The 53212-nt window shown below is 72.3% G+C and carries 57 protein-coding genes and 1 pseudogene (1 of these 58 cut by a window edge); 22 read left to right on the top strand and 36 right to left on the bottom strand.

What is annotated here, in order from left to right; all coding sequences use genetic code 11:
- The 3 genes in view from J5Y10_RS13240 to J5Y10_RS13230 are tightly spaced (each overlapping or abutting the next) and all read left to right on the top strand, a layout consistent with a single transcriptional unit that may run on beyond the window.
- A protein-coding gene (locus J5Y10_RS13240; RefSeq protein WP_209374264.1) for a branched-chain amino acid ABC transporter permease crosses the window boundary here: on the top strand, positions 1 to 16 show its end. 1043 nt of this gene lie to the left of the window's left edge; 16 of the gene's 1059 nt are visible here — the last part of the coding sequence; the start codon falls outside the window, past its left edge; it ends in the stop codon at positions 14 to 16.
- Complete coding sequence (locus J5Y10_RS13235; RefSeq protein WP_209374262.1) at positions 9 to 770, top strand: ABC transporter ATP-binding protein; 762 nt, start codon at positions 9 to 11, stop codon at positions 768 to 770. Before J5Y10_RS13240 ends, J5Y10_RS13235 begins: the two co-directional genes overlap by 8 nt.
- Positions 770 to 1471 (top strand): ABC transporter ATP-binding protein, encoded by a 702-nt coding sequence (locus tag J5Y10_RS13230; RefSeq protein ID WP_209374260.1) that lies wholly within the window; start codon positions 770 to 772, stop codon positions 1469 to 1471. Before J5Y10_RS13235 ends, J5Y10_RS13230 begins: the two co-directional genes overlap by 1 nt.
- A gap of 21 nt (positions 1472 to 1492) precedes the next feature.
- On the opposite strand, the gene J5Y10_RS13225 is transcribed toward J5Y10_RS13230, so the two are convergent.
- From J5Y10_RS13225 to sppA, 3 genes are read right to left on the bottom strand one after another with little or no spacing between them, the layout of a single operon-like run.
- Complete coding sequence (locus tag J5Y10_RS13225) at positions 1493 to 1852, bottom strand: lipopolysaccharide assembly protein LapA domain-containing protein (RefSeq protein WP_209374258.1); 360 nt, start codon at positions 1850 to 1852, stop codon at positions 1493 to 1495.
- A 19-nt stretch (positions 1853 to 1871) separates the two neighbouring features.
- Positions 1872 to 2201: an integration host factor subunit beta gene (gene ihfB, locus J5Y10_RS13220; protein WP_209374257.1), complete on the bottom strand. Its 330-nt coding sequence runs from the start codon at positions 2199 to 2201 to the stop codon at positions 1872 to 1874.
- Between the two features lie 33 nt (positions 2202 to 2234).
- Positions 2235 to 3275: a signal peptide peptidase SppA gene (sppA, locus tag J5Y10_RS13215; RefSeq protein ID WP_245214669.1), complete on the bottom strand. Its 1041-nt coding sequence runs from the start codon at positions 3273 to 3275 to the stop codon at positions 2235 to 2237.
- A gap of 184 nt (positions 3276 to 3459) precedes the next feature.
- Between sppA and J5Y10_RS13210 the strand changes: the two genes are divergently transcribed.
- Positions 3460 to 3891 carry a hypothetical protein gene (locus J5Y10_RS13210; protein WP_209374256.1) on the top strand — a complete coding sequence of 144 codons (432 nt, stop codon included), beginning with the start codon at positions 3460 to 3462 and terminating at the stop codon, positions 3889 to 3891.
- A gap of 288 nt (positions 3892 to 4179) precedes the next feature.
- Here J5Y10_RS13210 and J5Y10_RS28445 read toward each other — a convergent pair whose 3' ends face one another.
- Complete coding sequence (locus tag J5Y10_RS28445; RefSeq protein ID WP_209374255.1) at positions 4180 to 4713, bottom strand: Smr/MutS family protein; 534 nt, start codon at positions 4711 to 4713, stop codon at positions 4180 to 4182.
- Complete coding sequence (locus J5Y10_RS13200; RefSeq protein WP_209374254.1) at positions 4713 to 5531, bottom strand: LutC/YkgG family protein; 819 nt, start codon at positions 5529 to 5531, stop codon at positions 4713 to 4715. Before J5Y10_RS13200 ends, J5Y10_RS28445 begins: the two co-directional genes overlap by 1 nt.
- 238 nt (positions 5532 to 5769) lie before the next feature.
- Between J5Y10_RS13200 and J5Y10_RS13195 the strand changes: the two genes are divergently transcribed.
- Both J5Y10_RS13195 and J5Y10_RS13190 read left to right on the top strand, forming a co-directional pair.
- On the top strand, positions 5770 to 6633 hold the full coding sequence (locus J5Y10_RS13195; RefSeq protein WP_209374253.1) for a TetR family transcriptional regulator: 864 nt from the start codon (positions 5770 to 5772) through the stop codon (positions 6631 to 6633).
- 94 nt (positions 6634 to 6727) lie between these two features.
- Positions 6728 to 7159: a phasin family protein gene (locus J5Y10_RS13190; RefSeq protein ID WP_209374252.1), complete on the top strand. Its 432-nt coding sequence runs from the start codon at positions 6728 to 6730 to the stop codon at positions 7157 to 7159.
- Between the two features lie 252 nt (positions 7160 to 7411).
- On the opposite strand, the gene J5Y10_RS13185 is transcribed toward J5Y10_RS13190, so the two are convergent.
- Positions 7412 to 7600 (bottom strand): DUF4169 family protein, encoded by a 189-nt coding sequence (locus J5Y10_RS13185; protein ID WP_209374250.1) that lies wholly within the window; start codon positions 7598 to 7600, stop codon positions 7412 to 7414.
- Positions 7601 to 7636: 36 nt separating this feature from the next.
- Here J5Y10_RS13185 and J5Y10_RS13180 point away from each other — a divergent pair, with 36 nt between their 5' ends.
- Both J5Y10_RS13180 and J5Y10_RS13175 read left to right on the top strand, forming a co-directional pair.
- On the top strand, positions 7637 to 8299 hold the full coding sequence (locus tag J5Y10_RS13180; RefSeq protein WP_209374248.1) for a dienelactone hydrolase family protein: 663 nt from the start codon (positions 7637 to 7639) through the stop codon (positions 8297 to 8299).
- 12 nt (positions 8300 to 8311) lie between these two features.
- Positions 8312 to 8500: a hypothetical protein gene (locus tag J5Y10_RS13175; RefSeq protein ID WP_209374246.1), complete on the top strand. Its 189-nt coding sequence runs from the start codon at positions 8312 to 8314 to the stop codon at positions 8498 to 8500.
- A gap of 35 nt (positions 8501 to 8535) precedes the next feature.
- Here the strand turns inward: J5Y10_RS13175 and J5Y10_RS13170 are convergent, their stop codons facing one another.
- Both J5Y10_RS13170 and J5Y10_RS13165 read right to left on the bottom strand, forming a co-directional pair.
- Positions 8536 to 8700, bottom strand: a complete 165-nt coding sequence (locus J5Y10_RS13170) for an alpha/beta fold hydrolase (RefSeq protein WP_209374244.1) — start codon at positions 8698 to 8700, stop codon at positions 8536 to 8538.
- Between the two features lie 153 nt (positions 8701 to 8853).
- Positions 8854 to 9546 (bottom strand): DUF1028 domain-containing protein, encoded by a 693-nt coding sequence (locus J5Y10_RS13165; protein WP_209374242.1) that lies wholly within the window; start codon positions 9544 to 9546, stop codon positions 8854 to 8856.
- Between the two features lie 140 nt (positions 9547 to 9686).
- On the opposite strand from J5Y10_RS13165, the gene J5Y10_RS13160 reads away from it, so the two are divergent.
- On the top strand, positions 9687 to 11801 hold the full coding sequence (locus J5Y10_RS13160) for a YjbH domain-containing protein (RefSeq protein ID WP_209374240.1): 2115 nt from the start codon (positions 9687 to 9689) through the stop codon (positions 11799 to 11801).
- A gap of 24 nt (positions 11802 to 11825) precedes the next feature.
- On the opposite strand, the gene J5Y10_RS13155 is transcribed toward J5Y10_RS13160, so the two are convergent.
- The 7 genes from J5Y10_RS13155 to J5Y10_RS13125 form a co-directional block, all read right to left on the bottom strand.
- On the bottom strand, positions 11826 to 12044 hold the full coding sequence (locus J5Y10_RS13155) for a hypothetical protein (protein WP_209374238.1): 219 nt from the start codon (positions 12042 to 12044) through the stop codon (positions 11826 to 11828).
- A 189-nt stretch (positions 12045 to 12233) separates the two neighbouring features.
- The gene (locus J5Y10_RS13150) at positions 12234 to 13202 is read right to left on the bottom strand and encodes a Bug family tripartite tricarboxylate transporter substrate binding protein (RefSeq protein WP_209374236.1); all 969 of its coding nucleotides are present in this window, start codon (positions 13200 to 13202) and stop codon (positions 12234 to 12236) included.
- 34 nt (positions 13203 to 13236) lie between these two features.
- Complete coding sequence (locus tag J5Y10_RS13145) at positions 13237 to 14055, bottom strand: sugar phosphate isomerase/epimerase family protein (protein ID WP_209374234.1); 819 nt, start codon at positions 14053 to 14055, stop codon at positions 13237 to 13239.
- Positions 14055 to 15215 carry a dihydrodipicolinate synthase family protein gene (locus tag J5Y10_RS13140; RefSeq protein ID WP_209374232.1) on the bottom strand — a complete coding sequence of 387 codons (1161 nt, stop codon included), beginning with the start codon at positions 15213 to 15215 and terminating at the stop codon, positions 14055 to 14057. Before J5Y10_RS13140 ends, J5Y10_RS13145 begins: the two co-directional genes overlap by 1 nt.
- A 1-nt stretch (position 15216) precedes the next feature.
- Positions 15217 to 16371, bottom strand: a complete 1155-nt coding sequence (locus tag J5Y10_RS13135) for a Gfo/Idh/MocA family protein (protein WP_209374230.1) — start codon at positions 16369 to 16371, stop codon at positions 15217 to 15219.
- 81 nt (positions 16372 to 16452) lie between these two features.
- Positions 16453 to 17094, bottom strand: a complete 642-nt coding sequence (locus J5Y10_RS13130) for a TetR/AcrR family transcriptional regulator (RefSeq protein ID WP_209374228.1) — start codon at positions 17092 to 17094, stop codon at positions 16453 to 16455.
- Between the two features lie 303 nt (positions 17095 to 17397).
- A complete protein-coding gene (locus J5Y10_RS13125; RefSeq protein ID WP_209374226.1) occupies positions 17398 to 18831 on the bottom strand; it encodes a mannose-1-phosphate guanylyltransferase/mannose-6-phosphate isomerase in 1434 nt (477 codons plus the stop codon).
- Between the two features lie 359 nt (positions 18832 to 19190).
- On the opposite strand from J5Y10_RS13125, the gene J5Y10_RS13120 reads away from it, so the two are divergent.
- Positions 19191 to 20156 (top strand): SMP-30/gluconolactonase/LRE family protein, encoded by a 966-nt coding sequence (locus tag J5Y10_RS13120; RefSeq protein WP_209374224.1) that lies wholly within the window; start codon positions 19191 to 19193, stop codon positions 20154 to 20156.
- Between the two features lie 68 nt (positions 20157 to 20224).
- A complete protein-coding gene (locus tag J5Y10_RS13115; protein WP_209374222.1) occupies positions 20225 to 21202 on the top strand; it encodes a hypothetical protein in 978 nt (325 codons plus the stop codon).
- A gap of 107 nt (positions 21203 to 21309) precedes the next feature.
- On the opposite strand, the gene J5Y10_RS13110 is transcribed toward J5Y10_RS13115, so the two are convergent.
- Positions 21310 to 23388: a caspase family protein gene (locus J5Y10_RS13110; protein ID WP_245214683.1), complete on the bottom strand. Its 2079-nt coding sequence runs from the start codon at positions 23386 to 23388 to the stop codon at positions 21310 to 21312.
- 308 nt (positions 23389 to 23696) lie between these two features.
- On the opposite strand from J5Y10_RS13110, the gene J5Y10_RS13105 reads away from it, so the two are divergent.
- Positions 23697 to 23915 carry a hypothetical protein gene (locus J5Y10_RS13105; RefSeq protein WP_209374218.1) on the top strand — a complete coding sequence of 73 codons (219 nt, stop codon included), beginning with the start codon at positions 23697 to 23699 and terminating at the stop codon, positions 23913 to 23915.
- Positions 23916 to 24016: 101 nt separating this feature from the next.
- Positions 24017 to 24493 (top strand): CYTH domain-containing protein, encoded by a 477-nt coding sequence (locus J5Y10_RS13100; protein WP_209374216.1) that lies wholly within the window; start codon positions 24017 to 24019, stop codon positions 24491 to 24493.
- Between the two features lie 32 nt (positions 24494 to 24525).
- On the opposite strand, the gene hrcA is transcribed toward J5Y10_RS13100, so the two are convergent.
- A complete protein-coding gene (gene hrcA, locus J5Y10_RS13095) occupies positions 24526 to 25632 on the bottom strand; it encodes a heat-inducible transcriptional repressor HrcA (RefSeq protein ID WP_209374214.1) in 1107 nt (368 codons plus the stop codon).
- A 417-nt stretch (positions 25633 to 26049) separates the two neighbouring features.
- On the opposite strand from hrcA, the gene rph reads away from it, so the two are divergent.
- Both rph and rdgB read left to right on the top strand, forming a co-directional pair.
- Positions 26050 to 26787, top strand: a complete 738-nt coding sequence (gene rph, locus J5Y10_RS13090) for a ribonuclease PH (protein ID WP_209374212.1) — start codon at positions 26050 to 26052, stop codon at positions 26785 to 26787.
- Positions 26784 to 27395, top strand: coding sequence for an RdgB/HAM1 family non-canonical purine NTP pyrophosphatase (gene rdgB / locus J5Y10_RS13085; RefSeq protein ID WP_209374210.1), 612 nt, complete (start codon positions 26784 to 26786; stop codon positions 27393 to 27395). The genes rph and rdgB overlap by 4 nt, the downstream gene beginning before the upstream one ends.
- Positions 27396 to 27408: 13 nt before the next feature.
- Here the strand turns inward: rdgB and hydA are convergent, their stop codons facing one another.
- The 3 genes from hydA to hemW form a co-directional block, all read right to left on the bottom strand.
- On the bottom strand, positions 27409 to 28800 hold the full coding sequence (gene hydA, locus J5Y10_RS13080; RefSeq protein ID WP_209374208.1) for a dihydropyrimidinase: 1392 nt from the start codon (positions 28798 to 28800) through the stop codon (positions 27409 to 27411).
- A gap of 147 nt (positions 28801 to 28947) precedes the next feature.
- On the bottom strand, positions 28948 to 29166 hold the full coding sequence (locus J5Y10_RS13075) for a hypothetical protein (protein ID WP_209374206.1): 219 nt from the start codon (positions 29164 to 29166) through the stop codon (positions 28948 to 28950).
- A 16-nt stretch (positions 29167 to 29182) separates the two neighbouring features.
- Positions 29183 to 30412: a radical SAM family heme chaperone HemW gene (gene hemW / locus J5Y10_RS13070; RefSeq protein WP_342452909.1), complete on the bottom strand. Its 1230-nt coding sequence runs from the start codon at positions 30410 to 30412 to the stop codon at positions 29183 to 29185.
- Positions 30413 to 30439: 27 nt separating this feature from the next.
- Between hemW and J5Y10_RS13065 the strand changes: the two genes are divergently transcribed.
- Together J5Y10_RS13065 and J5Y10_RS13060 are read left to right on the top strand one after the other, a co-directional pair.
- A complete protein-coding gene (locus J5Y10_RS13065; RefSeq protein WP_209374204.1) occupies positions 30440 to 30952 on the top strand; it encodes a YbaK/EbsC family protein in 513 nt (170 codons plus the stop codon).
- Between the two features lie 181 nt (positions 30953 to 31133).
- Positions 31134 to 32477: an MFS transporter gene (locus tag J5Y10_RS13060; RefSeq protein ID WP_245214668.1), complete on the top strand. Its 1344-nt coding sequence runs from the start codon at positions 31134 to 31136 to the stop codon at positions 32475 to 32477.
- A 322-nt stretch (positions 32478 to 32799) separates the two neighbouring features.
- Here the strand turns inward: J5Y10_RS13060 and J5Y10_RS13055 are convergent, their stop codons facing one another.
- The 8 genes from J5Y10_RS13055 to J5Y10_RS13020 form a co-directional block, all read right to left on the bottom strand.
- Positions 32800 to 33369 carry a histidine phosphatase family protein gene (locus tag J5Y10_RS13055; RefSeq protein WP_209374202.1) on the bottom strand — a complete coding sequence of 190 codons (570 nt, stop codon included), beginning with the start codon at positions 33367 to 33369 and terminating at the stop codon, positions 32800 to 32802.
- Between the two features lie 29 nt (positions 33370 to 33398).
- Positions 33399 to 34025, bottom strand: coding sequence for a glutathione S-transferase family protein (locus J5Y10_RS13050; protein ID WP_209374201.1), 627 nt, complete (start codon positions 34023 to 34025; stop codon positions 33399 to 33401).
- 151 nt (positions 34026 to 34176) lie between these two features.
- A complete protein-coding gene (locus J5Y10_RS13045; RefSeq protein WP_209374200.1) occupies positions 34177 to 35109 on the bottom strand; it encodes a ribose-phosphate pyrophosphokinase in 933 nt (310 codons plus the stop codon).
- 500 nt (positions 35110 to 35609) lie between these two features.
- Positions 35610 to 36620, bottom strand: coding sequence for a hypothetical protein (locus J5Y10_RS13040; RefSeq protein ID WP_209374199.1), 1011 nt, complete (start codon positions 36618 to 36620; stop codon positions 35610 to 35612).
- 98 nt (positions 36621 to 36718) lie between these two features.
- Positions 36719 to 37486, bottom strand: a complete 768-nt coding sequence (gene pgeF, locus J5Y10_RS13035; RefSeq protein WP_209374198.1) for a peptidoglycan editing factor PgeF — start codon at positions 37484 to 37486, stop codon at positions 36719 to 36721.
- Positions 37483 to 38460, bottom strand: a complete 978-nt coding sequence (locus J5Y10_RS13030; RefSeq protein ID WP_209374580.1) for a class I SAM-dependent methyltransferase — start codon at positions 38458 to 38460, stop codon at positions 37483 to 37485. Before J5Y10_RS13030 ends, pgeF begins: the two co-directional genes overlap by 4 nt.
- Before the next feature lie 59 nt (positions 38461 to 38519).
- Positions 38520 to 39329, bottom strand: a complete 810-nt coding sequence (gene lgt, locus J5Y10_RS13025; protein ID WP_209374197.1) for a prolipoprotein diacylglyceryl transferase — start codon at positions 39327 to 39329, stop codon at positions 38520 to 38522.
- 194 nt (positions 39330 to 39523) lie between these two features.
- The gene (locus tag J5Y10_RS13020; protein ID WP_209374195.1) at positions 39524 to 39979 is read right to left on the bottom strand and encodes a hypothetical protein; all 456 of its coding nucleotides are present in this window, start codon (positions 39977 to 39979) and stop codon (positions 39524 to 39526) included.
- A gap of 395 nt (positions 39980 to 40374) precedes the next feature.
- Here J5Y10_RS13020 and J5Y10_RS13015 point away from each other — a divergent pair, with 395 nt between their 5' ends.
- The 3 genes from J5Y10_RS13015 to proC all read left to right on the top strand — a co-directional run bounded on the left by J5Y10_RS13015 (position 40375) and on the right by proC (position 42346).
- Positions 40375 to 40779 (top strand): accessory factor UbiK family protein, encoded by a 405-nt coding sequence (locus J5Y10_RS13015; RefSeq protein WP_209374194.1) that lies wholly within the window; start codon positions 40375 to 40377, stop codon positions 40777 to 40779.
- 149 nt (positions 40780 to 40928) lie between these two features.
- On the top strand, positions 40929 to 41432 hold the full coding sequence (locus tag J5Y10_RS13010; protein WP_209374192.1) for a type III secretion system chaperone family protein: 504 nt from the start codon (positions 40929 to 40931) through the stop codon (positions 41430 to 41432).
- Positions 41433 to 41527: 95 nt separating this feature from the next.
- Positions 41528 to 42346 (top strand): pyrroline-5-carboxylate reductase, encoded by an 819-nt coding sequence (gene proC / locus J5Y10_RS13005; protein WP_209374190.1) that lies wholly within the window; start codon positions 41528 to 41530, stop codon positions 42344 to 42346.
- A gap of 69 nt (positions 42347 to 42415) precedes the next feature.
- Here proC and typA read toward each other — a convergent pair whose 3' ends face one another.
- From typA to aroA, 5 genes are all read right to left on the bottom strand, one after another.
- Positions 42416 to 44251: a translational GTPase TypA gene (gene typA, locus J5Y10_RS13000; protein WP_209374188.1), complete on the bottom strand. Its 1836-nt coding sequence runs from the start codon at positions 44249 to 44251 to the stop codon at positions 42416 to 42418.
- Positions 44252 to 44818: 567 nt separating this feature from the next.
- Positions 44819 to 45415: a hypothetical protein gene (locus J5Y10_RS12995; protein WP_209374186.1), complete on the bottom strand. Its 597-nt coding sequence runs from the start codon at positions 45413 to 45415 to the stop codon at positions 44819 to 44821.
- Between the two features lie 80 nt (positions 45416 to 45495).
- Positions 45496 to 47835: an MMPL family transporter gene (locus J5Y10_RS28440; protein ID WP_209374184.1), complete on the bottom strand. Its 2340-nt coding sequence runs from the start codon at positions 47833 to 47835 to the stop codon at positions 45496 to 45498.
- A 306-nt stretch (positions 47836 to 48141) separates the two neighbouring features.
- Complete coding sequence (locus J5Y10_RS12985) at positions 48142 to 48777, bottom strand: (d)CMP kinase (RefSeq protein ID WP_209374571.1); 636 nt, start codon at positions 48775 to 48777, stop codon at positions 48142 to 48144.
- A 35-nt stretch (positions 48778 to 48812) separates the two neighbouring features.
- Positions 48813 to 50165 carry a 3-phosphoshikimate 1-carboxyvinyltransferase gene (gene aroA / locus J5Y10_RS12980; RefSeq protein WP_209374182.1) on the bottom strand — a complete coding sequence of 451 codons (1353 nt, stop codon included), beginning with the start codon at positions 50163 to 50165 and terminating at the stop codon, positions 48813 to 48815.
- Positions 50166 to 50354: 189 nt separating this feature from the next.
- Here aroA and J5Y10_RS12975 point away from each other — a divergent pair, with 189 nt between their 5' ends.
- Positions 50355 to 50675, top strand: a complete 321-nt coding sequence (locus tag J5Y10_RS12975; protein ID WP_209374180.1) for a TIGR02300 family protein — start codon at positions 50355 to 50357, stop codon at positions 50673 to 50675.
- Between the two features lie 34 nt (positions 50676 to 50709).
- Here J5Y10_RS12975 and J5Y10_RS12970 read toward each other — a convergent pair whose 3' ends face one another.
- Positions 50710 to 51360 (bottom strand): DUF2161 family putative PD-(D/E)XK-type phosphodiesterase, encoded by a 651-nt coding sequence (locus tag J5Y10_RS12970; protein ID WP_209374178.1) that lies wholly within the window; start codon positions 51358 to 51360, stop codon positions 50710 to 50712.
- A gap of 28 nt (positions 51361 to 51388) precedes the next feature.
- The gene (locus J5Y10_RS12965) at positions 51389 to 51709 is read right to left on the bottom strand and encodes an HU family DNA-binding protein (RefSeq protein ID WP_209374176.1); all 321 of its coding nucleotides are present in this window, start codon (positions 51707 to 51709) and stop codon (positions 51389 to 51391) included.
- Between the two features lie 197 nt (positions 51710 to 51906).
- Between J5Y10_RS12965 and J5Y10_RS12960 the strand changes: the two genes are divergently transcribed.
- Entirely contained in the window at positions 51907 to 52848 is a 942-nt protein-coding gene (locus J5Y10_RS12960; RefSeq protein WP_209374174.1) for a L,D-transpeptidase family protein, read from the top strand.
- 256 nt (positions 52849 to 53104) lie between these two features.
- Here the strand turns inward: J5Y10_RS12960 and J5Y10_RS27860 are convergent.
- A pseudogene (locus tag J5Y10_RS27860) lies at positions 53105 to 53212 on the bottom strand (IS630 family transposase); the annotation flags it as partial.

Below are 53212 nucleotides of genomic sequence, written 5' to 3'. Positions count from 1 at the left end.
GGCGACCCATGGCTGAGGCCCCCGTCCTCTCCGTCCAGCACCTGGTCAAGCGCTTCGGCGGCCTGACCGCGACGGACGACCTGAACCTGGAGGTCCTGCCGGGCGAGTTGCACGCGCTGATCGGGCCGAACGGGGCGGGCAAGACGACCGCCATCGGGCAGATCATGGGCGAGATCGCGCCGGACCGCGGGCGCATCATCTTCATGGGCGAGGATGTGACGCGGCTCTCCGCCCCGGCGCGCGTGGCGCGCGGGCTGGCCCGCACCTTCCAGATCACGCAGCTGCTGGAGGATGACACGGCGGAGTCCAACGTGGCCCTCGCCGTGCAGGCGCGCGCCGGCCATTCCTTCCGCTTCTGGCGCGACGCCTCGCGCGATGCGCGGCTGCTGGAGCCGGCACGGGCCGCGCTGGAGGAGGTGGGGCTTCCCCGCGCGCGCTGGGCGCTGCCGGTGGCCGATCTGTCCCATGGGGAGCGCAAGCAGCTGGAGCTGGCCGTCGCGCTGGCGAGCCGGCCGCGCATGCTGCTGCTGGACGAGCCGATGGCCGGGCTGGGCGCAAGCGAGAGCCTGCGCATGACGGAGGTGCTGCGCCGCCTGAAGGGCCGCATCCCCATGCTGCTGGTGGAGCACGACATGGACGCGGTGTTCAGCCTCGCCGACCGCCTCTCCGTGCTGGTCTATGGCCACTGCATCGCCTGCGGCGCGCCGGAGGCGATCCGGCACGACCCGCAGGTGCGCGCGGCCTACCTGACCGAGGAGGACGCGGTCTGATGCTGGAAGTGGAAGGGCTGCGCGCCGGCTACGGGGGCGCGGAGGTGCTGTTCGACGTGAACCTGCGCGTCGGCCCCGGCGAGGTGGTGACGCTGCTCGGCCGCAACGGCATGGGCAAGACCACCACGGTGCGCGCCATCATGGGCCTCAACCCGCCGCGCGGCGGGCGGGTGAGCTTCCGGGGCGCGGTGGTGTCCGGCCTGCCGCCGGAGGGCGTGGCGCGGCGCGGCATCGGGCTGGTGCCGGAGGGGCGGCAGGTCTTCCCGACCCTGAGCGTGCGGGAGAACCTCGTCGCCACCGCCGCGGACCGGGAGAAGGCGCGGCATCCCTGGACGCTGGAGCGGGTCTTCACCCTCTTCCCGCGCCTGAAGGAGCGCGCGGGGCAGTCGGCGCGCACCCTCTCGGGCGGGGAGCAGCAGATGCTGGCCATCGGGCGGGCGCTGATGACCAACCCGCACCTGATGATCCTGGACGAGGCAACGGAAGGGCTGGCCCCCGTGATCCGGGCGGAGATCTGGACCACTCTGGCGGCCCTGAAGGCCGAGGGTCAGGCGATCCTGCTGATCGACAAGACGCTGGCGGCGCTGCGTCGCCTCGCGGACCGGCACACGGTGCTGGAGAAGGGCCGCACCGTATGGGAGGGCAGCGGGGCGGAGCTGGACCGGGACTTCGCCCGGGTGAAGGGTTGGATCGGGGTCTAGAACTGGCCCCCCGGTTCCGCCCTATCCGATGACGCGCACCGCCGTGGAGCCGGTGCCGGAATACATCGCCTGGTCGCGGGCCACGGTCTCGGCCTCCACCCGCTTGGCTTCCCTGGCGCGCAGCTGATTCAGCTCGGCCTGCGCGGCATCACCGGCGCGGATGCGGGCGCGGGCGCGGCGGCGGGAGGGGCCGCCGGCGGCCCAGGCGATGAAGGCGCCGAGCAGGAAGGCGAGCGCCGCGATCAGCAGCACGGCCAGCGCGAGCGGGGTTTGCCAGGTCAGGTCGAAGGGCCAGAAGCCGACCTGCACGGGCTGCATGTTCGAGACGGCGAACAGCACGATGACGAGGAGGAGCGGCAGGAAGAGCAATGAGCGCCACATGGGCGGAACTCCTGTGGTGTCAGCCTTCCGCAGCCTTGGCGGCGGCGATCTGGCGCGGGCTCTGGAGCGGGCCGCCATTGACCCTCTCGCGCAGCTCCTTGCCGGGCTTGAAGTAGGGGACGGCCTTGCCGGAGACCGCAACGGACTCCCCGGTGCGGGGGTTGCGGCCGGTGCGGGCATCCCGCTTCTTGGCGGAGAAGGCGCCGAAGCCCCGCAGCTCCACCCGGTCCCCGCGGGAAAGGGCGGCGGTGATCTCCTCGAAGATCGTGGCCACGATCAGCTCCACGTCGGGCTGGCGCAGATGCGGATTGGCCGCCGCCAGGGCCGCGATGAGTTCCGACTTCGTCATGCCGATGGGGTCACTGCGCGCGTCCGGGTCCGATCAACGCGGAGGCTGCCAAAGCGCCCCGGTGCCGTCAACGTGCAGCACGGTGCCAAGCCCTTCTGAAACCACGCTTTTCACGATGTGCGGCAGCGCGGCGGCCAGCGTCTCGCCGAGGGCGGTGCCGATGGAGGCGCCGAAGGTCCGCTCCCGCAGGTCGCGGGCGCGGAGCTCGCGGACCGGCAGGTCCTCCGCGATCTTGTGGGCGGCGGAGAGGTGGGCGCGCGCCTCCCTCTCCCCGCCGATGGCGTCCACGAGCCCGGCGGAGAGGGCCTGGCGCCCGGTCATGATGCGGCCATCGGCCAGCGCCCGCACCTGGTCCTCCGGCATGTGGCGCCCCTCGGCCACGCGGTGGACGAACTGGGCGTAGAGGTCCTGCACCACGGCGCGCAGCGCGGCGCGGCCCTCATCCGTGAGCGGCCGGAAGGGGCTGGGCTGGTCCTTCAGCGGGCCAGAGGTGATGGCCTCCGCGCGCAGGCCGAGGCTGCGCATGGCCTCCTGCGCGTCGAAGGACTGCAGCAGCACGCCGATGGAGCCGGTCACGCTGCCCTCCCGCGCGAAGATGCGCTCGGCGGGCATGGCGATCATGTAGCCGGCAGAGGCGGCGGTGCCGCCGAAGGTGGCGACCAGCGGCTTGGCGGCGCGGAACCGGGCCAGGGCATCGTGCAGGGACTCGCCGCCCGCCACGGTGCCGCCGGGGCTGTCCACCGCCAGGATCATGCCGCGGACCGAATCGGACTTTGCCGCGCGGTCGATCGCCTCCACCAGCCGGCGGTCGTCCGTGATGGTGCCCGAGACGGTGAGGCGAAGGATGTGCGGGCCATTGCCGAGGCCGGCGAGCGACGGCCCGTCCTCGTCCAGCGCGGCCACCGCGAGGCCCATGCCGCCGAGCACGGCCAGGACGGCGAGAAGGCGCCACAACCCGCGGCTGCGCTTCAGGCGCCGGCGATCCAGCAGAAGGTCGGCTTCCAGCCCGGCCGGGGCCATGGGCGTCGTGCCGGCCGGGGACTGGGGCGCGGGCCAGGGAGAGGGCGTTGCCATGCCGCGTCTATGCACGGCCCGCGCGGAACGCGCCAGGAGCAGCGGGGCCAGCGCGCGGCGGTCAGGCGGGCGTCACGCAAAACCCGCGCCCTGTCGCGTGACACGGGACCGCGGGCCGGGCTAGACAGGGGGCGTTCTCAAGGCCCGGCCGCCGGATGCGGGCCAATCGGACGGGACATCGCCCATGCGCCTCGCGCTCCTCGCCGTGCCGGCCCTCATCCTCGCCCTGCCGGCCCTGACCGCACCGGCCGTGGCGCAGACCGAGCTTCGCTCTCGCGCCATCGCCAACCGCGTCACCCCGCCCTCCACCGGGGATGCGACCTGCGACGACGCCGTGGCGGCCTGGCGGGCCTGCATCGCCGCCTCCCCCAAGGCGCCGGCGGACAAGGTCCAGGCGAACACCGAGGTGGACAAGTTCGTGCGCGACGTGTTCGACGCCCGCGGCCCCCATCGCGACGACCTGATCCGCGCCTGCGGACCCACCGCCTCCGGCTACCGCATGATGGTCGAGAACGGGACCTGCGCCAGCAACATCACCGGCGCGCGGGACGACCAGGCCACCCGCGTCGGCACGCCGCCCTCCGCGGTCGCGGCGCAGCGGCGGGCGCAGCGGTAAGGCTTCCGTTCTTCGCTGACGGTTTGTCCCGAGGAGGGGCGGAAGGGATTCTTCCTCTCCCCGGCGCCCTCACGATCATCTTCTAAAGGTTAGTCTGCTGTGCTGGCGGTGCGCCTCGGCTCGTGGGGCCGAGGCGGCTGCAAGGGCCGGACCGTGCCCTCCACAAGGGAACAACGCGGCTCATCGCTCCGCAGCAGCCGGACGGGGTTCCCAGGGCCTCAGGCCCTGGGCGGGGTTTGAGGCACTGCCTCAAACCTGTGGAGAGGGCGGCGCCCTCTCCAAGCCCGATCAGCGCCGCCGCCGGAGAAGCAGGTGGACCGCGCCCGTATTGGCCCGTTGCGGATGCGCGGCGCCGAGGATCAGCGGGCGCACCGAGGGCAGGTTGAGCCAATGGGGCAGTTCGCGGCGGAGGATGCCGCCCTCCCCGCTGCCCTTGCCGGTGACGATGGCCACGCAGCGCACGCCCTCCGCATGGGCATCCCGGATGAAGGAGAGGGTGGCACCATAGGCCTCCTCGGCGCGGCGGCCGTGGAGGTCCAGCGTGCGCTCCGGGCGGATCTTGCCGCGGCGGAGGTCGCGCCAGCGGCGCTCGTCCATGCCGGCGCCGGGCTGGCCGACGGCAATGCCGGGCACGCGGGCGGGGGCGGCCGGGCGGGGCGCCGGTGCCGGGGGGCCGGCGGGGGCGGGCGGCGGCGCGGGAGGCTCGGGCGCAGGGGGCGGCGGGACGTCGCGGCCGGGCAGGGCCGACACGCCGTTCAGCGCAAGATAGGCGTGCCACAGGGCCCGCTCGGCCTGTGAGACAGGACGGGGACGGCGGGCCATCAGTCGGCGGGATTGGCGATCTCGCCGGGTCGGGCGATGGGCTCACGCGCCGCGGCCGGGCGGGGGTCCGCGGTTTCGGAGAGTTCGGTGCGGGCGGCGGGCGCGTCCTCGATCAGGATGACGTGCAGGCGGCGGGGGCCGTGGGCGCCGAGTTCCAGCGTCTGCTCGATATCGGCGGAGCGGGAGGGGCCGGTGACGAGCATGACGTTGCGGGGCATGAAGCCGCCAGAAGGATTTGGATTGGGCTCGGCGCCGCCGCGCTCGGCGCGCAGCCGGTCCCAGGCCTCCTCATAGGCGCCGAGGATGTCGGAGGCGCGCAGCACCGCGATCTCCGTCTCCGGCAGGATATTGAGGGTGGTCGGGCGCTCCGGGCCGGAGGGAAAGACGAGGGTGCCGGTTTCCGCCACACCGGCCCAGGCGTGCTGGACGGAGACGGCATCGCCCGGCACGGCGCGGCGCACCTCGAAGGCCAGCATCGGGCGTTCCGCCCAGGGCAGCGCCGCCAAGTCGGGGTGCGGGGCGAGGACGAAGCGCGGCTCCAGGTTCTGCGCGGCCAGGTAGTCGGCGATCGCGGCGGGAACGGAGGCGGCATCCTCCACCCGCTCCACCGTGCCGAACTCCTTCTCCACGTTCTTCACGAAGGCCGCGACCCGCTCAGGCCCGGAAAGGCGTGCCCGGGCGGGAATGAGGTGGCGGGGATGGGTGGCCAGCCGCCCGTCCAGCATCGCCGCCTGGTCGGCCGGCAGCACGCCCCGGCGCAGCCCGCGCCGGACGGTGCCGAGGATCGCTTCCCTGGATGCATCGGAACCCGTGGCCATGCGCCCTCGTAGCACATCCCCGGCCGGGGCACGCCAGGGCGGGGGATGGGGGTGGCGGCAGGATCTTCGCACGGAGGGTGGGGTTCGGCCGGAACGCCAGCGCGAGGTGCCGGCCATCCTCGCCCCGCCCCATCCAGGCCGCCGCCGTCCCGGCCGCGGTTTCCGGCCGTGCCCCCAAGCACATGATCTCCTGCGGTTGATCCATCCCGGGAATGGGCCATCTTGCAGGGCGATGGATATGCGCGACGCCCCCTCCCCGGCCCTTCTCGATGCCTTCTGGCGCGTGGTGGCCCAGCACGGCTGGCACGGCACCACCTTCGCCCGCATCGCGGCCGAGAGCGGGGAGAGCCTGTCCGACCTGCGCGGCCGCTATCCCACCCCGGTGGACCTGCTGCGCGCCCATGCCCGCACGGTGGACCAGGCGGTGCTGGAAGGGACCGTTCCCGGCCAGACCGGCTTCGGCACCGCGCGGGACCGGGTCTTCGACCTTCTGATGCGCCGGCTGGACGCGCTGCAGCCGCACCGGGAGGGCATCCTGCGGATGCAGCGGGACCTGATGCGGGACCCGCTCTCCGCCCTTTTCCTCTCCCCCATCCTCATGGCCTCCATGGCCTGGACCCTGGAGGGCGCGGGCGTCTCCACCGCCGGGATCGCGGGTGCCCTGCGGGTGCAGGGGCTGGTCGGCGTCTGGCTCTCCGTCGCCCGCGCCTGGGAGACGGATGAGAGCGTCGATCTCGGCCCCACCATGGCCGCGCTGGACCGCGCGCTGGACCGCGCGGAGAAGGTGGCCAGCACCCTGCGCCTGACGGAGGAGGAGCCGGCCCTGCCCGACCTGAACCCCGGCCCGGTGGAGGGCGTCGATTCCGCCCCGCCCGACATCGTGGATCCCCCCCTGGCGGATACGGGCATCATGCTGGCCGACGCCGATGCGGGCCCGGAGCAGCCCGGCGAGGGCGGCACCCCCGGCGTTGCCGCCGCCGAGCCGCTGCCCCCGGCCGAGCCCGTCCCGCCCTCCGCCCTCAGCCCCGAGGCGCCGGACGCACCGGCTACCCCGACCCCGCCGCGCAAGAAGGGCGGCTCGGGGCCGCTTTCGATCGCCTGACATCCGGCACTGACACGAGGCCTTCGCTGGACGCGCGCCGGCAGGCCGGGCAAGGATGGCGGGCTAAGCCACGAACGGAACCGGAGGAACACCCATGTCCGACCGCCCCACCCTCCCGCCGGAGATGGACCCGATGCGCCTCCTGTCCGAGATGCGACTGCCCATGATGGACGTGCAGGCTCTGGCCGACGCCCAGCGCCGCAACCTGGAAGCCCTTTCCGTGGCCAATCGCGTAGCGCTGGAAGGCGCGCAGGCCGTGGCCCGCCGGCACATGGAAATCCTGCAGCAGTCCATGGCCGAGATGACGGATGCCGTGCGCGGCGCCACCTCCGTCAGCAACCCGCAGGACCAGGCCGCCAAGCAGGCCGCGATGGTGAAGTCCAGCTACGAGAAGGCTGTGACCAACATGAAGGAACTGGCCGACCTCATCCAGAAGTCCAACTCCGAGGCGCTGACGGTGCTGAACAAGCGCTTCTCGGAAGCCATGGACGAGGTTCGCGGGCTGGTCGCGAAGAAGGAGGGCTGAGGCTCTGTCCCGGGGAGAGGAAGAAGGAATTCTTCCTCTCCCCGGCCCCCTCACCATCATCTTTCTCTAGTCGTTGGTCCGGCTTCGCTGACGGTGCGCCTCGGGTCGGCGACCCGAGGCTACTGCAGGGGCAGGATCAAGCCATCATACCGAAACCCCGTGTCAGGACGGCACGACGGCAGCCAGACGGGGATCCAAGGGCCTCAGGCCCTTGGCAGGGGTTCCAGGGGGCAGCGCCTCCTGGCCGCCAGATCAGTCCTCGCGTGGCGTCTCTACCCGCGCCCCGTCCAGCAGCGCGTCCCGTTTCGCCTTCGCCTCCGCGTCCTTCGCCCGCTCTGCCCTGGTGCGCCCATGGGCAGCGCGGTTGGCGGCGGCCTTCGCCTCCTCGGCCGCGCGGTCGCGCGCCTTGCGGGCCCGGTTCAGGTTGACGATCTCGGCCATGCGCTCAGGATAGCGCCCGATTCCCGGGAAGCCATCATGCAGATCGAACTGACCGCCGCCGACGGCCACCGCCTTTCCGCATGGCGGGCCGGGCCGGCGGACGCGCGGCGCGCCCTGGTGGTGGTGCAGGAAATCTTCGGGGTGAACCCTCATGTGAAGCGCCTGTCGGACCATCTGGGGAGTCTCGGCTGGGCCGTGATCACCCCCGCCCTGTTCGACCGGGCCGAGCGCGGCGTGGAACTGGGCTACGAGGCGGCGGACCGGGAGCGCGGCATGGCGCTTCGTAAGCAGGTGCCGGACGAGGGCGTGATGCTGGACGTGGAGGCGGCCGCGGCCGCCCTGCCGGCCGGGGCCGCGCGCGGCATCATCGGCTATTGCTGGGGCGGCACCATCGCCTGGTGGGGCGCCACGCGGTCCACCTCCTTCAAGGCCGCGGTCGGCTACTACGGCGGCGGCATCGCGGGCACGCGGACGGAGGTGCCGAACTGCCCGGTGCAGCTTCATTTCGGGGCGGAGGACAAGGGCATCCCGCTGTCCGACGTGGAACTGGTGCGCCAAGCCCAGCCGGAGGTGGAGATCTTCGTCTATCCCGGTGCCGGCCATGGCTTTGCCTGCGAGGACCGCGGCAGCTACGATCCCGCCGCGACGGAGCTGGCCGAGGGGCGCGCCCTTGCCTTCCTCGGCAAGCACATGGGCTAGGGGATCCGGACCATGCTCCGCACGATCGTCGGTATCGTCATCTTCCTCGTCCTGCTGTCGGTGATGCCTTATCTCTGGCCGGACAGCTTCTCCCAGCCGCCGATCGTCATGATCGTCCTGCTTGCCATCGCGGCGGTGGTGGCCTTCCTCGTCGGGCGCCGGCGCCGCCAGCGCGGCTGGGGCACCAGTTCCAGCGCCTGAGCGGCTCGTCCGCGTCAACGCGGGTCAGGACGACGTTATGGGGTCTGGCTGCCCTGGCCTGCGTCTTTCTCGGGAAGGCTCGGGAATCCGAGGATTTTCGCGTTGATCCTCTCGGGCTGCTCGATGTGCAGCCGGTGGCTGGCGCCATCGATGATCCTCAGTTCCCCGTCGTCGCACCGCGCCAGCCCGGCCTCGGCCACTTGCCGATCCAGGAGACTGTCCTCGCCCGCATAGAGGATCAGGGGCGACGCCCGTGCCGCCGAAGGCACCGCATCCCAGCCCCGGTTTTTCGCGGGTTGGCCGGGCAGCCCCGGCTCAGCGGCCCATGGCAGGCACGGGGATGCCGTGGCGCCTTACGCGGTATTTCCCGGGGGGCTGACGGAGCCCGCGGCGCCGCCACGCGCCCGGTCCGGGTCCAGAACCCGCAGCACGAACTCGTCGATCTTCGGCGCCCAGTCCTTCCAGAGCCCGGCCAGTTCCGCGATCGGCGCCGCCGCGCGGTCCACGCGAAGGTCGGCCAGGGCGAAGTCCTGGTCGCCCCAGACCTCCAGCACGGCGGAGAAGACCGGCCCGTGCTCGCCCCCTGCCGCTTGGCCCGCGGCCAGGCCTGCCAGCAGGCGGTCGCCCAGCGGCGCGGCAGGGTCGGCCTCGAAGGCCCGCAGCATCGCTGCCGGAACCGCCTCGTTCGCGAGAATATTGCCGAGCGCCACGCAATCCTGCCCCTGGGCCGCCGCCCGCGCCGGCTTCACCCGGGCGCCGTGGTGATGTGCACTGCGCCCCGTGGCGTCCAGCGCGGCAAGCTGCCGCCAATCCGCATGAGGGGTTGAGGCCACCAGCGCCGCCACCGTCTCCGCCGCCCCGCAGCCGCTCCGCAGCAGCGCCAGCCCGCGTGGGCCGAGGCGCGGATCGGTCCGGTGCTGTGTCAGCACCGCCCCGATGCCGGGCGCCACATGCTGGATGCGCGCCCCGACGGCGAGGTCCGAGGTGGCGCCCGCCGCGCCGATCTGGCCCGTGCGCGCGCAGCGACCGAGGAGCGAGAAGGTCATGCCCCGATCCTGGGAGCGTGGCCGGAGGGTGTCCATCCCCCGGATTTCGCGCGGCGGTCGCGGGTTCCGGCTTGTCTTCCTTCCATCCCCATGGCCAAACACATCACGGAAATGCGATCAACCTTTTCATAGCCATACTCATGCGTGCTGCCCGGCTCGCCCTGCTGCTCGGTCTCCTCGCCGTCCCGGCCGGGGGTGAGGAAGTGCCGGCCACGGGGGGCGATTTCGGCGGGGCCGGGCTGATCGAGAGCCGGAACGCCCGCTTCCGCGAGGACGGCACGCTTGAGGCCGGCGGCACGTACCGCCACCAGCGCCGCTTCTGGTTCGTGAACTTCCAGGCGCTGCCCTTCCTGGAAACCACCTTCCGCCTGACGGAGCGCCTGAACGCCACCACGGGTCGCGGCAGCACCACGGACCGCGCCTTCGACGTGAAGCTGCGCCTGCTGGAGGAAGGGCCCTGGACCCCCGCGGTGGCGGTGGGGCTGCAGGACCTGATCGGAACGGGCATCTATGGCGGGGAATACCTCGTCGCCTCCCGCCGCTGGGGGCCGCTGGACGTCTCCTTCGGCCTCGGCTGGGGGCGACTGGGCACCACGGGGACGATCAACAACCCGCTGACCGACCTCTCCGAGAGATTCCGCACCCGCCCGCGCGATGTCGGGCGCGGCGGCACGCTGCGGCTGGACTTCTTCCGCGGGGAGGACGTGTCCCTGTTCGGCGGGGTCGAGTACAGCATCCCGCCCCTGGAGACGCCCTGGGGCACCCTGGACGGGGTGCGCGCCAAGGCCGAGTGGTCCGGCGACGCGCTGCGCGACGAGCGCGGCGGCTACCCCGCGCGCCGCGGCGATCCCGAAGGCCGCGCCCGCAGCCCCGTGAACCTTGGCCTACAGTGGCAGGGCGAGCACGTGGACGCCTCGCTCGCCTTCGTCCACGGCACGGATGCCCTCGTCCGCCTCTCCCTTCGCATGGACCCCGCCAACCCGCCGGAGGCCCCGCGGCTGCGCCCCGTGCCGCCGCTGCCCGCCCGCCAGCCCCGCGCCGGCACCGGGGACGAGCGGGCCCGCGCCGCCTTCGAGGCCCTGCGCGGCGCAGGCTTCCGCCCCCTGGCCTATGAGGAGCGCGGCCCCGAGGCCCGCATCGCCGTGGCCGAGGGCAACCAGCGCACCCTGCCCGGCGTCGCCTCCCGCGTGCTGCGGGCCGTGAACGGCATCCTGCCTCCGGGGGTGGAATCCCTGCGTCTCTCCTGGTGGCAGGCCGGTGCGGAAACCGGCGCGATCCTCATTCCCCGCCACAGCCTGGAGGCCGCTTCCACACCCTTCGGCAGCGTGGAGGAGGCCTGGTCCGCCACCACGCTCCTCCCCGCCACCGGCCCGGATTTCACGAAGGACTGGCCGGGCGCCTTCACCGAGCCCGGCCCGAGCTGGGACCTGGTCCTGGAGCCCCGCCTGAACCTTCAGCTCGGCGATCCCTCCCGCACCCTGCGCTACCAGGGCGCCGTCGCTGCCGGGGGGCGCGTGGAGTTCGGCCACGGCATCAGCGCCGCCGGGGCGTTGCAGCAGGCGGTGTTCGGGAACCTCGACCGCGGCCTGCCCTCGGACAGCCGGATCCCGCATGTCCGCAGCGACTACGCGCTGTATGCGCGCGACGGGAAGACCTCGATCCCCGGCCTCTATGCGGAGCGCGTCTGGAACCTCGCCCCGGATGTCTTCGCCCGCGCCACCGCCGGGCTGCTGGAGCCGATGTTCGGCGGCGTCTCCACGGAAGTCCTCTGGCGCCCCGCGGATCGTGGCTTCGCCTTGGGCCTGGACCTGAACGTCGTGCAGCAGCGCGATACGAAGGGCCTCCTCGGCTTCCGCGACTACAACACCGCCACCGGCCACCTCTCGCTCTACGCCGATCTTCCCGTGTGGAACCTCTACGGGATCCTCCGCGCCGGCCGTTACCTGGCCGGGGACTGGGGCGCCACGGTCGAGATGGGGCGCCGCTTCGACAGCGGCATCGAGGTCGGCGGCTTCGCCACCTTCACGAACGTCCCCTTCTCGAGATTCGGCGAGGGTTCCTTCGACAAGGGCATCTATGTCCGTGTCCCCCTCTCGATCTTCGGCGGGGAATCCCGCGGCACCGGCACCGCCGTGATCCGCCCGGTGCAGCGCGATGGCGGGCAGCGCCTGGCCGTGGACAACCCGCTCTGGGAAGTGACGCGCGCCGGGCGGGAGGATGCCGTCCGGCGCGGGGCCGGCGCCTACGCCCGCTGAACCGGCAGCCCGACCAGCGCACGCCTAGATGTGAGACGTTCCAGCTCCGGCACCGGAGGGGGCGCCCAGCGGCCAGGGCTCGGACGGTTCCTGCTCCGCCAGCAGCGCGCCGGTGTTGCGCAGCACCGCCGAGAACTCCGGCACGCCCAGGTAGTCCGCGGCCCGCGCCAGGTTCTCCAACTCACGGATCAGGTTCCGCAGTTCCAGCCGGAGCTCCCGGATCACCTCTTCCTTGGTCATCAAGCCCCCGCCCCATCCTTCCGCGCGATTGGCAAGCCCCTGGAAGGCCGCCCACGCCTGCCTCCGGCACCGGGCCGGCAGCCCGGCGAGGTCCGACGGGCGCGGCGCGGCGCCGTCAGCGCTACGGAGGAGGAGCAGGTCTGGATGCAGCGACGCCCAAAGAATCTTTCACTCGCGCAGAAAGGGCGGGTCCTAGTTCACGGTGATCTTCGCTTCCCGCACCACGCGCCCCCAGGTCTCCACCTCCTGGGCCATCTTCGCCTTCAGCTCGTCCGGCGTGGAGGACACGGCATCCGCCCCCGCCGCCTTCAGCCGCTGCTGGATCGCGGGATCGGCCAGCGCTTCCCGCAGCACGGCGCTGAGGCGGCTGACGACCGGGGCCGGCGTGCCGGCGGGCGCCAGCACGGCGCCCCAGGAGGTGGCCTCGGCGGCGGGCAGGCCGACTTCCCGCATCGTCGGCACGTCCGGCAGGGAACGGCCGGGGCCGGTGGTCGCCAGCACCCGGACCTTGTTGCCCTGGATCATGCCGATCGCGGAAGGGAGCTGGTCCAGCATGAACTGCACGTTGCCCGCCACCGTGTCGTTCAGCGCCGGGGCGCTGCCGCGATAGGGCACGTGCGTCACCTCCACCTTCGCGGCCAGCCGGAACAGCTCCGCCACCATGTGGGTGGATGAGCCCGAGCCGGCGGAGCCGTAGCTCACCTTGCCCGGGTTCTCCCGCAGGTAGGCGACGAACTCCTGCGCCGTGCGGGCCGGCACCTTCTCGTTCACGATCAGCACGTGATCGGTGGCGAAGGCCATGCCGATCGGGGCGAAATCCTTCACCGCGTCGAAGCCTGTCGTGGCGTAGAGGTGCTGGTTGATCGTCAGCGTGCCCGTGGTGCCCATGACGATGGTGGTGCCGTCGGGGGCGGATCGCGCGGCGTTCTCCATGCCGATATTGCCGCCGGAGCCCGCGCGGTTCTCCACCACCACGGCCTGGTGCAGCCGTTCCCCCATGCGGTCGGCCAGCACGCGCGCCACCACATCCGTCGCGCCGCCGGCCGCGAAGGGGATCACGAAGCGGATGGGGCGCGAGGGCGTCCATTCACCTTGCGCCAGCGCGGGCGCGGCCAGAAGCGACGCGGAGGCACCGAGAAGATGACGTCGGGTGATGCTCATTCCTGTGTTTCCCCAGTTTCTTTTCTTTGGACGCTCAGCAGGCGGAGGCGTGTCTCCGCCCGATCTCTTCCAGCACCTCGTCCGGGTCTGCGGCCCACCAGCGGCGGGAGAGGATCTCCACCTCCGTATGGCCGCGGTAGCCCTGCGCCTCGACGGCCGCGCGGATGCCGGGGATGTCGATCACGCCCTCGCCGGGGAGGCCGCGGTCGAAGACCGTGTCGGTGGTCGGCACCAGCCAGTCGCAGACATGGAAGGCAGCGATGCGCGTTCCGGCGCGCGCCACCTGCTCGCGCAAGGCCGGGTCCCACCATACGTGGTACACGTCCAGCGCCACGCCGCTGCCCGCGCCCAGCTCGTCGCAGAGGTCCAGCGCCTGACCGAGCGTGGAGAGCACGGAGCGGTCCGCGCAGGTCATGGGGTGCAGCGGCTCCAGCGCGATCGTCACGCCCGCCGCGCGCGCTTCCTCCATGATGGCGTGCAGCCCGTCGCGCACCATCGCGCGGGCGCCGTCCAGGTCCTTCGAGCCGGGCGGCAGTCCGCCGCAGACCATCACCAGGCAGGCCGCGCCGATGGCCTGCGCTTCCGCGATGGCGCGGCGGTTATCCTCGATCGCGGCGGCGCGCCCGGCGGCATCGGCCGCCGGGAACATGCCGCCGCGGCAGAGGCCGGAAACGGAGAGCCCGGCATCGCGGATGGCCCGCGCCGCCTTCTCCACCCCCATGGCCTGCAGCACGTCGCGCCAAGGGGAGATGCCGGGGATGCCGTGGCGCGCGCATCCTTCGATGCACTCCGCCAACCCCCACTTCTCCTTTACCGTGACGGTGTTGAGCGAGAGCGGCCCCGGGGCGCCCATCACGCAATTCCGTGCAGCGCGAGCAGCGACCGCATGCGCGAGGCCGCCATCTCCGGGTCGCGCAGCAGCCCCGCCCTGTCGGCCAGACGGAACAGCTCCGCGAAGTGCTGGATGGAGCGCGTGGATTGCTGCCCGCCCACCATCACGAAGTGGTCCTGGTGCCCGTTCAGCCAGGCCATGAACACCACGCCCGTCTTGTAGAACCGCGTGGGCGCCTTGAAGATGTGGCGGGAGAGCGGGACGGTCGGCGCCAGGATCTCGTGGAAGGTGGAGAGGTCGTTGCGCGACAGCGCGGCCAGCGCCCCGCCCACCGCCGGCGCGATCGGATCGAAAATACCGAGCAGCGCGTCCGAATGCCCCTCGGCATCGCCCGCGATCAGCTCCGCGTAGTTGAAGTCGTCGCCGGTGTACATGCGGACGCCCTTGGGCAGGCGCCGCCGCATGGAAACCTCCTTCCCGTCGTCCAGGAGCGAGATCTTCACGCCGTCCACCTTGTCCGCGTGCGAGGCGATGACGTCCAGCGCCACCTCCATCGCCGCCATGTGGTCGTGGTGGCCCCAGTATCCCTCCAGCGCCGGATCGAACATCTCGCCCAGCCAGTGGATGATCACGGGCTGCCGCACGGAGGAGAGCACGCGGTCATAGACGCGCACGTAGTCGTCCGGAGACTTCGCCGCCTTCGCCAGCGCGCGCGACGCCATCAGAATGATGCGCCCGCCCATGCCCTCGACGGCCGCGCACTGCTCCTCATAGGCGCGGATCACGTCGTCCACCGTCACGTCGGGAGATGGCGCCAGATGGTCGGTTCCCGCGCCGCTGGCGATCACCGCATCGGGGAAGTCCTTCGCGGCGTCGAGGGAACGCCGGATCAGCTCCTGCGCCCCGTTCCAGTCCAGCCCCATGCCGCGCTGCGCCGTGTCCATCGCCTCCGCGACGCCCAGTCCCAGCGACCAGAGGTGCCGGCGAAAGGCGATGGTGCGGTCCCAATCCACCTTCACGTCCAGCCAGGGATCCTGCTCCGCCAGCGGGTCGGCCACCACATGGGCGGCGGCATAGGCCACGCGCGGATAGGGCGGCTTCGCCACCGCGAAGATTCCCGGCGCGCCCGTGGTGTAGGCCTCGATCGCGCCGCCAGGCGTCGGCAGGTTCAGCACCGCCATGTCACGCCTCCAGCTTCGGCAGGTCGATCCAGCGCCGCTCCGCCCAGGACTTCAGCCCGGCTTCCGCCAGTTGCACGCCCTTCGCGCCCGCCATCAGGTCCCAGGGATAATCCGCCCGCTCGCCCGCCACGTATTTCAGGAACTCCTCCCACTGCACGCGAAAGCCGTTCGGATAGGGCTGGGTGTCCGGCACCTTCTGCCAGCCCTCGTAGAAGTTGATGGTCTGCGGCACGTCCGGGTTCCAAACGGGCTTGGGCGTGTTCACCCGCGCCTGGGTCCAGCAATCCGTCAGCCCGCACACCGCCGATCCGTGCGTGCCGTCCACATGGAAGGTCACGAGATCGTCGCGCCGGACCCGCGTGGTCCAGGAGGAGTTGATCTGCGCGACGATGCCGCCCTCCAGCTCGAAGGTGGCATAGGCCGCGTCGTCCGTGTCCGCGTCGTAGGGCTTGTCGTTCTCGTCGTAGCGCACGGGAATATGCGTGGCGCCAAGGCAGGAGACGGACTTCGTCTCGCCGAAGGTGTTGTCCAGCACATAGCGCCAGTGGCAGAGCATATCGAGGATGATGCCGCCGCCCTCGGCCTTCTTGTAGTTCCAGCTCGGCCGCTGCGTCGGCTGCAGGTCGCCCTCGAAGACCCAGTAGCCGAACTCCCCGCGCACGGAGAGGATGCGGCCGAGGAAGCCGCTGTCGATCACCATCTTCATCTTGCGCAGGCCCGGCAGGAACAGCTTGTCCTGCACCACGCCGTGCTTGATGCCCGCCGCCTTCGCCACGCGCACCAAGTCCAGCGCGTCCTCCAGGTTCTCCGCCGTCGGCTTCTCGGAATAGACGTGCTTGCCGGCCCCGATCGCCTTCTTCAGCAGCTCCGCCCGCATCTGCGTCGTCGCCGCGTCGAAGAACACCGTGTCGTCCGGGTTCGCCAGGCAGGCGTCCAGGTCGGTGCTGACCCGCTCCACCCCGTGCGCCTTCGCCAGCGCCTCCAGCTTCTCCCGGTTGCGGCCCACGATAATCGGGTCCGGCATGATCCGGTCCCCATTCGGCAGCGCCACGCCCCCTTCCCGCCGGATGGCCGCGATGGAGCGGATCAGGTGCTGGTTCATCCCCATCCGTCCGGTCACGCCGTGCATGATCAGGCCGATACGCCGCTGCGCCATTCGCGCTTCCTCCCCGGGAGTTCTTAGGTAACCGCGTGGTTACCTAAGCGCCCGGGGCCGCATCTCGTCAAGCGCCTTGCGTCAGGGCCGCAGCCAGCCCAGCACCACCTCCACCGCATGCGCCTCCCGCGCCTCGATCGCCGCCTCCGCGCCCAGCCCTGCCCCGAAGATGGCGGAGAGGGTGTGCAGGTTCGACACGTAGAAATGCCCTAGCGAGACGAGGGTGATGTAGGCCTGCATCGGGTCCACCCCCGCGCGGAACACTCCGCCGTCCGCGCCCCGCTGCAGCACCGCGCTGAGGGATTCTAGCAGCGGGGAGTACAGCGCCGGCACCCGCTCGCTCCGCGCCAGATAGGCGGCGCGGTGCAGGTTTTCCTGGTTCAGCAGTGCCACGAATTCCGGGTGCCGCGCCGTGTAGCGCAGGTTGAAGCGCACCAGCCGCGCCATGGCCTCGGCAGGCGGCAGGCCGTCCACCTGCAGGGCCCGCTCCTCCCCCCGCTTATGGGCGTAGGCGGCCTCCAGCACCGCCACCCACAGGTCCTCCTTGTTGCCGAAATAGGCGTAGAGCATCCGCTTGTTGGCGCCGGCCCGCGCCGCGATCTCGTCCACCCGCGCGCCCGCCAACCCGTTGGCGGCGAACTCCGCCCTTGCGGCGTCCAGGATGCGCTGGCGCGTGGCCTCGGCGCGGGGGCTCTGCGGGATGGTTCGGGCGGGCGCGTCCATGCGCGCCATCCTGTCGGCGGTGGCGGAAATGACAAAGGGCGAGCGGGCGGCCCCGGGGAGAGGGAGAACGAATTCTCCCTCTCCCCGGCCCCCTCACCCTCATCTTTTTCTCAGAGGCTGCCGCGGAATGCGGAACTGGAACGCGCCGAGCGACCAAGCCGCTCGGCGCGGGATCATGCCCCCGAGTCGACGGAAAACGTCTGCTGCGCGGGCCAGCCGAGCATTCCGCGGCAGCCCGATAGAGACAGATGAGAGGGGGGCTAGGCGGAGAGAATTTCCCCCTGGAACCGCGTGAGCGCCGCCTCAGACCCGCCCGTAGGTGTCCTCGAACCGCACGATGTCGTCCTCGCCGAGGTAGGAGCCGGACTGCACCTCGATCAGGGTCAGCGGGATCATCCCCGGGTTCTCCATCCGGTGCACGCAGCCCAGCGGCAGGTACACGGACTCGTTCTCCCGCAGCAGGATGCGCTCCGCATCGCGCTCCACGATGGCGGTGCCGTTCACCACCACCCAGTGCTCGGCGCGGTGGAAGTGCTTCTGGAGGGAGAGCTTCTGGCCCGGCCGCACCAGGATCTTCTTCACCTGGAAGCGCTCGCCCTGGATCAGGCCCTCGTAGTGGCCCCAGGGGCGGTACATGCGGCGATGCGCCCCGGCCTCCGGCCGCTTCTTCGCCTTCAGCTGGTCCACCAGCTTCTTCACGTCCTGCGCGCGGTCGCGCGGCAGGGCCAGCACCGCGTCCTCGGTGGCCACCAGCACCACGTCGGAGAGGCCGACAACGGTCGTCAGGATCCCCTCGGACCGCACGTAGCAGCCCTTGGCGTCCAGCAGCTCCACGGGCCCGTGGGTGGCGTTCCCCGCCGCGTCCTGCGGGCTGGCCTGCCACAGCGCGTCCCAGGACCCGACGTCGGACCAGCCGATATCGGCCGGCACCACCGCCGCATGGGCCGTCCGCTCCATCACCGCGTAGTCGATGGAGATGTTCGGGCTCTCCGCGAAGCCCGCGCCGAGGCGCACGAAGTCGAGGTCCCGCGTGGCCTCCTCCACGGCGGTGCGGACGGCAGCCACCAGCTCCGGCTGCAGCCGCTCCAGCTCCGCCAGAAGGGTCGAGGCGCTGGCGACGAACATGCCGGCGTTCCAGAGGTGCTTACCACCTTCCAGGAAGGCCTGGGCGCGCGCCTGATCGGGCTTCTCCACGAAGGAGGCGATGGCAGAGACGCCCGGCGCCTCGGCCAGCGGGGCGCCCGCCTCGATGTAGCCGAAACCCGTCTCGGGGCTCTGCGGGCGCATCCCGAAGGTGACGATCCGCCCGGACTTGGCCGCCGTGCAGGCCAGGCCCAGCGCGGCGTGCAGCGCCGGCAGGTCCTTCACCACGTGGTCGGACGGCATGACCCAGAGGAGGGAGTGCGGGTTCTCCTCAGCCGCCAGCACGGCGGCGGCGGCGATGGCGGGGGCGGAGTTGCGGGCCGCCGGCTCCAGCACGATCCGCGCGCCGCCGGCGCCGACCGCGATCCCGGCATCGCGCAGCTGCTCGGCCACCAGGAAGCGGTGCGCCTCCGCGCAGACCACCATCGGGGGCGCGAAATCCGGCCCGGTGCCGCGCGCCACCGTCTCCTGCAACATGCTGGCATCCGAGATCAGCGGCCAGAACTGCTTGGGGAACCCCTCCCGCGACAGCGGCCAGAGACGGGTGCCGACCCCGCCCGACAGGACCACGGGCACGACACGATCCTGGGACATGGCTTCTCTCGGCAAGGTAGGTGGGGAACCCACGGGCAAGGGGCTCCGGGAGTAAAGGAGCCCGGCCCAAAAGGAAAGCCGCCCCGGCGGCCGGGGCGGCCCTCCTGCTACGCCGATGGGGCGTCTCCGGCGGGGATCTCCGTTGGGCGCCCCCGTCCGGGCGCCCGCCCGGGCCCGGTCCTAATGCAGGACGCCGAAGAGCCAGAGCAGGATGATGATGGGGATGGGAATGCCGATCAGCCACAGAAGAATGCCGCGCATCGTGTTGCCTCCTTAGGGTATGTTGCTTCCCAACGAGGGGACTTGCGGCGGGTTGCGGCGCCTTGCAGCCTCCCCACATGGAAACGCCCGCTTCGCAGATGCCCCGTTCGCCGATGCCGTGGACGAACGAGGCCCCCTGGACCCCCACGGCCCGTTATCCCGACCCCCGCCTACGGGACCTGGACCCCTCCTTCGCCCGCTACCGCGTGATGAACGCCCCCGTGCAGAAGCTCGCCGGCGGCACGCGCTGGGGGGAAGGCCCGGTCTGGTTCGGGGACCACCGCTGCCTCCTGTGGTCCGACGTGCCGGAGGACCGCATCCTTCGTTGGGACGAGGCGACCGGCGCCACCACCGTCTTCCGCGGCCCCTCCAACTTCGCTAACGGCAATGCGCGGGACCGGGAGGGGCGCCTGGTCACCTGCGAGCACGCCACCCGCCGCGTGACCCGCACGGAGCATGACGGCCGCATCACCGTGATCGCGGACCGCTACCAGGGGAAGCGCCTGAACTCCCCCAACGACGTGGTGGTGAAGTCCGACGGCACGATCTGGTTCACCGACCCGCCCTTCGGCATCCTCTCCGACAACGAGGGTGAGCGGGCGGAGCAGGAACTGCCCCAGAACCTCTACTGCGCCGACCCCGCCCGCGGCACGCTGGAGGTGGCGGCGGAAGGGATCGAAGGCCCGAACGGCCTCGCCTTCTCCCCCGGCGAATCGATTCTCTACGTGGTGGAGAGCCGCACCAATCCCCGCAAGATCCTCGCCTTCGACGTCGGCGCGAACAACCGCCTCGGCAATCGCCGCGACTTCATCACCGCCGAGCCCGGCGGCACCCCGGACGGCTTCCGCGTGGACGAGGACGGCAATCTCTGGTGCGGCTGGGGCATGGGCACGCCGGAGCAGGACGGGGTGCGGATCTTCAATTCGGCCGGTGCCCCGATCGGCCATATCGACCTGCCGGAGCGCGCGGCCAATCTCTGCTTCGGCGGGCTGCGGCGGAACCGCCTGTTCATCACGGGCGCCCGCTCCCTCTACGCCGTCGTGGTGAACACGCGCGGGCTCTGATCCCCGAAAGATCGACAACCGCAACGATCCGGCGCACCCTTCGCCCTCTCGGCGAGGGGGAGCCCCCGATGGATTTCAGCGTCAGCCGCGCCCTGTGGCTCATGGCGCGCACCGCGCCCTGCCTGGGCCTGCGCGCCCTCGTCTATCTCGGCATGGCCGTCGCCTACATCCTCGTCACCGGCCTCGGGGCGGGCATCGGCTTCGGCCTGGGCGGCTTCGGGGGCCCTGACGCGCGGCTGGGAGGTGCCTTCTGGGGCGGCGCCATCGGCTTCGGCCTCATCGCCGGAATCCTTTACCTGCTGCGCGAGTACGTCCTCTACGCCGTCAAGGCCGGCCACCTCGCCGTGCTGGTGGAGCTGATGGACAACCGCCCCCTGCCGGAAGGGCAGGGCCAGGTCGCCTACGGCACCGCCGTCGTCCGCGCCCGCTTCAAGGAAACGAGCGTCCTCTTCGGCATCGACCAGCTCGCCAAGGGCGTCATCCGCGCCGTCACCGGCCTGGCGCGCGGGATCGCCGACCTCATCCCCCTGCCGGGGATGGACGCCCTGGCCACCCTGATCGGCGCCTTCCTGCGGATCGGCGTCGGCTTCGTGGACGAGGTCATCCTCGCCCACGCCATCCGCCACCGCGCCACCGATCCCTGGGCCTCCGCGCGGGAGGCCCTGGTCCTCTATGCCCAGAATCACGGGGCCATGCTCCGCAACGCCGCGGTCCTCGCCCTCATCACCTACGGCCTCGCCTTCGTCGTCTTCCTGCTGCTCCTAGCCCCCGCCGCCGCCCTCGCTTTCCTCATGCCAGGCGGGTGCAGCGCGGCCGGGGTCCTCTTCGCACTGATCCTCGCCTGGGGCGTGAAGGCCGCGCTGCTGGAACCGCTCGCCATCGCCTGCATGATGCAGGCCTTCTTCGCCGTCACCGACGGCCAGGCCCCGGACCCCGCCTGGGACGCCCGCCTGGATTCCCTCTCTGGCAAGTTCCGGGAACTGAAGGACCGGGCCGCGAACAGCCTCGGCACCCCCATCCCCGTCTCGCCCTGGGTGCGGTCGTGACCGCCGTCACGCCTTTGTTCTGACGCGTCCGGTGAGAGGAAGAATTCCTTCTTCCTCTCCCTGACCACAGCCCGACAGCGGAAGGCCGGAATCAGCGCCCGGCGCCGTCACGCACCGCTGAGGGCGTTGGCCGAGCCGACGAGGCTGTTGAAGCGGGATAGGACATCGTTCTCGTAGCCGGTCCGGAAGCTGAAATAGAGGTCCTCGATCGGCCTGCGGGCGCGAAGCTGGCGCAGCAGGTAGCGCGAAATCGTCAGGAACTCGCCCGCGCTCTTCAGGTAGAAGTTGATCCGGATCGCGCCGCCCGTGCCGAACATCGCCTCGCTGACGGTGCCGTCTCCGCCGCGCACGCGGGACTGCAACTCGTTCAGGCTGCGCTCGTAGAGGTCGATCTCCGCCTGCAGCCGGTTCTGGTCGATGCCACGCGGATCCTTGCCGCCCTCCAGTCCGGCCACCATGAACCCCAGCAGCTGCCGCGCCTGGGTCAGGTTGCTCTGCACCAGCACCTGCGCGGGCCGGATCTCCGGTCGTGCCCCGCTCAGGTAGGTCTCGCGCTCCGCCGGCACCAGGGCGCGCAGGGCCTCCGTCAGCCCGATCCGTGCCGTCAGGAAGTCCCGGTAGGCCGCGATGATGCCGGGATGCATGGCACGCCCACGGGCGAAGCGATCGTCCAGGAAGTTGTTCGCATCGTAATAGGGCCGCGCCTGCTCCAGCACCCCCATCAGCGCGTTCGCGGCGGCGACGAAGCGCTCGGCGGCGATCGGCAGGGGCTCGGCCTGCACCGGCGCGGGCCGGGCACCCGGCGGCGGGCGAGGGAGCGCCAGGGGCTCGGTGACGTCCGCGAAGACGGCCGCCCTGGCGGAGCCACTTCCGCCGCCCGCCAGCGCCAGGGAGAGCTGGCGAAGCGCCTCCCGCTCGGTCGGACCGAAGACGTTGGGGAAGCTGACCGAGGTCTCCCGGCCGGTCGGGCCACGGTCCGGGTTGAACTCCCGCGCATAGCCCAGATAGCCGTGCTCGGCGGAGCGCCCGACCTCGTTCAGCGCCCGCACGCTCGCCAGGAACAGGCTCGGCACCGCCTCTGCTGGCGGCCGGGCAGGCGTGGGTGGCCGGTTGGGCCGGAAGGAGGGCAGCGCCGCCAGCGCCTCCGGCTTCCCGGGCAGCGGCGGCGGCGCGAGGCGCGCGCGGGCCAGCTCGGCATAGCGCCCCTGCGGAAACTGCGAGAGGTAGGCGCGGTACTCCGCGGGCTGGTTGCTGTTCGCCACGGACTGCCAGAACTGCTGGTCCGGGTCGGCGGCGGGCTGCGGCACGGCGCCAGCGCCGGGGGCGGCGGCAAAGAAGAATTCGCCCTCGATCGGCGAGCTGGATACCCAGGGCTGCTGGTCCCCCGCCGTCTCGCGCTTCACCGCCAGGCCGACCTGGTTGAACAGGCGGAAGACGTCCAGCCCGGGCTGAACCAGCGTCGCTGCCAGGGCCGAGGAGAAGGGGCTGTTGGCCCCCGCCCCGTCCTGGGCGACGTTGCCGGGCTGGGTGGCATAAGCGATCAGGGTGCCCTGGGGCGCGCGCATCTCGGCCAGCCCGCCACTGGAGGACCGTAGGCCGCGCCCGCCGAACGGGTTGTTGCGGCAGGCATCGAGGATGAGGATGTTCAGCTTCGTCCGGGCGAACTGCATCTGCTTCAGCACCAGCTCGGCATCGACCATCTGGAAGTCGACATCCCTCGGCCCCGTGGGGTTGGCGCCCACCGGCACCAGCCAGTTCGTGCCCCCGATCTGCAGCCCGTGGCCCGCGTAGTAGAACAGGCCGACATCGGCGTCCTGAAGCGCCGCGCCGAATTGCTGCACCACCCGGTCGAACCCGGGCTTGTCGAGGTTCAGCTGCGGGCCGCCCCCGACGAGGTCGAAGCCGAGGCCCTTGAGGGTGCCGGCGATCAGCGTCGCGTCGTTGGCGGGGTTGGCCAGCGCCCCGAGGCTCCGGTAGGCGCTGTTGCCAACCACCAGCGCGATCCGCCGCGCCGGGGAGGGCTGGGTCGGGGAAGACTGAGGCGGGTCCGCCGCCAGGGCCGCACCGGGCAGCAGCAGGATCACGAGCAGCGCGCCGCGGAGCCCGCGCGCAAGCGCCGCCGTGATGCCCCGCCAAACCGAAGGGCGAGGATGGGTAGGGCGGGTCATCGCGGCGTGCGTGGCCATGGTCACGGGAACCTCCGACGGCGCCCCACCGGGTCTCGGGCACCGGGCCTCGGGCATTGGGCCGCGCTGCGGGAACCGGGGAGTGCCAAGACGGGATCATGCTGTCGTTCCGGCTGTCAACGCCGCTGATCCCCTCCCCTGCCCGGGCGCGCCGGCGTTCCATGCGGGGACGTCGCGCGGGAGGGGAAGGCAGGCCCGGCGAACCCGGATAGGATGGCCGCCAAGGATGGCGCGGAGCCTGCCGCCAGGGTCAGGCCCGGCGCCGGACTCGCCGCCGCTGACAGGCATTGTTGAGGACCGATCCGGCCATGGCTTCCCGAAGCGCCCTTCTCGCCCTTCTCGCCCTCACCGTCGCCGGGTGCGGCGGGGTGGAGATGATCGACGTGCACAACACCGCCACGGGCCAGTTCGCGCGCTGCGAGGTGCCGGCGGCGGACGCATCCCTCTCGCCGGCCCTGCTGCGGAACGGCTCCTCCCGGGCCTGCCCGGCCGACCTGGCCGAGGCGGGCTGGGTGCGGACGCGCTGAAAGCTCCGCGGAAACCTCGGCCCCGCCAGCGCGGGCCCGGGGGGTTCCACGGGAGGGCGCCTGCGCTACATGGCGGGCCTTCGGCAGCAGGGCCCCTCTCCATGCCTATGGAAATCGAGCGCAAGTTCCTGCTCGTCGGTGACGGCTGGAAGGCGGGGGTCGTGGAGACGCGCCGCCTGAGGGACGGGCTGCTGGCCCGGTTCGGGGAGGGCAAGGTCCGGGTCCGGCACGGCGGGGACCGCGCCTGGATCACGGTGAAGGGCCCGCGAGACGGCATCAGCCGGGCCGAGTTCGAGTACGAGATCCCGCTGACGGAGGCGGATGAGATCTTCGCCCTCTGCGACATGCCGCATGTGGAGAAGGTCCGCCACATCGTGCCCTATGGCGGGCTGACCTGGGCGATCGACATCCACCAGGGCGCCCTCTCCGGCATCGAGTTCGCCGAGGTGGAGCTAGAACACCCGGACCAGCCGATCCCCATGCCCCCCTGGGCGGGGGAGGAGGTCACGCACGACCTCCGCTACCGCAAGGCCACCCTGCTGGAGCACAACGCGGCGCTGCTGAGAACCAAGTCCTGAGATGAGGGGCTAAGGAGCCCCGGGGCGACGCCCTATCCGAGCATCCGCCCGATCACCTGGGCCGTGTAGTCCACCACCGGGATCACCCGGCCGTAGTTGATCCGCGTGGGCCCGATCACCCCGATCGCGCCCACGATCTTCTCCTGCCCGTTGCGGAAGGGCGCCACCACCATGGAGAGGCCGGCGGTGTCGAAGACCCCGCTCTCCGCCCCGATGAAGATCTGCACGCCCTGGCCGCGCTGGGCCAGTTCCAGCAGGCGCAGCATCGTCTCCTGCGCCTCCAGCCGGTCGAAGAGGGACTGGATCTCGGCCACCCGCGCCGCCTGGTCCAGGTTCTGCAGAAGGCGGGACTGGCCGCGCAGGATCAGCGATCCGCCCCCGCCCCCCGCCCAGGTCGCGAGGCCGGACTGCACCACCTGGTTCGTCAGCGCGTCCAGCGCCGTGCGGTTGGCCGAGATCTCGCCCTCGACCAGGGCCCGCGTTTCCTCCAGCGTGCGCCCGTTCAGGCGGGTGTTCAGGTAGTTGCCGGCCTGCGCGAGCGCCCCGGCCGGAAGGCCCGCCGGCACCTCGATGATGCGGTTCTCCACCTGCCCGCGCTCCCCCACCAGCACCACCAGGGCGCGGCCGGGGCCAAGGGCCACGAACTCGATGTGGCGGAGGTTCGATTCGGCATTCGGCGCCACCACCAGCCCCGCGGCGCCGGCAAGGCCGGAGAGCATCTGCCCGGCCTCCGCCAGCGTGTCCTGCATGGAGCGGCCGGAGGCGGCGCAGCGGGCCGCGATCGCCTCCCGCTCGTCATCCGTCAGGTCGCCGAATTCCAGCAGCCCGTCCACGAACAGGCGCAGCCCCCGCTCCGTCGGCAGCCGCCCGGCGGAGGTATGGGGGGCATAGAGCAGCCCCGCCTCCTCCAGGTCCGCCATCGCGTTGCGGATGGTGGCCGGCGACAGGGCGCTGGGCAGGCGGCGGGAGAGGGTGCGGCTGCCCACCGGCTCGCCGGTCTCCACGTAGAGTTCCACCACTTGGCGCAGGATGGACGCGCTGCGGTTGTCCAGCCCCGGCAAGATGCTGCCGCTGGCCGCAAGGGGGGAACTTGCCCGGATCGGTCCGGGCCCGGGGCGATGGTTGGGCTGGGCGCCCATTCGGTTGTTCGTCTCCAGGGAAGCGGACCCTGAAAGCTAGGGAGCGCCCCCCGCGACGTCAACGAAAGCCACCATTCATCGCGCCCCGCATCACGCGATCGCGGTCAGCCCCCCGTAAGGCAGGCCCGCCACAATCGGTCACGGGGCGGACATCCTTCCGTCTCAACCCCCTGCCCCAATGCCGTCAGGGGATGCGGAGGCCACCATGGGCGAGACGCAAAAGGGATCGGCACAGGGGCGGGGCCTTCCTTCCGTGGGGGCCTGGGCCGCGATGCTGACCCTCTGGCTGCCCCCCGGCGACCTGGCCGCCGCCGAGGTGGCACGGGAGCAGGCGCCGGTGGAGGTTCAGGTGGAAGCGTTGACAGCGGAGGGGTCGGGCGTGTTCCTCCCGCCTCCCTCGCAGGAGAGTGCCCGCCCATGTCCGCCGCCTCCACCGGACTCCGCCCCTCCGGCCGAACCGCCGACCAGCTGCGCGATCTGAAGCTCGAGCCCGGCTTCGCCCGCCACGCGGAGGGCTCCTGCCTCATCCGCATGGGCGTCACGGAAGTGCTCTGCACCGCCAGCGTGGAGGGCCGCGTTCCCCCCTTCATGCGTGGCAAGGGCGAGGGCTGGGTCACGGCCGAGTACGGCATGCTCCCCCGCGCCACCCACAAGCGCGGGGAGCGGGAGGCGGCGCGCGGCAAGCAGTCCGGCCGCACGCAGGAGATCCAGCGCCTGATCGGCCGCAGCCTGCGCGCCGTGACGGACCGCGCCGCCATGGGCGAGATGACGATCACGCTGGACTGCGACGTGCTGACGGCCGATGGCGGCACGCGCTGCGCTGCCATCACCGGCGCCTGGGTGGCCCTGCACCTGGCCTTCCAGCACCTGATGCGGAACAACATCATCGCCCGCAACCCGATGGTGGACCAGGTGGCCGCGGTCTCCTGCGGCATCCACAACGGCGTCCCCGTGCTGGACCTGGACTATGCCGAGGACAGCGCGGCCCATACGGACGGCAACTTCGTCCTCACCGGCCGTGGCGGCATCGTGGAGATCCAGGCCACCGCGGAGGGGGCGCCCTTCACCGATTCCGAGCTGACAGGCCTGATCTCCCTCGCCCGCGCCGGCACGGATACCCTGTTCGCCGCCCAGCGGGAGGCTGTCGGACTGTGACCCGCGCCCTTACGGAGAAGCGCCTCGTCCTCGCCACCCACAATGCCGGCAAGGCGCGCGAGGTCGCGGCCCTGCTGGCGGAGCACGCGATCGAGGTGATCACCGCCGGCAGCCTCGGCCTGCCCGTGCCGGAGGAGACGGAGAACACCTTCGTCGGCAATGCCACGATCAAGGCCCTGGCTGCCGCCCGCGCCAGCAACACCGTGTCGCTGGCCGATGATTCCGGCTTCTCAGTCGCCGCGCTGGACGGCGCGCCGGGCGTCTACACGGCGGACTGGGCGGAGCAGCCGGACGGCACGCGCGACTACGCGGCCGCGATGGCGAAGGTGGAACGCCTTGCCCGCCACTCCCCGGACCGCAAGGCCTGGTTCTCCTGCGCGCTCGTCCTGGCCTGGCCGGACGGGCACGTGGAGTCCTTCCTCGGCGAATCCCACGGCGTCTGGGTCTGGCCCGCGCGCGGGGAGAAGGGCTTCGGCTACGACCCCATGTTCGTCCCGGACGGCGAGACGCAGAGCTTCGCGGAGATGGACCCGGCCCGGAAGCACGCCATCAGCCACCGCGCCGCCGCCTTCAGGCTTCTCTCCGAGGCCTGCCTGCCGCGGCGCTGAGTAGTAGGCGCGCCTAGCGCGCCTGCGGCCCGCGCGGCATCCACTGACCGGTGCCGGGGCGGGCCAGCACCACATCGTCCTGCATCACCACCTCCCCGCGCCGGATGGTGGCGGCGGGCCAGCCCACCACCTCCAGCCCCTCATAGGGGGTGTAGTCCACGGCGTGCTGCATCAGGGCGTTGGTGAGGGTCACCGGCCGCTCCGCGTCCCACAGCACGAGGTCGGCGTCGCTGCCGACGGCGATCACGCCCTTGCGCGGGTAGAGGCCGGCGATGCGCGCGGGGTTCTCCGCCACCAGCTTCACGAAGGTCGACAGGTCGATGCGGCCCTTCGACACGCCCTCGGAGAAGACGATCGGCAGGCGCGCGGCGAGGCCGGGCACGCCGTTGGGGATCACGTCGAAGGCGGCGTCGCGCCCGTTCTTCGCCTTGCCGCGCGCGCCCTCGAAGGAGAAGGCGCAGTGGTCCGAGGTGATCATGTCCAGCACGCCGCGCCGGAGCATGGACCACACGCCCGCATGGTCCGCGGCGCCGCGGGGCGGCGGGCTGCACATGAACTTCGCGCCCTCAAAACCCGGCCGGTCCATGTCCTCGGCCGTCAGCGTCACGTATTGCGGGCAGGTCTCGCCCTTCACGGCCACGCCGCGCGCCTGGGCGCGGGCGATCTCCTCCGCCACCTCCGCGCAGGAGACGTGGAAGATGTGGATGGGCTGGCCCACCAGCTCCGCCAGCGCGATGGCGCGCGCCGTCGCCTCGCGCTCCACCACGGGCGGGCGGGACAGGGCGTGGAACTTCGGCGCCGTGCAGCCATTCGCCAGCAGCGTCGAGACGGCGAGGTTGATGGCGTCGTAGTTCTCGCAGTGGACGTGCACCATCAGTCCGTTGCGCTTGGCGGCCTGCAGCACGCGCAGGAAGGCGGCGTCGTCCAGGTGGACGTTGTCGTAGGTCAGGAAGGCCTTCAGGCTGCCGATGCCGTCCGCCACCAGGGCCGGGATCTCCGCCAGCGCGGCGTCCGAAGGGTCCGCCACGATCTGGTGGAAGCCGTAATCCACCATGGCGCCCGCCGAGGCGCGCTCCCGGTTGGACCGGTGCCGCTCCAGCAGCGTCCCGCCCTTCTCCTGGGTGGTGTGGCAGACCACGCTGGTGGTGCCGCCGGCGAAGGCGGAGCGGGAGGCACTCTCCCAGCTCTCCTCCTGGTACCCGCCCTCGGGCAGCGGCTCCTCGATGTGGCAGTGCGTGTCCACGCCGCCGGGCATCACCAGCAGCCTATCCGCCCGGATCACCTGCCGCGCCTCGTCGATCCGCTCCGCAAGGGCGGCGATGCGGCCGCCGGAGATGCCGATGTCGCAGCGGACCACCGCATCGCCCAGCACGGCCGTGCCACCGCAGATCGCCAGATCGTACATGCCGAATCCCCTCGTCGTCCGGGGAGGTTAGGCGGGCCCGCGGGAAAGGTCAGCCCGGGTGCCCGTCCCCGTTCCCCGCCACGGGGATGTCCGGGCCGACAGCGCGACGGAGGGCCCGGGAGGACGGATCCCGCCCTGCCGGCCGCCTCAGTTCTTCCGGACGGAAGCCTGGGTGAGCGCCATGGTCAGGTCCACGCGCTCCACCTCCCAGGCATCCGCGATCTCGTGGATGATCCGGGCCATGCGCTCGCGGCGCCCCGGGGTGCCCGCGGGCTGGTCCCGGATCAACTCGTCGGCCGCGAAGGCCGCCTGGGCGGCGGCGATCGCGCCAGCCATGGGGGATGTCTCGCCTGTCTCTTCGCTCATCTCTTCGCCTCCCGCTTCAGCGCAACAGAACGGGCAGGATGGCGTCCAGCCTCAGCCGCCCTTCGATCGTGGCCTGCAGCCGGCCATCCGGCAGCCACCGCAGGTAGTCCTCCTCCATCAGCGCATCCAGCATCGCGCGGTCCACCACCGCGTCGAAGCCCAGCCCGCTGCGGGCGGCAATGCGGGCGGGGGCCACGCCCTCGGCCAGGCGCAGGCCCATCAGCATGGCCTCGCGGCCCCGCTCCACGGGCGTCAGCGCCTCCTCCTCCACCCGGGCATGGCCGTCGCGCTCCACGCGCTCCAGCCAGATCTCCGGCGCGCGGTGGCGGCGGGCGGCCAGCACGTCAAACCCTTCCGGGCCGGCGCGCGTCAGCCGCTGGTGGGCGCCGGCGCCGATGCCCAGGTAGTCGGCGTAGCGCCAGTAGGCCAGGTTGTGCCGGCTCTCCGCACCCGGCTTCGCGTAGTTGCTGACCTCGTAGGGCTCCAGCCCGAAGCGCGCCGCCTCCTCCACCGTCGCGGCGTAGAGGGCGGCCGCCTCGTCGTCCTCCGGCAGGCGGAAGGCGCCGCGCGCGTGCTCGGTCGCGAAGCGCGTGCCCGGCTCCACCGTCAACTGGTAGAGCGAGAGGTGGTCGGCGGCCAGGGACAGCGCCCGCCGCAGCTCCGCCCGCCACTCCGCCATGGACTGGCCTGGGCGGGCGTAGATGAGGTCGAAGGACAGACGCGGGAAGGTGGCGCGGGCATGCTCGAGCGCCGCCACCGCCTCCCCCGCCGAGTGGTTGCGGCCGAGGAAACCCAGCGAGGCCGCATCCAGCGCCTGCACGCCCAGCGAGAGGCGGTTCACCCCGGCCTCCCGGAAGGCCCGCAGCTTTCCCGCCTCCACGCTCGTCGGGTTGGCTTCCAGCGTGATCTCCAGGTCATCCTCGGGCTGGAACAGCGCCGTCGCGCGGGCGATCAGCGCCGCCACCGCATCCGGCGGCATGAGGGAGGGGGTGCCGCCGCCGAAGAAGATGCTCGCCAGCCGGCGCCGGGTGCTGCCCCCCTGAGCGCGCGCCGCCTCGTGCTCCAGCTCGGCCAGCAGGGCGCGTCCGTGGCGCCCCGCGTCCACCTCCGGGCGGACATGGGAGTTGAAGTCGCAGTACGGGCACTTGGCGGCGCAGAACGGCCAGTGGATGTAGAGGGCCAGCGGCTCCGCCGCCGTCGCATCGGAGATGGCGGCGGCCGGGGCCAGGGTCAGGGCTTCGGTCACGTTGTTGTCCACTGCGGGGATATGGTCATGGCGGCGGGGGAAGGAAAAGACGGCGGCTCCGTCGCGCGCGTGCGGGCAGCCCTGCGCGCGGCGGGCCACCCGGACGCGGTGCGGGAATTCCCGGAGGGCACCCGCAGCGCCGCCGACGCCGCCCGCGCCGTGGGCTGCAGCGTCGGGCAGATCGCCAAATCCGTGATCTTCAGGGGCACGGCACCGGACGGCACGGAGCGCCCGGTGCTGGTGGTGGCCAGCGGCGCCCATAGCGTGGACCCGGAGAAGGTGGCGGCCCTGACCGCCCTCTCCATCGGCCGGGCCGAGGGCCGCTGGGTGCGGGAGGCGACGGGCTTCGCCATCGGCGGCGTGGCGCCGCTCGGCCATCTCTCGCCGCCCGTGGTCCTGGTGGACGAGGCCCTCTTCGCCCATGCGGAGGTCTGGGCCGCCGCCGGCAGCCCGCGCGCCGTCTTCCCCTCGACCCCCGCGGAGCTGCTGAGGATCAGCGGCGGCACTCGCGCCGTGGTGGCGGTAGCCACCCCAGATTGAGTGGTGGTGGTGGCGGTAGCCGCCCCCGGCTGAGTGGTGGTGGCAGCCGGCCCGGCCTGACGGGTAGCCAAGCCCGCGCAACCGGCGCAGGAAGGGAAAAAGCCGCGCCGCCTCGCCGGAGTGAACCTCCCTGCCGCCCCAAGAACCCGCCCGCACCCCCGATCCCGCCGCACCGGACGGGTTGCCCCTGCCGCGCCGCCACTGGGCCACGGCGGGAATGGCTCTCGGCATCACCATGGCCGTCATCGACGGCACCATCGGCACCGCCGCCCTGCCCACCATCGGCCGCGCCCTGAACGTCGCGCCCGCCGACATCATCTGGGCCACCAACGCCTACCAGCTCGCCGTCACCGTCTCCCTCCTGCCGCTGGCGGCGCTGGGGGAGATCGTGGGCTACCGGCGGATCTACCTCTCGGGCCTCGTCCTCTTCACCCTCGCCTCCATCGCCTGCGCCACGGCCGGCAGCTTCGACTGGCTGGTCGCCGCCCGCGCCGCCCAGGGCTTCGGCGCGGCAGGGTTGATGAGCGTGAACTCCGCCCTCATCCGCTTCATCCAGCCCCGCGCCCGGCTGGCGCGCGGGCTGGGGCTGAACGCCATGGTCGTCTCCACCGCCGCGGCCGCGGGACCCACCGTGGCCGGGCTGATCCTCGGCGTCGCGGACTGGCCATGGATCTTCGCGGTGAACGTGCCGCTCGGCGTCGTCGCCCTCGCGCTCGGCCTGCGCGTCCTGCCGCAGACCCCGCGCGGCCGGCACCGATTCGACTGGATCAGCGCCCTCCTCTCGGCCGCCACCTTCGGGCTGCTCATCCTCGGCCTGGACGGCCTGGCGCATGGTGGGGCCTGGATGACCGCCCTACCCACCGTCGCCGCAGGCCTTGCGGCCGGCGCCTGGCTCGTGCGGCGCCAGACTGGCCGACCGCGCCCGCTGCTGCCGCTCGACCTGCTGGGCATCCCCGTCTTCGCCCTCTCGATCGGCACCTCCATCTGCAGCTTCATGGCGCAGGCCCTCGCCTTCTCCGCCCTGCCCTTCCTGTTGCAGACCGGCTTCGGATTCAGCGTCTTCCAGGCCGGGCTGCTCACCACGCCCTGGTTCCTCGCCACCGCCGTCGCCGCCCCCCTCTCCGGGCGCCTCATGGACCGCTTTCCGGCCGGGCTCCTCGGCGGCGTCGGGCTGGTGCTGATGGCCACGGGCCTCGCCCTGCTGGCCCTGCTGCCAACCCACCCGCAGGCCGTGGACATCGCCTGGCGCATGGCCCTCTGCGGCTTCGGCTTCGGCCTGTTCCAGACCCCGAACAACCGCACCATGGTCGGCGCCGCACCCCCTGAGCGCGCGGGTGGCGCCAGCGGCATGCTCGCCACGGCCCGCCTGCTCGGCCAGACCACGGGCGCCGCCCTCGTCGGCCTCATCCTGGGCTGGATGCCCGGCATGCCCATCGTCGGACCGACGACCGCCCTCACCTTCGCCTGCGGCATGGCCGCGCTGGGCGCGGTGGTCAGCGTGTTGCGGCTGAGGGCGCGGAGCTGAACGTGTCCTGATGGGTCCGGAGCCGGGGGGCGCTGCCCCCTGGAACCCCCAGGCAAACGCGAAGCGTTTGTCCCGAGCCAAGGGCCTGAGGCCGCTGCCCCCCGTCCCGCTGCCGCCGTGGCGTCCTGACACGGGGTTTCTGCGTGAGGAGCTTTATCCTGCCCTTACGATCGCCTGAGGTCATCGACCTCAGGCGCACCGTCAGCGGGATGATTCCAACTCGAAGAAGAAGACGATGGTGAGGGGTCCGGGGAGAGGAAGAATTCCTTCTTCCTCTCCCCGGGACAGACCGACAGGGAAGGGCGGCAGCAGAACCCGCGCGTCAGGCGCCGAGTTCGGCCGGCGTGAAGCGCCATCCCTGCCCGCCGGAGGGCGGCTCGACAAAGAGCGGCAGGGCGTTGGGCGTGCGGATGTTGGCTTCCATCCCCAGCGCCTGCCGCATGGCGCGCCACAGGGCGCCGTGGGCCACCACCAGCACCGGGCCGGGGTTGGCGGTGGCGCGGTTGATGGCGCGCACGGCCCGTTCCCGCAGGTCGGCGAAGGGTTCGCCGCCCTCCGGGGTCGAGAGGCCGTCGATCCAGTCCTGGAACCAGGCGGACATCTCCTGGCCCTCCTGCACGCCGAAGGCGCACTCCACCAGTTCGGGGTCGAGCGTGACGGGGAGGTTCAGCCGCGCCGCCACGATCTCGGCCGTGACGCGCGCGCGCCCCAGCGTGCTGGCGTGGATGGAGCGGATGCCCTGCCCCACCAGCGCCTCGGCCGCGCGCCCGGCCTGGGCCAGGCCCACGGCGTTCAGCGGGATGTCCACCTGCCCCTGGGAGAGCATGCGGGCGTTCCAGTCCGTCTCGCCGTGGCGCAGGAACCAGAAGGGGACGGGGTTGGGCTCGGCCATGGGGGCTGGCTTGGGCAAGGGGTGGCCGGTCAGGCCGCCAGCCCTTCCTGCTCCAGCGCGCGCTTCACGGCCGGGCGCTCCAGCATCGCCTTGAAATGGGCGTCCAGCTTCGGCGGCAGGGACTGGCCGACGCGCTTCACGTGCCAGTACTCCACGAAGAACAGCGCGGCATCGGCAATGGAGAAGCCGGCGGGCAGGACCCATGTGTCGCCGCGCCAGTTCTTCTCCAGCAGGTCGAAGTACTTCGCGGCATTGGCCCGCGCCGTCTCCACCGCCTTCGGGTGGTCCTCCTCGCGGCCGGAGAACATGTGCGGGCGGAACTGGCGGGTGAAGGCGTGCGGGTGGACGGTGCCGGTGATGTAGTCCACCGCCTCCACCGCGCGCGCCATGCCCAGCGGGTCCTTCGGCGCCAGCCCGGCCTCGGGGTTGGCGGCGGCGAGGTAGGAGGCGATGGCCGTCCACTCCGTCAGCACCGGCCCCTCGTCGCCCAGGTCCAGCGCCGGCACCTTCGACTTCGGGTTCACCGCCACGTATTCCGGCGAGAACTGGCCGCCGTTCTTCGTGTCCACGAGGGAGAGCTCGTAGGGCTTCCCGGTCTCCTCCAGCAGGACATGGATCCCGAGGGAGCAGGCACCGGGGGCGTAGTAGAGCTTCATGGCGGGTTCCTCGGCCGTTTCTTCAGGACACACGACCGAGGCCCGGCGGCATCGCCGGGGCTTGGGTCGTGGGCCGGATGCGGACGGGAGGTTGGCCGGAAACGCGGGCGGGTTGAAGGGGGCCGGCGCAGTTTCCGCGCCGCCCACCCTCTCAGTTGAACAGCGTGGAGACCGAGGCTTCCTCGGAGATGCGGCGCATCGCCTCCGCCAGCAGCGGCGCGACCGTCAGCTGCTTAATGTTGGAGGAGACGCGCACCGCCTCGGTCGCCTGGATGCTGTCCGTGCAGATCAGCTGCTGGATCGGCGCCGCCCCGATGCGCGCCACCGCGCCGCCCGAGAGCACGCCGTGCGTGACATAGACGGAGACGGAATGCGCCCCGTTCTTCAGAAGCGCCTCCGCCGCGTTGCAGAGCGTGCCGCCGGAATCGACGATGTCGTCCACCAGGATGCAGTCGCGGCCGGAGACGTCGCCGATGACGTTCATCACCTCGGACACGCCGGCGCGCGGCCGGCGCTTGTCGATGATGGCGAGGTCCGTGTGCAGCCGGGTCGCGATGGCGCGGGCGCGCACCACGCCGCCCACGTCGGGGCTCACCACCATCAGGTCGCGGCCCTTGTAGCGCTCCTGGATGTCGCGCGCGAAAAGGGGCGCGCCGAAGAGGTTATCCACGGGGATGTCGAAGAAGCCCTGGATCTGCCCGGCATGCAGGTCCAGCGTCAGCACCCGGTCCGCCCCCGCCTGGGTGATGAGGTTCGCCACCAGCTTTGCCGAGATCGGCGTGCGGGGCCCGGACTTACGATCCTGCCGCGCATAGCCGAAATAGGGGATCACGGCCGTCACGCGGCGCGCGGAGGCGCGGCGCAGCGCGTCCAGCGTGATCAGCAACTCCATCAGGTTGTCGTTCGCCGGGTAGCTGGTGGACTGGATGACGAAGACGTCCTCGCCCCGGATATTCTCCTGGATCTCCACGAAGATCTCGAGATCCGCGAAACGCCGGACGGAAGCCTGGGTCAGCGGTAGGTTCAGGGCCGCGGCCACCGCCTCGGCGAGCGGGCGGTTGCTGTTGCAGGCGAGAATCTTCATCCGCTGGAAATCTCCGGGCGCGCCGCTGGACAAGTGACGGGACAGGCGGCGTGGGGCGGCGGCGGGATAGCAACCGCACGCCACCAAGTCCATGCCGGAGCCGCTCTAACACAGAGCAAAGCCGCTTTACGTACGGCGCATGCCAGGGCGCCGGGCGGCGGGTTGTCCTCACAGGATCGTTTGCGTGGACGGTTGGCTCCGGTGATCCCCAGGGAGGCTTTGCCTCCCTGGAACCCTCCGCCAGGAGCCTGAGGCTCCTGGACCTGCATCGGGCTGCCGCGGATGCGATGATCGGAGGCCGGTGCCGAAGGTGATTTGGCGCCGGGTCAGCCCAGGCGGCCGTATCAGTCGCCTGAGGTCATCGACCTCAGGCGGGCCGCAAGCCGAGCATCCCGTGGCAGCCCGATAGAAAAAGATGAGGGGGGTCCAGGGGGAGAGCATTCTTTCTCTCCCCCTGGGGCCGCCCGAACCGCCATCTCAGACCATGCAACCGGCCTGGCTTACCGGGCCGGCGCCCCTGCCTCCGCCGGAGCCTCGGGCGCCGGTGGGGGTGCCGGGCGCCGCGCGGCCTCTTCGCCCAGGCCGCCGGCATTGGCGATGATGTCGCGCACGGCGGCGGAGGCTTCCTGCGTCACCACATAGGCCACGTCGCCCCAGAGGCCGTTCAGGCTGCCGGTCGGCACCTCGTTCAGCTGCAGCGCCTGGCCGAGGTCATGCCCGTCCCGGCGCCGCACGAGCCACTGGATTTCCACGCGCTGCTTGCCGTTGGGCGCGGGTGCCAGGGTCACCTTCCCGGCCAGGGAGAAGGCAGCGCCATCGGCCCCGTCCTGCACCACGAGGCCCTTGGTGGAGAGGAAGTCCCGCATGCGGAGGGCGAGGGACTGGTTGCCGTCGCCCGGCGCGCCCTGCACGCCGGTGAAGCGCACGCGCGGGGGGCCGCCGCTGCCGTTGAAGGGCACGGTCTCGGCCGCCCGGCGCGCCGCCTCGCCCCGTGTCAGCAGGGCGGTGACGAGCTCGGCGTCGCGCGCGGCCACGCGGTGCAGGGTTTCGGTCCGCGCCTCGCTCCATTCCCGCACGGGCACGGGGGCGCCGCGGGCCTGGCCCAGCACCTTTCCGTCCGCGTCCACCACGGAGTAGGCGGGCGTCACGCCGCGGCCGTCCTGATCGGCGGTCACGTCCAGGCGCCAGTCCAGGGGGGCGGGCGCGCCGGCCACCACGGGCACCTCGGCGCCTTCCAGGGCCTCCGTTATGGCCATGGCGAAATCGGTGGAGGCCACGTCCGGCAACAGGGCGGCGCTCGGGGGCGGGACGGCGATGCGGTAGGCCGGCGGCGCGGCCAGGCGGCGGGCCGCGCCGCCGGGATTGCCCCGGAAGGGCTGCGGCAGCGGCCCACAGGCCGCGAGGAGCGCCAGCGGCAGGAGAAGGGCGGCGATGCCCCGGAACTTGGGAGGCATCCGCCCAGCCGATCGCGCGGCGGGCGGTGGTGCCGCGGGGTTGAAGAGGTGGGGCATGGCCGGTGCCTTATCCACGGAGCCAGGGCCGGGCGCCACCCCGGGTGCGCGAAGCGCTGCCCCGGGCGCGCGAAGCGCTGCCCCGGGGCGGGGAGGCGCTACCCCGGTAGCGCGATGGCGGAAAGCTGGTGCCCGATCGGGCCGCCCCCCTCCAGCGTGCGGCGGCGGTGGGAAAAGAACAGCTCTTCCTCCGCTCGCGTGTCGTTCGGCAGGGCCTCGGCGGCCACGCCCGCGGCCGTCAGCCGGGCCAGGATCAGCCCGGCCATGTCGAATTGCCAGTGCCCCTCGCGGGCGCCGGGGGCGAGGAAGCGCTCCCCCTCCGGATCGCTTGCCAGAAGCTCGGCCCGAAGGTCCGCGCCCACCTCGTAGCTTGGCTGGCGGATGCAGGGGCCCAGCGCGGCCACGATGTCGCCCCGGCGGGCGCCGAGCCCTTCCATGGCGGCCAGCGTCGCCTCCAGCACCCCCGCCAGCGCCCCGCGCCAGCCGGCATGGCAGGCGCCCACGACACCCGCGCGGGGATCGGCGAAGAGGACCGGCCCGCAATCCGCCGTCACGATTCCCAGCGTCACGCCCGGGCGGTCCGTCACCACGCCGTCCGCCTTCGGCCGCGCCTCATGCGCGATCGGCTCCCGCGCCAAGGCCACCGCGATGCCATGCACCTGGAACAGCCCGGACAGGCTGGCCGGAGAGGTCCCGATGGCGCCCATGGCCAGCGCCCGGTTCTCCTGCACCAGCGCCGGGTCGTCGGCGGAGGAAAGGGAGCAGTTCAGACTGGCGAAGCGCCCGGAGGAGACGCCGCCGCGCCGGGTGAAGAAGCCGTGCGGCATCCCCGTGAGGGAGGGGGCGGTCAGGAACTCGGCTGTCATGCGGCCTCGAAGCCCGGCGGGGTGGGAAGGTCGGGGTGGCAGAGGACGAGGGCCTTGAACAGGCGCCCCATCGCCTCCGGCGCGGTCAGGCGGGTGGCGGCCTCGATATGCCGGGCGCCGCGGCCACCGGGGATCGACGCCTCGCTCGCCGCCAGCGCCGCCGCCCGGCTGTGCAGGCCCAGCCGAGACAGGAACACGCCCTGCGGCAGGGGCCCGTGCACCGCCGCGCCCGACGCCCGGGCGGTGCGGGCAAGGGCGGCGAAATCCACATGCGCCGTCAGGTCCGCGCCCCCCGGATCGGCGAGCGGGTCGGCGGCCTCCCGGGCCCGGATGGCCTGCAGGCTGTCCCCCGGCCCGCTCTCGCCCGGTCCGTAATCGAGGAACAGCGCCGCGCCCCCCTGCGCCGCCAGGCGCGTGCCGAGCGCGCCCGCGATGCCCAGGGCGGGCTCGTTCACCTCCCGCACCTCGCCCTCCTCTCCCGAATCCGGCAGGGGCGCGTCCGGCGCGGGCCTCTCCACGAAAGCGCCCTCCGCCACGAAGCGCTCAGCCCAGCGCCCGCCGCGGCGGACGAACTGGCGGATGGGCAGGGCGTCCAGGAACTCGTTTGCCAGAAGGATCATCGGCCCTGGCGGCAGGGCGGCGAGGCTGTCGTGCCAAGTCGCCCCGGGAAGACGCCCTCTCTGCGCCGCCCGCAACAGGGGGGAGGTCTCGATCAGGTGCAGCCGCAGGGCATGGCTGAAATCCGGCACCATGCCGCGGATCGCGCGAAGGGCATCGGCCATCAGCGTCCCGCGCCCCGGCCCCGCCTCGGCCAGGATCACCGGGTCGGGCCGTCCCATCACCTGCCACGTCACCGCCGCCCAGAGGCCGAGGCATTCCCCGAAGGCCTGGGTGATCTCCGGCGCGGTGGTGAAGTCCCCCGCCGCGCCGAAGGGGTCGCGCCCGGCGTAGTAGGCCGCGTTGGCCCGCGCCATGAAGGCGTCCAGCCGCTCCGGGGGGTCGGCGGGCGCATCAGCGGGGTCGGGCCGCTCCGTCACGCGGCGGAGGCCTCCGCGACCGGCCGGCTGCGCGCCATCAGCCAGATCCCCGCGATCACCATGGGGACGGAGAGGAGCTGCCCCATCGTCGCGCCGCCCAGCAGGAAGCCCAGCTGCACGTCCGGCTGGCGGAACAGCTCGCCGATGATGCGCGCCACGCCGTAGCCCGCCAGGAAGGCCCCGGCGGTGAAGCCCGGCCGTGCCCGCAACCGCGGCGTGCGCACGATCCACTGCAGGATCACGAAGAGCACCAGCCCCTCCAGCGCCGCCTGGTAGAGCTGGGAGGGGTGGCGCGGCTCCGGCCCGGCATGGGGGAAGATCATGCCCCAGGGCACGTCCGTCACCCGCCCCCAGAGCTCCCCGTTGATGAAGTTGGCGAGGCGCCCGAGCCCGAGCCCGACCGGCACCACGCTCGTCACCCGGTCCGAGAAGAGCAGGAAGGGAATTCCCCGCCGGTAGCAGAACAGGGCGAGCGCGATGATCACCCCCGCCGCCCCGCCGTGGAACGACATGCCGCCGTGCCAGAGGTAGAGGATCTCCCAGGGCGCGCTCAGGATGATGTCCGGCCGGTAGAACAGCACGTAGCCCAGCCGCCCACCGAGGATGACGCCGAGGGTCGCCCAGGTGACGAAGTCGTCCATCGCTTCCGGCGTGCCCGCCGCCGGCGCCTTCGGGATCAGCCGCCGCGCCACCTGCCAGCCGATGACGATGCCGGCGATATAGGCAAGGGCATACCAGCGCACGACGAAGGGGCCGACCGCCAGGGCCACGGGATCGAAGGCGGGGAACATGATGGCGGGGATCATCGGTGGCCCGTGCTGCAGGGCGCGGCGGGGCCGGGCCGGGTCGTTTGAAGGGGGGCAGCCCCTTGCCGGAGGCCCGGGGCCGCCGGCGGGGCGCGGTATAGGCCCGATCGGCGGGGGCTGGAATGGCCGGGTGGCCGGTCAGGCGCCGCGCCCTCGCCCGCCCCGGTTCCGGAATCGAGGCCGGCACCGTGGCGCTACCGGCAGCGGCATGACGGCCGCCCCGTGCAGCCGGGTGCTAGGGCCGAGGCGGCGCCGCTGGCGGCCCCGACCGCGCTCCCGAGGCCGCTGAACCCGACGATGCCGCCGGGCGTGGGGATGCCGGCACCACCGCCGGACGGCGGGGCCGGGGTGCCGGAGCGCGCCGTGGTACCGGCCGAGGGGCCACCCTGGCCGTTGGTGCAATAGGCGATGAGGCCCTCCTGGCAGGTGACGCTGCAGGCGGGGCCGCAGAGTCCTGCCGGCTGGGCGCAGAAGTTCCCCGCCCCGAACAGCGGCACCGTTGGCGCCGGCGTGGAACCGGAGGATCCCTTGCCGGAAAGGCCGGGAATGGTGGAGCCCAGGCCACCCTGGATGGCGCCGCCTGTCCCCGTGCCCCCTGCCCCGGAGCCCCCACCCGACGAGTTGGATCCCGATGAGCCGGATCCCGGCATGCCGAATCCCGGTGCCGCGAGTTCCGGCATCGTAAAGCCCTGTGTCGTGGCACCCGGGGTCGTGCGCCCCCTTGCGGTGCCGGAAGAGCCGCTCCCGGTCCGACCCGGCGGTTGGTCCGACGACTGACTCTGCCCCTGGCCCTGGCCCTGGCCGGGCAACTGGCCCGGCCACTGACCGGATGTCTGGGCGAGGGCACCCCCGCCTGCGGCCATGCCGAGGAAGGCCAGGAGGACCAGCACACGTCGCCTCATCGCCGCCCCCGATCGCACCTGCGCCATGAGGTTAGGTAGGCCTCGGCCGGAGGTGCGGCAAGCCGCGGGAATTGCGCGGTGGGGACTACGCCCGGGCGCCTCGCGGGGCCATGTAATCCGGCACGAAGCGTGAGGAGGCAGGGATGCAGGACAGTGGACAGGGCGGCTCGGGCCCCTTCGGGACGGGTGGCAACGGCCCCTTCGGCGCGGGCGGATTCGGCAAGGGCTTCGGCGGGCCCGGCCGCGGCAAGTTCTTCGACGACCTGGCCGGCATGGCCGGTGGCGCCTTCTCCGTGATCAACGGCGCGAAGGCCGAGATCGAGGCCATGGTGCAGGCCCAGGCGGAATCCTTCATCACCCGCCTGAACCTCGTGAAGCGCGAGGAACTGGACGCGGCGCTGGAGGTGGCCCGCCGCGCGCGGGAGGAGTCGGAGGCGCTGGCGCTCCGCATGGCCGCGCTGGAAGCCCGGCTGGACGAGATGACGAAGGACGCCCCGCCCGAGCCCGGCGTGCCGCCGATCGAGGGCACCGGCCCGATCATCGTGTGACCACCTTTTGTTCGGCAGGGCCCTGGATTCGCTGAAGCCTTCGGCCTTGCCGCTGCGTTCGCCATCGCAGTATCAACCAGTTGGGGCTGACCCGGCCGATTCGATACCAGAGGAGGAGGGTCGCCCGTCTCGGGATAGGAGGTGACGCCATGTCAGCCACCCTCACTGTAAACCGGGACAGGGCCGCTAATCCGCTCGACGTCGTCGAGCAGATCGTGTCGGCCAATGAATGGGCCTTCGACCGGCGGTCCGACGGCGAGATGGCCGCCGAGGCGCCCGGCAAGTGGTGCGACTACGGCCTTCACTTCTCGTGGTCGAACGAGATCAGCGCGATGCACTTCACCTGCGCCTTCGACATGAAGGTGCCGGCCGGATCGCGGGGCAAGCTGCACGAGCTGCTGGCCCTGGCGAACGAGAAGCTCTGGATCGGCCATTTCGGCATCGAGGGCGAGGAAGGCATCCCCGTCTTCCGCCACGCCGTCCTCCTCCGCGGCGCCGGTCGGGCGAGCGTGGAAAGCCTCGAGGACATGGTGGACATCGCCATCACCGAGTGCGAGCGCTTCTTCCCCGCCTTTCAGTTCGTCCTGTGGGGCGGGAAGCCGCCGGCGGAAGCCCTGGCGGCGGCCATGCTGGACTGCGCCGGAGAGGCCTGAGCCCCTTGCGGACCCGCGGGAAGGCGGGTTTCTCATAGGGGATGTCCGGGTGGGCCCGCGCGCCCGCCCGAATGCTCTCCGAAGGGGTTCCGCCGATGTCCGCTGCGATGCTTCCGCCCGTCCTCCTGGTCGGCTGCGGCAAGATGGGGGGCGCGCTGCTCTCCGGCTGGCTGGCCCGCGGCCTCTCCCGCGCCGTGATCGTGGAGCCGCACCACGACTCCACGAAGCCCTATGCCGGGCGCCCCGAAATCACCCTGGCGCCGGACATCGCCGCCATTCCCTCCGGCTTCGTGCCGGAGGCGGTGGTGCTGGCGACCAAGCCCCAGCAGTCGGATGAGGTCCTGCCGGGCCTTCGCCCCTTCGCCCGCGGCGGCGCCCTGTTCCTCTCCATCATGGCGGGGAAGACGCTCTCCGGCCTGGACGGGCTGCTGGAGGGCGCGGCGGTGGTGCGGGCCATGCCCAATACCCCCGCCGCCATCGGCCAGGGCTTCACCGTGGCCTGCGCCGGCCGCCGCTGCACGGAGGCCCAGAAGACCCTGGCCGACCGCCTGCTGACCGCGACGGGCGAGGTGGCCTGGGTGGAGGCGGAGAGCCTCATTGATCCCGTCACTGCCATCTCCGGCGGCGGCCCCGCCTATGTCTTCCTGCTGGCGGAGATGCTGGAGAGGGCCGGGCTGGACCAGGGCATCCCGCCCGACCTCGCCCGCCGGATGGCCCGCGCCACCGTCTCCGGCTCCGCCGCCCTCCTCGCCCGTAGCAAGGAGGATGCGTCGGTGCTGCGCCAGAACGTCACCTCGCCCAAGGGCACCACGGAGCAGGCGCTGGCCGTGCTGATGGCCGAGCACGCCTGGCCCTATCTCATCCCCAAGGCCATCGAGGCCGCCACGCGCCGGTCCCGCGAGCTGGCGGGCTGATCCCCGGGAAGCGGAAGTGAAAAGGGCCGGGGGATCGCTCCCCCGGCCCTTATTCCTGAACCCTGTGGCTTACGCCGCCTGGCTCTCCGAGCGGCGCGCGTGCTTCTTGCGCTCGTTCGGGTCGAGGTAGCGCTTGCGCAGGCGGATGGCGGAAGGCGTCACCTCCACCAGCTCATCCTCCTCGATATAGGCGATGGCCTGCTCCAGCGACATGCGGCGGGGCGGAACCAGGAGAAGCGCCTCATCCTTGCCGGCAGCGCGGATGTTGGTGAGCTTCTTCTCCTTGATCGGGTTCACGTCCAGGTCGTTCTCGCGCGAGTGCTCGCCGAGGATCATGCCGACATAGACCTTCACGCCCGGATCCACGAAGAGCGCGCCGCGCTCCTGCAGGGCGAAGAGGGAGTACTGCACCGCCTCGCCGTCCGAGTTGGAGATGAGGCTGCCCTTGATGCGGCCCTCGATCGGGCCGGCCCAGGGGCGGTAGCCGATGAAGAGCCGGTTCATCATGCCGGTGCCGCGCGTGTCCGTCATGAACTCGCCGTGGTAGCCGATCAGGCCGCGCGACGGGATCTCGAAGGTCAGGCGAACCTTGCCGCCGCCGGAGGGCCGCATGTCCTGCATCATGCCCTTGCGCTGCGCCATCTTCTCGACGACCACGCCCGAGTAACTCTCGTCCACGTCGACGAGCACCTCCTCGAAAGGCTCCTCCTTCTCGCCGGTCTCCGGGTTCACCTGCGTCAGCACGCGGGGGCGCCCGATGGTCAGCTCGAAGCCCTCGCGCCGCATCGTCTCGATCAGCACGCCGAGCTGGAGCTCGCCGCGGCCCGCCACCTCGAAGGCGTCCACTTCCTCGGACACCTTCACCTTGATGGCGACGTTGCCCTCGATTTCCTTGAACAGGCGGTCGCGGATCTGGCGCGACGTGACCTTCTTGCCCTCCCGGCCGCCGAGCGGGCCGTCGTTGATGCGGAAGGTCATGGTCAGGGTCGGCGGATCGACCGGGATGGCCGGCAGCGGCTCCATCACCTCGGGGGCGGCGATGGTGTCGGGGATCGTGGCGTCGGACAGGCCGGCGATGGCGATGATGTCGCCCGCCTGCACCTCGTCCACCGGCACGCGATCGAGGCCGGAGAAGGTCATCAGCTTCGTCAGGCGGCCCGTCTCGACGACGCTGCCGTCCTGGCGCAGCACGCGCACAGGCATGTTCACGCGCGCGGTGCCCTGCTCCACGCGCCCGGTCAGGATGCGGCCGAGGAAGTTGTCGGCCTCAAGGATGGAGGCGTTCATGGCGAAGGGGGCGTCCACGTCCACCTTCGGCGCCGGCACATGGCTCAGGATCAGGTCGAACATCGGCGACAGGTCCTTGCGCGGCCCGTCCATCGACATGTCGGCCCAGCCCTGGCGGCCGGAGGCGAACATGGTGTGGAAGTCCAGCTGCTCGTCCGTCGCGCCCAGGGCGGCGAAGAGGTCGAACACCTCGTTCAGCACCTCGTCGGCGCGGGCGTCCTGGCGGTCCACCTTGTTGATGACCACGATCGGCTTCAGGCCGCGGGCCAGCGCCTTGGTCAGCACGAACTTCGTCTGCGGCAGCGGGCCCTCGGCCGCGTCGCACAGCACGATCGCGCCGTCCACCATGGACAGGATGCGCTCCACCTCGCCGCCGAAGTCGGCGTGGCCAGGGGTGTCCACGATGTTGATCTTGGTCCCCTTCCAGTCCACCGCGGTGGACTTGGCGAGGATCGTGATGCCGCGCTCGCGCTCCAGGTCGTTGCGGTCCATGGCCCGCTCGGCGACCTGCTGGTTGGCGCGGAAGGCGCCGGCCTGCTTCAGGAGATTATCGACGAGCGTGGTCTTGCCGTGGTCGACGTGGGCGATAATCGCCACGTTACGGATGTTCTGCGTCACCGCGCGATGTTCCTCTGTGCGCGATGCGGGCCCATCCCCCGTGGCCGGCTTCCCGGGCCCATCGCGCCGTTTCGCCGGCCCGTGCGGTCCGGCGGCCTCCGCCCGAAGATCCAACCCATATGGAAGGCCCCGCGCGCATCGGCGGCGGGGCCTTTCTTCGGCGGTTCGGCGTGTTGCAGCGCAGAGATAGCGTGCCGCACACCGGATTGCGAGGGTTTACGCGATGTCGCGGCGCCGTTCGCCCATGCGGGGGAAGCAGGCCTACGAAGGCCGAGACCAGTTCCCCAGGAGGTTGCACCCCCGGGCAAACGCGAAGCTTTGTCCCGAGCCAGAAGGCTGCGAGCCTCCTGACCCTGCAGCGGGCTGCCGCGAAACCCGGCGGAAGCGTCGGTTCTTCACGGTCCGGTCCTGGTTCTGCCCCTGCAATCGCCTCGGCTCATAGAGCCGAGGCGCAACGCCAGCAAAGCAAGGCCAGCTCCCAGAAAAAGATGATGGTGAGAGGTCCGGGGAGAGGAAGAATTCGTTCTTCCTCTCCCCGGGACAAACCAACAGCGAAGAAGAGGGCGATTACCCCCGCGGCATCGTCTCCGCCGGGACACCGGCCGGCGGGGTCGGCGGCACGGCCGGGCGCGGACCGTGCCGCAGGCCGCGGCGGCGCCCGTCGGAAGGCCCGTGCGGCGCGTCCACCGCGGTCGGCACGCCCTCCGGCAGGGGTCGGGCGCCCGGGCCGGTCGGGCTGGCCGGCAGGGCGGCCTCGGCGCGGTCCAGGGCCTGGAGGGCGGAGCGGGAATCGCCCTGCGCGGCCAGGCGCCGCGCCTCGGTGATCTGGCTCAGCGCCGCGCTGGACTGCGGCCGGTCCGCTTCGGTCGCCACCACGGAATTCGTCAGCAGGCGCGTCTCCATCCGCTCCAGGGCCTCCACGGCGCGGCCGGACTGGCGGCGGACCAGCAGGGCGCGGGCCTCGGCCAGCTGGCCGCGGGCGGTCTCGACGCCGCCGGCATCCGCCATGGCGGCGTTGCGGTTCTGCGCGGGCACGGAGGGGACGGCGGGATTGGCCCGCTCCCGCTGCATCTCGCGCACGGCCGGATCGGCCGGGGCCTGCGCCAGGGCCAGGGTGGGCGCGGCCAGCAGTGCGGCGGCGAGAAGGATGGGGGTGCGAATCATGGCGCTCTCCTTATCAGGTGTTACTGCCCTATGGGGCCGCGCCGGGGCGGCGGGGAAGGGTATCCCCGGCCGCTTCCGCATCACGCTCCCTCGAACGGACTGTCTGAACGCACCGCCGGGCGATGCGACAGCGCGAGCGCCAGCCCGAAGGCGGCAGCCACGCCGACGGAGACGGTCAGCCCGATGCCGCGGAGCACGGGGGTCTCGCAGAGGGCCAGCAGCCCGAAGGTCAGCAGCGTGGCCACGGCGCAGCTCAGCACGGCGGCGCGGCCCCGGGCCGCCTCTTCCTCCGCCTCACGGCGCGCGAGGAAGAGGGCGTAATCCAGCCCGACGCCGGCCATCAGCAGCAGCGCGGCGAGGTGAAAGGGCGTCAGCCGTTCCCCGACGGCCGAGAGGACGGCCAGCACCACCGCGACTGCCCCGGCCACCGGCGCCAGGCGCCAGAGCGCCGCCCCCGCCCCGCGCAGCCCGGCGCCGAGCAGCGCCAGCACGGCCAAGGCCCCCACCCCGCACCAGAGCAGCGCGCCGCGCGTGGTGGCGGCGATCATGCCCTCCGTCTCGGCCTTCACGTCCACGAGCAGAACACCGGGATCGCCGAGGGCCGCCACCGCCGCGCGCAGGGCGGCCGGATCCGCCACCCCGGCCAGCAGCCCCAGCCCCCGCCATTCCCCCCCGCGCTGCGAGAGCAGGGGCGAGAGGCGGGTGGCGATCAGCGGTGCCTCGGAGAGGCCCTCGGGCGTCAGCAGGGGCAGGCCGCGGCTCTCCTCCACCGCGTCCAGGAAGGGCGCGAAGGCCGGGAGCCGGAAGGGAAGGCCGGCAGCGGCCTCGGGGAGCCGGGCGGAGAGGGCTTCCCGTGCCGGCAGGCCTGCCTGGCGCGCGGACTGGGTGGCGCGGCTGGGAAGGTAGCGGCTGGGAAGGTCAGCCCCGGCCAGCCGCCCATCTGCCAGCAGCGGAGCCAGGGCCGCCGCCGCGCGCTCCGAGGCGCGGAGCACCGCCTCCGCATCGCCGCCCCGCAGCGCCAGCAGCGTGCGGACGTCCGGCGCGCCGAGCTGCCCCCGCAGTTCCGTGTCCAGGTTCCGGTCCGCCTCCGGCACGGGGCTGAGGCGGGCGATGTCGTCCTCCCAGCGCGGCGGCCCGGCCAGTGCCATCCAGCCCAGTGCCGCCGCCACCACCCCCGCCGCCAGGACGGGCCGGCCGGAGAGCCCGGCCAGGGCGCGCCCGGCCAGATCCGGCAAGGGCCGCGCGATCAGTGCCGCTCCGGGCAGCAGCGCGGGCAGGCCCCAGCGGGTGACCGCCACCGCCGCCAGCAGCCCCGCAGCGCCGAACAGCCCGAGCTGCGCCAGCCCGGGAAAACCCGAGGCCATCATCGCCACAAGCCCCAGCGCCGCCGCCGCCGCCGCCAGCCGCAGGGTCGGCCAGATGCGCCGCGCGGCCCCGCCCAACGCCTCCCCTGGCTGCCGTCCGGTCAGGAGGAGGATGGGGTAGTCCACCGCCACGCCGAGCATCGTCACCCCGAAGCCCAGCGCCGCCCCCTGCACCCGCCCGAAGACGAGTGCCACCGCTAGCACCCCCGCCAGCGTCCCCGCCAGCAGCGGCACCGCCATGGCCAGGACCATCACCGGAGAGCGGTAGCGCCAGACCAGGAAGCCCAGCAGCAACACCCCCGAGAGGATCGAGATCCGCTCCACATCCGCCCGCACGGAGGCCGCCGCCGCCGCCGCGAAGACCCCGGGGCCGGAGAGCAGCAGCCGCGCCCCCTTCGGATCGGCCGCCGCGAAGCCCGCCCGCACCGCCTCCGCCGCCTCCCTCTGCGCCTCCGTATCCGTGCCGGCGGCCCGGCTGCGCGCCACCATCAAGGCGCGCGGAGGCCCCTCCCCGCCCGCGAACCACACGCCCTGCCGGACCTGCACGGTCGAGCTGCCGAGCCAGCCCTTCAGCGTCTCCAGGAACACCCCCGTGGGATCGGCGAAGCCCAGCCGCGAGAACACGCCGGAGAGCGAGGAGCGAAGCCCGTCCAGCACCGTTTCCAACTCCCGCCGCAGCGCCGGCACCGCGAAACGCCCCTCCGAGTTCCCCAGCAGGTAGCGGTAGCGGAACAGAAGCGCCTGCTCCCCCTCCGTAAGGTCCGCCGTGCCGTTGCCGACGAAGGCGAAACGCCCGCTTGCCCGCATCGCATCCCCCATGCTCCGGGAGACGCGGGCCAGCTCCGCCTCCTCCGCCCCCTCGATCCCCGCCAGCAGCAGCGTGGTCGCGGCGCCCTCCCGCAACTCCTCCAGCAGGAAGGCGGCCTCGGGCGTCGCGGCGGGGGGCAGGAAATCCGCCATGTCCGTGCGAATCTCGATGAGGCGGAACAGCAGCAGGCCAAGAAGGGCCAGCGCCAGAAGGGCGGAGGCCAGGCGTGCGGCGGGATGGCGGATCATGCGGCGCTTGTCCCCGAAAATGCGGGGGATGGCGATTCGGGTTGCCCCAGGGAGGCTCTGCTTCCCTGGAACCCTCCGCCAGGAGCCTGAGGCTCCTGGACCTGCATCGGGCTACCGCGGATGCGATGATCGAAGGGCGGTGCCAAGTAGCTTCCAAGACCGTGTCGGCGCAGGCCGCCGTGTCAGTCGCCTGAGGTCATCGACCTCAGGCGGGCCACCAGACGGGCATCCCGCGGCAGCCCTCCAGAAAAAGAGAGGGGGTCTAGGGGGAGAGAATTCGTTCTCTCCTCCCGGGGCCACCCGAAATCACGCGTCCAGCCGCGCCCGAATCAGCTGCAGGGCCGCCTCGTAGGCCGCATCGGCGTCCAGCCCCGTCGTGTCCAGCACCAGGGCGTCCTCGGCCGGCCGCATCGGCGCCACGTCGCGGGCGGCATCCCGCGCGTCGCGCACGGCCATCTCGGCCGCCACCTCCTCCAGGGGGATGGGTTCGCCCTTGGCCTGGCGTTCCAGCCAGCGCCGTTCCGCCCGTGCGGCGGCGGAGGCGGTGACGAAGAGCTTCACGCGGGCATCGGGGCAGACCACGGTGCCGATGTCGCGCCCGTCCATCACCGCGCCGTTGCGGGCGGCAAAGTTGCGCTGGAAATCCAGCAGCAGGGCGCGGACCGGGGGCTGGGCGGCCACCTGGCTCGCGCCCTGGTCCATGTCGGGCCCGCGAAGGTCGGGGCGCTGCAGGTCCTCGGGCGTCAGCGCGGCCGCCGCGGCCTCGGCCGCCTGCGGGTTGGTCGGCAGGCCGCCGGAGAGAAGCACGCGGCGCGCGACGGCGCGGTAGAGCAGGCCGGTGTCGAGATAGGGCAGGCCCAGCTCGGCCGCGAGGCGCCGGGCCAGGGTGCCCTTGCCGGCGGCGGCGGGGCCGTCCACCGCGATCACCACCGGCGCCGTCATTCCTTCTGGCGGCGCCACTTCACCGGACAATCCGCTCATGCCGTCTCCTCAAGGGGGGCAATGGCGGTGCCGCCCGCCAGCCCGTTCATCAGGCCGATGAAGTCGGGGAAGGAGGTGTCGATGAAGGCGGAATCGTCCACTGCCACCGGCCGTGCCGAGGCCAGGCCCATGACGAGGGCGGACATGGCGATCCGGTGGTCCATGTGCGTTTCCACCACCCCACCGCCCGGGGCCGGGGAACCGTCCCGGGCGATGACGAGGTCGTCGCCCTCAACCTCGGACTGCACGCCGTTGGCGGCGAGCAGCGCGACGGTCGCGGCCAGCCGGTCGCTCTCCTTCACCCGCAGCTCGCCCAGGCCGCGGAAGCGGCTGGTGCCCCGGGCGAAGGCGGCGGCCACGGCGAGCACGGGGTACTCGTCGATCATGGAGGGCGCGCGCGCGGCCGGGACGTCCACCCCGCGCAGCTCGGAGAAGGCGGCGGTCAGGTCGCCCACGGGCTCGCCGCCCTCCACCCGCCGGTTCGAGACGGTGAGCTCCGCGCCCATCTCCCGCAGCGTGTCGAACAGGCCGGTGCGGAGGGGGTTCAGGCCCACGCCCTCCACCGTGACCCGGGAGCCCGGCACCAGCAGCGCCGCCACCAGCGGGAAGGCGGCGGAGGAGGGGTCGGCGGGCACCACCACCGGCGCGCCGCGCAGCTCCGGCTGCCCGTCCAGCTCGATCACCCGCCGGTTCCCGTCCGCCTCCACGCGCACGGCGGCGCCGAAGTGGCGGAGCATGTTCTCCGTGTGGTCGCGGGTCGCCTCCCGCTCCTCCACCCGCGTCGTGCCGCGGGCGCAGAGGCCGGCGAGCAGCACCGCGGACTTCACCTGGGCGGAGGGCACGGGCACGGCGTAGTCCAGCGGCAACGGATCCGCCGCCCCTTCCACCGAGAGGGGCAGGCGCCCGCCCTCGCGGCCGGTGAAGCGGGCCCCGCAGGCGGAGAGCGGATCCGTCACCCGCCGCATCGGGCGCTTGCGGAGCGAGGCGTCGCCCGTCAGCACCGCGAAGATCGGATGCCCCGCGAGAAGACCGCAGATCAGCCGCGCGGCGGTGCCGGAATTGCCCATGTCCAGCACGTCGGCCGGCTCCACCAGCCCGCCCACCCCGCGCCCGGCCACCTGCCAGCGCCCGGGGCCGAGCCTCTCCACCTCGGCTCCCAGGGCCCGCATGGCGGCGGCGGTGCGGAGCACGTCCTCCCCCTCGAGCAACCCGGTGATGTCGGTTGTGCCGACGGCGAGCGCGCCGAACATGAGGGCGCGGTGGGAGACGGACTTGTCGCCCGGCACGGAAACCCGCCCGTGCAGCCCGGGGCCATTTGGCCCGGAGATGGTCGGCGCCGAGGCCCGCATCGGTGCCGTCCGGGCGGAAGGATGAGACATCGGCACCACTCGGCCAGGGTTGGGGGAGCGTTCGGGGGCTGAATTGCGGGCGTAAAATGAACGCGGGCGTTTGACACGCCCCGGCCCCCATGGCAATGCGCGCCGCCCTTCCGAACCCCCCGGTCCGCGGCCTTCCCGGACCTACCCGAGGCTTCCCTGATGGCCCTTGCCGAACTCGGCCTCAAGCGGACCTGCGTCGCCTGCGGTGCCCGCTTCTACGATCTGACCAAGACGCCTGCGGTCTGCCCCAAGTGCGGGACGGAACAGCCGGCGGAGCAGCCGCGCGCGCGCCGCGCCGCCAGCCCGCTGCCGGAGGAGAAGCCGCGCAAGCGCGCCGCCGCCGTGGAGGGCGCGGACACCGACGAGATCGAGGTGGACGACGCCGATGCCGAGGTGGCGGAGGATGCCGAGGACCTGGACGAGGATGAGGACCTCGCCGAGGACATCGGCGTCGAGGGCGCCGACGACGAGGAGAGCTGAAGGACCGGGGAGGGGCGTTTCCCCTCCCCTTTTCTCAGGGGCGGTGGCTCTCCGCCGCCGCCTCTCCGGCGGGGGTCAGCCGATAGGTTCCGCGCCCCACCCGCTCGAACCAGCCATACACGTTACGCAGCAGAACGCGCCCGGCATCCGGCGTCAGTCCCGCCAGGTCGCGCGGGCGCCTCGGCCCCTCCCGCAGGGCCCCGGCCAGGGCCAGCGCCCCCTGGCGATACGCCGTCATCACGGGTTGCCGCACGCTGCCGCCGGGGCTCGGGTCGCCCCGGCGCCGCGCGTGCTCGCTCAGCAGCCTTTCCCGCCGCGGGGCCTGCGGCCGCGGGCGGTAGGGGGCCGGCTCCGCCAGAACCTCCACCGCGCCGCGCGCCGGATCCACCGCCAGCAGGCCGAATCCCAGCAGGCGACACAGCTTCCAGGCGCGGCGATCCCGGTCCCGCCCGCGACGGGAAGCGCGGACGGCGAGGTAGACCGCGTCCGCCGCCGGCATCCGGTCCACGCCCTGCAGCAGCAGCTCCAGCGTGAACCCGCCCTTCATCTCGGCGATGACGAGGAAGGGCGGCTCGCCGTCGCGGCGCACGGCCACCACGTCGCAGCCGCACACCTCACCCTTCGGCTCGTAGCCCAGCCTCTCCAGGTATGCCTTCACCGCCGCGTAGAGCGACGTCTCCGGCAAGCCGCGCCGAGGCAGGGCCGGCCTCCCCTCAGGCCTTGGTCGCCTTGGCGGCCTTGCGCTTCGCCTTCTTCGCGCCGGCGAAGGCCGCTTCCTTCAGGGAGGGGCTGGCCTTGAACTTCACCGTCGCGCCGGCCTTCACGGCAACCTTCTCGCCCGTGCGGGGATTCAGGGCGGTGCGCTTGGGCGTCTCGCGCACGGAGAAGGAGCCGAAATCCGGCAGGGAGAAGCGGCCGTTCTCGATGATCTCCGCCTTGATCGCCGCCACGATGTCCGCGGCCAGGCGCCCCGCCGCCACCCCGGTCATCTCCGTGGACTGCTGGATCACACCGGTCAGGAACCTCTTCGACATGCGCGTCGTCTCCGTGCTTGAAATTGTTGCTGTCGCACGCCCGAATATCGCGGCCGCTGACGGCCGCGCTCTTACGGCCTTCCCGCAGGGGATGAAAAGATGCCCCGCCCTATCACGGGGGGCGCAATACGATCGTTTGGGGGAAGGCGCGGAACGAAAAATGCTCTAAGACACAGGAACTCCCCTCCAGGCCGCTCATGCCCACCACCCGCCGCTCCCTTGCCCGAAGCATACTTGGCGCCACCCTTGCCCCTGCCGCGCTCGGCGCAGGGGCCCGCACGGCCGCCGCCCAGCCCGGCACCGCCGCAGCCGCAGCCGGCGGTGCCGCCGCCGCCATGGCCGACATCCGCGGCCACCTCCGCCGCGCCCGCGCGGCCCTGCCGGCCAACCGGGCCGGCGCCCGCATCGCCCTGGACCGCACGCTGGAACGGCTGGACGACCTGGCCATCGAGCCTTCCACCGGCCGCCTCATCCTCGTCAACATCGCCGCGGCCGAGCTGATCGCCTATGACAACGGGCGGGAGGTGCTGCGCTCCCGCGTCGTCGTGGGCGCCAACAAGACCCGCACGCCCCAGCTCGCCACCTTCGTGACCGCGGCGCGGTGCAACCCGCCCTGGTACGTGCCCGCCAGCATCGTGCCGGAGATCCGCGCCGCCGGCCTCACCGGCTTCCGCTGGATCAACGGCAAGCTCGTCCAGCCGCCCGGCCCGACCAACCCGCTGGGCATCCTCCGCATCGGCCTGCTGGATTCGGACGGCATCTTCCTCCACGGCACCAGCAGCCCCTCGGCCTTCTCCCGCCCCTCCCGCGCTCTCTCCCATGGCTGCGTCCGCGTGGAGCGCATCCGCGACCTGGCGGCCTGGATGCTGGACCGGACCGGCACCTCCCTCCAGGCGACGCTGGACACCGGCCGCACCTACGAGCTGCCGCCGACCCAGGAGGTGCAGGTCGCACTGGCCTACCTCACCGCCTGGACCGACAGCGCCGGCCGCGTCGTCACTCATGGCGACCCCTACGGCCTGGACGCACCCGGCACCCGCCGCGCCCCCTACCGCCGCGTGTCGCGCCCGGCTCTCCAGACGCCGGAAGAGGCGGAAACCACGGCACGGCCGCCGCCCCAGGAAGACAACCCGCTTTAGGCTGGTTCTTCGCTCACGGCCTGTCCCGGGGAGAGGAAGAAGGAATTCTTCCTCTCCCCGGCCCCCTCACCATCATCTTTTTCTAGGCATTGGTTTTCCTCGACTGGCGGTGCGCCTCGGCTCGTGGAGCCGAGGCGACTACGAGGACAGGATCAAGCCGATCGTAGAAGGCTGATATATCAGGTCAGTTCCGCGGCAGCCCGATGCAGGTCCAGGAGGCTCAGCCTCCTGGCGGGGGTTCTAGAGCATTTCCAGCTTACTCGGACGCGTATCCTGAGTTGGCGAGGTAGTTTCTGCACTCGGCTTGGGTGAAGGTGTCGAGCAGGCGCCCGATGGTGGTCCAGAGGGCTTCGCGGGTACGGGT

This window comes from Roseomonas indoligenes (assembly GCF_017813365.1).
Classification (GTDB): domain Bacteria; phylum Pseudomonadota; class Alphaproteobacteria; order Acetobacterales; family Acetobacteraceae; genus Roseomonas; species Roseomonas indoligenes.
Note: the sequence above shows the minus strand (reverse complement) of the source record. Positions and strands in the feature narration are given on the sequence as shown.

What these genes read in the sequence shown, in the direction of transcription:
- J5Y10_RS13190 (WP_209374252.1), top strand. Translation starts at nt 6,728, where the DNA reads ATGTCCGACCGCCCCACCCTCCCGCCGGAGATGGACCCGATGCGCCTC.
- J5Y10_RS13135 (WP_209374230.1), bottom strand. Translation starts at nt 16,371, where the DNA reads ATGGCGCAGCGGCGTATCGGCCTGATCATGCACGGCGTGACCGGACGG.
- J5Y10_RS13235 (WP_209374262.1), top strand. Translation starts at nt 9, where the DNA reads ATGGCTGAGGCCCCCGTCCTCTCCGTCCAGCACCTGGTCAAGCGCTTC.
- J5Y10_RS13180 (WP_209374248.1), top strand. Translation starts at nt 7,637, where the DNA reads ATGCAGATCGAACTGACCGCCGCCGACGGCCACCGCCTTTCCGCATGG.
- aroA (WP_209374182.1), bottom strand. Translation starts at nt 50,165, where the DNA reads ATGCGGGCCTCGGCGCCGACCATCTCCGGGCCAAATGGCCCCGGGCTG.
- J5Y10_RS12965 (WP_209374176.1), bottom strand. Translation starts at nt 51,709, where the DNA reads ATGTCGAAGAGGTTCCTGACCGGTGTGATCCAGCAGTCCACGGAGATG.
- J5Y10_RS13145 (WP_209374234.1), bottom strand. Translation starts at nt 14,055, where the DNA reads ATGGGCGCCCCGGGGCCGCTCTCGCTCAACACCGTCACGGTAAAGGAG.
- J5Y10_RS28440 (WP_209374184.1), bottom strand. Translation starts at nt 47,835, where the DNA reads ATGATCCGCCATCCCGCCGCACGCCTGGCCTCCGCCCTTCTGGCGCTG.
- J5Y10_RS12995 (WP_209374186.1), bottom strand. Translation starts at nt 45,415, where the DNA reads ATGATTCGCACCCCCATCCTTCTCGCCGCCGCACTGCTGGCCGCGCCC.
- J5Y10_RS13015 (WP_209374194.1), top strand. Translation starts at nt 40,375, where the DNA reads ATGCAGGACAGTGGACAGGGCGGCTCGGGCCCCTTCGGGACGGGTGGC.
- J5Y10_RS13045 (WP_209374200.1), bottom strand. Translation starts at nt 35,109, where the DNA reads ATGAAGATTCTCGCCTGCAACAGCAACCGCCCGCTCGCCGAGGCGGTG.
- lgt (WP_209374197.1), bottom strand. Translation starts at nt 39,329, where the DNA reads ATGATCCCCGCCATCATGTTCCCCGCCTTCGATCCCGTGGCCCTGGCG.
- J5Y10_RS12985 (WP_209374571.1), bottom strand. Translation starts at nt 48,777, where the DNA reads ATGACGGCGCCGGTGGTGATCGCGGTGGACGGCCCCGCCGCCGCCGGC.
- rph (WP_209374212.1), top strand. Translation starts at nt 26,050, where the DNA reads ATGTCCGCCGCCTCCACCGGACTCCGCCCCTCCGGCCGAACCGCCGAC.
- J5Y10_RS13160 (WP_209374240.1), top strand. Translation starts at nt 9,687, where the DNA reads ATGCGTGCTGCCCGGCTCGCCCTGCTGCTCGGTCTCCTCGCCGTCCCG.
- J5Y10_RS13110 (WP_245214683.1), bottom strand. Translation starts at nt 23,388, where the DNA reads ATGGCCACGCACGCCGCGATGACCCGCCCTACCCATCCTCGCCCTTCG.
- J5Y10_RS13100 (WP_209374216.1), top strand. Translation starts at nt 24,017, where the DNA reads ATGCCTATGGAAATCGAGCGCAAGTTCCTGCTCGTCGGTGACGGCTGG.
- J5Y10_RS13105 (WP_209374218.1), top strand. Translation starts at nt 23,697, where the DNA reads ATGGCTTCCCGAAGCGCCCTTCTCGCCCTTCTCGCCCTCACCGTCGCC.
- J5Y10_RS28445 (WP_209374255.1), bottom strand. Translation starts at nt 4,713, where the DNA reads ATGGCCCGCCGTCCCCGTCCTGTCTCACAGGCCGAGCGGGCCCTGTGG.
- J5Y10_RS13115 (WP_209374222.1), top strand. Translation starts at nt 20,225, where the DNA reads ATGGATTTCAGCGTCAGCCGCGCCCTGTGGCTCATGGCGCGCACCGCG.
- sppA (WP_245214669.1), bottom strand. Translation starts at nt 3,275, where the DNA reads ATGGCAACGCCCTCTCCCTGGCCCGCGCCCCAGTCCCCGGCCGGCACG.
- J5Y10_RS13165 (WP_209374242.1), bottom strand. Translation starts at nt 9,546, where the DNA reads ATGACCTTCTCGCTCCTCGGTCGCTGCGCGCGCACGGGCCAGATCGGC.
- J5Y10_RS13140 (WP_209374232.1), bottom strand. Translation starts at nt 15,215, where the DNA reads ATGGCGGTGCTGAACCTGCCGACGCCTGGCGGCGCGATCGAGGCCTAC.
- J5Y10_RS13120 (WP_209374224.1), top strand. Translation starts at nt 19,191, where the DNA reads ATGCCCCGTTCGCCGATGCCGTGGACGAACGAGGCCCCCTGGACCCCC.
- J5Y10_RS13200 (WP_209374254.1), bottom strand. Translation starts at nt 5,531, where the DNA reads ATGGCCACGGGTTCCGATGCATCCAGGGAAGCGATCCTCGGCACCGTC.
- J5Y10_RS13195 (WP_209374253.1), top strand. Translation starts at nt 5,770, where the DNA reads ATGCGCGACGCCCCCTCCCCGGCCCTTCTCGATGCCTTCTGGCGCGTG.
- J5Y10_RS13065 (WP_209374204.1), top strand. Translation starts at nt 30,440, where the DNA reads ATGGCGGCGGGGGAAGGAAAAGACGGCGGCTCCGTCGCGCGCGTGCGG.
- J5Y10_RS13075 (WP_209374206.1), bottom strand. Translation starts at nt 29,166, where the DNA reads ATGAGCGAAGAGACAGGCGAGACATCCCCCATGGCTGGCGCGATCGCC.
- J5Y10_RS13185 (WP_209374250.1), bottom strand. Translation starts at nt 7,600, where the DNA reads ATGGCCGAGATCGTCAACCTGAACCGGGCCCGCAAGGCGCGCGACCGC.
- J5Y10_RS13210 (WP_209374256.1), top strand. Translation starts at nt 3,460, where the DNA reads ATGCGCCTCGCGCTCCTCGCCGTGCCGGCCCTCATCCTCGCCCTGCCG.
- J5Y10_RS13055 (WP_209374202.1), bottom strand. Translation starts at nt 33,369, where the DNA reads ATGGCCGAGCCCAACCCCGTCCCCTTCTGGTTCCTGCGCCACGGCGAG.
- J5Y10_RS13225 (WP_209374258.1), bottom strand. Translation starts at nt 1,852, where the DNA reads ATGTGGCGCTCATTGCTCTTCCTGCCGCTCCTCCTCGTCATCGTGCTG.
- J5Y10_RS13130 (WP_209374228.1), bottom strand. Translation starts at nt 17,094, where the DNA reads ATGGACGCGCCCGCCCGAACCATCCCGCAGAGCCCCCGCGCCGAGGCC.
- J5Y10_RS13230 (WP_209374260.1), top strand. Translation starts at nt 770, where the DNA reads ATGCTGGAAGTGGAAGGGCTGCGCGCCGGCTACGGGGGCGCGGAGGTG.
- J5Y10_RS13020 (WP_209374195.1), bottom strand. Translation starts at nt 39,979, where the DNA reads ATGCCGGGATCCGGCTCATCGGGATCCAACTCGTCGGGTGGGGGCTCC.
- ihfB (WP_209374257.1), bottom strand. Translation starts at nt 2,201, where the DNA reads ATGACGAAGTCGGAACTCATCGCGGCCCTGGCGGCGGCCAATCCGCAT.
- pgeF (WP_209374198.1), bottom strand. Translation starts at nt 37,486, where the DNA reads ATGACAGCCGAGTTCCTGACCGCCCCCTCCCTCACGGGGATGCCGCAC.
- J5Y10_RS13125 (WP_209374226.1), bottom strand. Translation starts at nt 18,831, where the DNA reads ATGTCCCAGGATCGTGTCGTGCCCGTGGTCCTGTCGGGCGGGGTCGGC.
- J5Y10_RS12960 (WP_209374174.1), top strand. Translation starts at nt 51,907, where the DNA reads ATGCCCACCACCCGCCGCTCCCTTGCCCGAAGCATACTTGGCGCCACC.
- J5Y10_RS12975 (WP_209374180.1), top strand. Translation starts at nt 50,355, where the DNA reads ATGGCCCTTGCCGAACTCGGCCTCAAGCGGACCTGCGTCGCCTGCGGT.
- hrcA (WP_209374214.1), bottom strand. Translation starts at nt 25,632, where the DNA reads ATGGGCGCCCAGCCCAACCATCGCCCCGGGCCCGGACCGATCCGGGCA.
- J5Y10_RS13175 (WP_209374246.1), top strand. Translation starts at nt 8,312, where the DNA reads ATGCTCCGCACGATCGTCGGTATCGTCATCTTCCTCGTCCTGCTGTCG.
- proC (WP_209374190.1), top strand. Translation starts at nt 41,528, where the DNA reads ATGTCCGCTGCGATGCTTCCGCCCGTCCTCCTGGTCGGCTGCGGCAAG.
- J5Y10_RS13040 (WP_209374199.1), bottom strand. Translation starts at nt 36,620, where the DNA reads ATGCCCCACCTCTTCAACCCCGCGGCACCACCGCCCGCCGCGCGATCG.
- J5Y10_RS13050 (WP_209374201.1), bottom strand. Translation starts at nt 34,025, where the DNA reads ATGAAGCTCTACTACGCCCCCGGTGCCTGCTCCCTCGGGATCCATGTC.
- J5Y10_RS13030 (WP_209374580.1), bottom strand. Translation starts at nt 38,460, where the DNA reads ATGGCGCGGGCCAACGCGGCCTACTACGCCGGGCGCGACCCCTTCGGC.
- hydA (WP_209374208.1), bottom strand. Translation starts at nt 28,800, where the DNA reads ATGTACGATCTGGCGATCTGCGGTGGCACGGCCGTGCTGGGCGATGCG.
- J5Y10_RS13010 (WP_209374192.1), top strand. Translation starts at nt 40,929, where the DNA reads ATGTCAGCCACCCTCACTGTAAACCGGGACAGGGCCGCTAATCCGCTC.
- J5Y10_RS13150 (WP_209374236.1), bottom strand. Translation starts at nt 13,202, where the DNA reads ATGAGCATCACCCGACGTCATCTTCTCGGTGCCTCCGCGTCGCTTCTG.